Here is a 55,045-nt window from a genome sequence, read left to right as displayed (position 1 = left end):
ACGCCTATCTGGCCCACCCCTATTTCGCGGCGACCGGGCCGAAGTCGCTGGATCGGTTCGATTTCTCGCTGGACCCGGTGGCGGAACTGTCGCTGGAAGACGCCGCCGCGACCCTGACCGCCTTCGCGGCGCAGGCCGTGGCGCTGGGCGTTGCTCGCTGTTCGGAACAGCCGAAGGAGGTCGTCGTCTGCGGCGGCGGTCGCCACAACCCTGTGCTGCTGGCCGCCATTCGCGAGCGTGTCGGCGTTCCCGTCTCGACGGCCGAGGACAAGGGCTGGCGTGGCGATTCCATCGAGGCCGAGGCCTTCGCCTTCCTGGCCGCGCGCTGTCGTCTGGGGTTGCCGATCAGCTTCCCCGGCACGACAGGCGTTGCGGCGCCTATGACCGGCGGCCGGATTGTCGAACCGGGAGCGGAATAGTGGCGGCGTCCTCGCGCTTCTGGGGCGTCGCCAGCGGTCTGGCGGCGGGCGCTCTGTGGGGGCTGGTCTTCCTGGCGCCCAAGGTCGTGCCGGAGGCCTCGCCCCTGCTGCTGACGGCGGGGCGCTATCTCGCCTATGGCCTGATCGCGGTCCTGCTGATCGCGCCGCGCTGGCGGCGGGTGACGGCGGCCCTGACGCGCAAGGCATGGGGCGCTCTGGTCTGGCTGAGCCTGGCGGGCAACCTGGTCTATTTCGCCTTCCTGGTGGTCGGGGTGCACTACGCGGGCGTCGCGGCCTCGGCCCTGATCGTCGGCATGGTGCCTGTGGTGGTGGCCTTGTGGGGACTGCGGGACAAGGAGTCGCCGCCGTTGTCGCGTGTCGCGCCGCCCATCGTCGTGGCGGCGCTGGCCGTCGGCCTGATCGGTTGGGAGTCGCTCAGCCAGGGCGGCGGCGCGGAGGCGCAAAGCGGAACCGCCACCCTGATCGGCCTGGGTTGCGCCGTGGCGGCCCTGCTATCCTGGACCGCCTTCGCCGTCGGCAATAGTCGCTGGATGGGACGCCTGCCTGACGTCACCCCGCATGAGTGGTCGCTGCTGACCGGCGTAGTCACGGGCGCGCTGGCGCTGCTGCTGGTCATCCCGTCGCTGTTCATGCTCGGGGGCATGACGGACGACGCCTGGCTGCGCCTGATCGGCGTCAGCGCAGGGGTGGCCATCCTCGCCTCCGTCATCGGCAACGCCTTCTGGAATCAGGCCAGCCGCCTGTTGCCCCTGACGATGCTGGGCCAGATGATCGTCTCCGAGACGCTGTTCGCCTTCATCTACGGCTTCATCTGGGAACAGCGCGGCCCGACCGTGATCGAGGTCGTGGCCATGATCCTGATGATCGTCAGCGTCGTCTGGTGCGTTCGCGCCCACCGCCCGGCAGCTATGGCGGCGGCGGAAGGCGATCATTAGAAAACGACGTAATTTCGTCTTAATCTGCGGTCCAAGTTCTTCATCAGGGAGGGACGTATGATTGTATGGATCGCCACACTGTTTCTGTTGGGTCAGGCAGAGGTCTCATCGCCCTCCGGTGAACTGAGCGCCGAGGCGCGAGCCCTGATCGCTCCCGTGCTGGAAACAATCGCTGAGGAACAGAGACGACAGGCGCAAGCGCCGCCTCCTCAGGATCACGAGGAACGCTTTCTGCGGATGTATCGCCTGGATCAGATGGGGCGGCAGGCGATGCAGAAAGTCGATCTGAGCATTCTGCCTCCGCATCAGGAGCAGGCCGCCAACAAGGCGATGTGGCAGGTTCAGGAGGCCGCGGACGAGGCCAATCTCAACGCCTTACTCGCCATGCTGCCGCCGGAAGGCTGGTTCCTCAAAAGCCGCTATGGCGAGGGGCCGTCGCAGACGGCCTTTCTCATCATCCAGCATTCAAACCTTGAGCAGTGGCGACGTTTCGTGCCGGTGCTCGAGCCTCTCGTGGCGGCGGGCGAGGTTGATGGGGCGCAGTTCGGTCTGATGTACGATCGGCTGGCGGTGAACGAGGGGCGTCCGCAACGCTACGGGACGCAGGTGACCTGCAAGAATGGGCGCTGGGTCATCGACTACGACAACCTCGAGGATCCCGCGAACGCCGATCGTCGTCGCGCGGAAGCAGGATTTCCCCATACGCTGGCGCAGTATGAAGCGCGTTTCGCCTCGTGGCCGACTTGCCGCGAAAACTGAGCAACGCTCGCCGTCGCCATGCGTTGATACCATAGCGGACCGGGCCCCTCTGGCGACCCTTCATCGCGATGTCGGCCGCGTCGTTGGAAACGGCTCGCGAAGGCGTCGATGGAACTGTTGCTGCTGGAGTGGTTGGGCAAGCCCGTCTGGATGTGGGCGGGCTTTCTGACGGTCGTCATCGCCTTGCTGGCGCTGGACCTGGGATTGTTTAACCGGCGGGATCACGAGATTGGGGTGCGAGAGAGCCTGGGGCTGTCCGCCTTCTATATCGCTGTCGCCCTGGCTTTCGGGGCATGGCTGTGGTCGTGGCTGGGAGCTGACAGTGCGGTCGAATATCTGACCGCCTACGCCGTTGAAAAAAGCCTGGCGATGGACAATGTCTTCGTCATCGCCCTCATTTTCAGCGCCTTTTCGGTGCCGCGCCTCTATCAGCATCGCGTGCTGTTCTGGGGCGTGCTGGGCGTCATCGTCCTGAGGGCGATCATGATCGGCGGCGGGGCGGTGTTGGTCGCTCGCTATCATTGGGTGCTGTATCTGTTCGCCGGCTTTCTGATCGTCACGGGCGTGCGGATGTTCTTCGCGCGCGGTGAAGAGACGGACGTCGCCGACAATGCGCTACTGAAATGGTTCCGCCGACGGATGCGGGTGACCAACGACCTGCATGGTCACGCCTTCTTTGTCCGGGCGCCGAGCCGATCAGGCGAGATGGCGCTGCACGCTACGCCGTTGTTCCTGGCCCTGGTGACGATCGAGATCGCCGACGTGATCTTCGCCGTGGATTCCGTGCCGGCGGTCTTCGCCATCACGACGGACGCCTATGTCGTCTACACGTCCAACATCTTCGCCATATTGGGGCTGAGGGCGCTCTATTTCGCCCTGGCGGCGGTGATCCACCGCTTCGCCTATCTGAAGCAGGCGCTGGCCGTTCTGCTGGTCTTCATTGGCGCCAAGGTGTTCGCCGCGCCGCTGCTGGGGATCGAGAAGGTGCCGCCCGCCGTCTCTCTCTCGGTAACGGCCGCGATCCTGGCGGCGGGGGTGGTCTGGTCCTTGTGGCGGACCCGCGCGGAGGCTGGGCCTCCGCGCTGATCTTGAGGACGTCAGGCCGGATTTTCAGCCAGGCGCTTGTCCAGATAGGCGCCGACACGGTGTTCGACGGCGCCGATGTGGTCCTGCCAGAAGTGGGTCGCCCCCTCTTCCAGCTCGTAGTCGATGACGATGCCCTTCTGGGTGCGCAGCTTGTTGACCACGCGCTCGACATCAGCCGGCGGCACGACGGTGTCGGCCGTGCCGTGCAGGAACAGACCCGAGGCCGGGCAGGGGGCCAGGAAGCTGAAATCGTAGATGTTCGAGGGCGGCGACACTGAGATGAAGCCATCGGTTTCAGGACGGCGCATCAGCAGTTGCATCCCGATGTAGGCGCCGAACTGATAGCCCGCGACCCAAGTCTGGGTGGCGGCGGGGTTGTTGGCCTGCAACCAATCCAGGGCCGTGGCCGCGTCGGCCAGTTCGCCGATGCCGCTGTCGAACTCGCCCTGGGACTTGCCCACGCCGCGCGAGTTATAGCGCAGGGTGGCGAACCCGCGCTGCACGAACAGCTGGTGCAGCGTCAGGGCGACAGGGTTGTTCATGTGCCCGGCCGCCTTGGGATGCGGGTGCAGGATCAGGGCGATCGGAGCGTCGGGACGCTTGCCGGGCGAATAGCGGCCTTCGATGCGGCCGGAGGCGCCAGGCAGGATGACTTCAGGCATGGATGGCGGTCCCTACGATCAACAGACGTTTCGCGAGCGGATAATACTTGACCACGCAGGTAGGACTTTCTAAGTCCCCCGTGCGTGACGCGCTCGCTGGCGAGGCCGGGGGTCTTAGCACAGCGGGCCCGAAAAGCGTTAGATTTTTGAGGTATTGGGATGCGTCTGTCGACCAAGGGACGTTACGCCGTCATGGCGATGGCCGATCTGGCGAAGAACGGGTCGGATCGGGCGGTTTCTCTGGCCGAGATCGCCGCGCGCCAGGAAATCTCGCTCAGCTATCTGGAGCAGCTCTTTGCGCGCCTGCGCAAGGGCGGGCTGGTGAAGAGCGTGCGCGGTCCCGGCGGCGGCTATCGCTTGGCTATGACGGCGGGAGAGACGGTCGTGGCGGACATCGTGCTGGCCGTAGATGAGCCGATCCGCGCCACGCGCTGCGCCGCCCACGGCACGCCGCGCGGCTGCATGACGGGCGGGGCGCGCTGCATCACTCACGATCTTTGGGAAGACCTGGGCGCCGAGATTCATCGCTATCTGGCCGGGGTCAGCCTTGCCGATGTGATCGAAAAGCGCACCAGCCGCGCCCGCATGGGTCGAAAGGACGCGACGTCGTCCATGGAGGCCGCCGCGTGAGCGTCTATCTGGATTACAACGCCTCGGGCCTGGTTCGCCAGGAAGTTCAGGATGCCATGGTCAAGGCCTTGGCTGATAACGGAAATCCGTCGGCCGTTCATGCCGCCGGACGCCGCGCCCGTGCGCGTATCGAGACGGCGCGCGCCCAGGTGGCCGATCTAGTCGGCGCCGATCCGACGGCGATCATCTTCTCTTCGGGCGGGACCGAATCCAACGCACAGGCGATCCACAGCGCCCTCGCCGCCGGTTGCGAGCGGTTGATCGTCGGCGCGACCGAGCACCCTTGCGTGGCCGAAGCCGCCGCCGTCAGCGGTATGCCGGTCGAGGTGCTGCCGGTCGATGCGGACGGCGTGGTCGATCTGGCCTGGCTGGCTGAGGCGCTGGCGCGTCCGGGCCGTGCGGTCGTCGCCATCCATCACGCCAATAACGAAAGCGGCGTGATCCAGCCGATCGCCGAGGCGGCGGCTCTGGTTCGCGCGGCGGGCGGTTGGCTACACGTGGACGCCATCCAGTCGGCGGGCAAGATTCCGGTGACGATGCGCGCGCTCGGCGCTGACAGCCTGACCCTTTCGGCGCACAAGCTGGGCGGGCCTCAGGGTGTGGGCGCGCTGGTGTTGAAGGATGGCGTGTCCGCCATCCGCATTCTGCACGGCGCCGGTCAGGAACGCGGCCTGCGCGCGGGAACCGAGAATGTGCCGGGCATCGCCGGCTTCGGCGTCGCCGCCGACTGCGCCGCGCGCGATCTGGACGCCGCCATGGTTCATGTCGCCTGGCGCGACGCGGCCGAGGCCAAGGTCAAGGCGGCGGGCGCGACCGTCATCGGCGGCGCGGTTCCGCGTCTGCCGAACACCCTGTTCATGGCGGTGGAGGGCTGGGACAGCCCGCAGCAACTGATCACCCTCGATCTGGTCGGGGTCATGGTCTCGGCCGGTTCGGCCTGTTCGTCAGGTAAGGTCAAGCCGTCCAAGGCGATCAGCGCCATGGGCCTGCATCACCTGGCGACCGGGGGCGTGCGCGTCTCCGGCGGTTGGGGCACGACCGAAGCGGACTGGACCCGGTTCGCCGACGCCTGGGTCGCAGCCTGGGACAAGCACAGGGCGCGCCTGCAAGAGCGCGCAAAGGAAGTCGCGTAAGTTATGGCTATCGTTCAGGAAACAATCGACACGGTCGCGGAGCTGGAGCGGTACAAGTACGGCTTCACCACCGACGTAGAGCAGGAGTTCGCCCCCAAGGGCCTGAACCCCGACATCATCCGCTTCATCTCTGAAAAGAAGGGTGAGCCGGAGTGGATGCTGGAATGGCGTCTGGCCGCCTATGAGCGCTGGCTGGCGATGGAAGAGCCGACCTGGGCGGCGGTGAAGTACGAGCCTGTCGACTATCAGGACCTCTACTACTACGCCGCGCCGGTGAAGAAGGAGGGGCCCAAGTCGCTGGACGAGGTCGATCCCGAGCTGCTGGAAGTCTACGCCAAGCTGGGCATCCCGCTGAAGGAGCAGGAAGTTCTGGCCGGCGTTCAGGGCGCCCCCAAGGTGGCCGTCGACGCCGTGTTCGACAGCGTCTCGGTCGTCACCACCTTCAAGGAGGAACTGGCCAAGGCGGGCGTTATTTTCATGCCGATTTCCGAGGCCTTGCGTGAATATCCTGATCTGGTGCGTCAGTACCTCGGCACCGTCGTACCGGTCAGCGACAACTATTTCGCGGCCCTGAACAGCGCGGTCTTTTCGGACGGCAGCTTCGTCTATGTGCCGCCGGGCGTGCGCTGTCCGATGGAGCTGTCGACCTATTTCCGCATCAACGCCAGCCAGACCGGCCAGTTCGAGCGGACCCTGATCATCGCCGACAAGGGGTCTTACGTCTCCTATCTGGAAGGCTGCACCGCGCCGATGCGCGACGAGAACCAGCTGCACGCCGCCGTTGTGGAGATCGTCGCCCTCGACGACGCCGAGGTGAAATACTCGACCGTCCAGAACTGGTACCCCGGCGACGCCGAAGGCAAGGGCGGCATCTACAACTTCGTCACCAAACGCGCCGACTGCCGCGGCGATCGCTCCAAGGTCAGCTGGACGCAGGTCGAGACCGGCTCGGCCGTCACCTGGAAATACCCGTCCTGCATCCTCAAGGGCGAAGAAAGCTCGGGCGAGTTCTACTCCATCGCCATCACCAACGGCCATCAGCAGGCCGATACCGGCACCAAGATGCTGCATCTGGGCAAGAACAGCCGCAGCCGCATCATCGCCAAGACGGTCTCGGCCGGTAAGTCGGACTCGACCTATCGCGGCCTGGTGTCGATCCACCCCAAGGCGACCGGCGTGCGCAACTTCACCCAGTGCGACAGCCTGTTGATCGGCAAGGAATGCGGCGCCCACACCATCCCCTATATCGAGGTCCGCAACGGCTCGGCCCAGCTTGAGCACGAAGCGACCACGACCCGCCTGTCTGAGGATCAGCTCTTCTACGCCCAGCAGCGCGGCCTGTCGGAAGAAGAGGCCGTAGCACTGCTGGTCAACGGCTTCGTCCGCGACGTCCTGCAGGAACTGCCGATGGAGTTCGCCGTCGAGGCTCAGAAGCTGGTGGCGATCAGCCTCGAAGGCTCGGTCGGCTGAGTGAGTTGAAGAAGAAAAACAATGCTTAAGATCAATAACCTCCACGTCTCTGTCGCCGACAAGCCGATCCTCAAGGGTCTGACGCTCGACGTGCCTGCGGGCGAAGTTCATGCGGTCATGGGGCCGAACGGGGCGGGCAAGTCGACGCTGGGCTACAGCCTGTCGGGCCGTCCCGGCTATGAGGTGACGGACGGTTCCGCATCGTGGAATGGCGTGGATCTGCTGGACCTGGAGCCGGCCGAGCGCGCGGCGGCGGGCCTGTTCCTGTCGTTCCAGTATCCGATCGAGATTCCGGGCGTTCCGGCCATGACCTTCATCCGCACGGCGCTGAACGCTCAGAAGCGCGCGCGCGGGGAGGAAGAGGTTTCGGCCCCGGCCTTCCTGAAGCTGGTCAAGGCGGCGTCGCAGTCGCTGAAGATGGACTTCGACATGCTGAAGCGGCCGCTGAACGTCGGCTTCTCCGGCGGCGAGAAGAAGCGGATGGAAATCCTGCAGATGGCCCTGCTGGAGCCGTCGCTGCTGATCCTCGACGAGACGGACTCCGGCCTCGACATCGACGCCCTGCGCATCGTCGCCGACGGGGTGAACGCCATGCGCAGCCCAGATCGGTCGATGCTGGTGATCACCCACTATCAACGCCTGCTGGACTACATCAAACCGGACCGCGTTCACGTTCTGGCGGGCGGCCGCATCGTCGCCTCGGGTGGTCCGGAACTGGCGCATGAGCTGGAGGCGGAAGGCTACGACAAGTTCCTGCCGGAGGCGGCATGAAGGCGCTGGCCCGGCTGGACCTGACCGACGCCGCAACCTTCCCCTCGCGGCGGGTCGAGGAATGGAAATACAGTGATCTGAAGCGTTTTCTTCGTGAAGTTCCTGAACCCTCGGGCACGGCGGTCATCGGCGCGCCGGGGCCGTTTTATGATCTGGGCGGCGACGCCGTCGTCTTCGCCAACGGCCGCCCGGTCGGGGTGAAGGACTACATCGCCTCAGGCGAGCAGACGCTGCGCCTGCGCTTCATTTCGGATGCGACCGGCACGGGCCATACGGCGGCGGCGCGCATTGTCGCCCGCCCCGGCGCGCGCCTGCTGCTGCTGGAGACGCATGAGGGCAAGGGCTCGGCCTATATCGCCCATAACAAGGTCGAGATCGACGTCGCCGCCGATGCCGAGGTCATCCGCGTCGTCCTGACCGACGAGCCCGCCGACGCCATTTCGGTAGCCGAGGCCGAGGTCCGGCTGGAGGCGGGCGGCCGCTATCGCCAGACCGTCGTCGCCACCGGCGCCAAGCTGCAGCGTCATGAGACCCGTCTGCGTCACGGGGCCGAGGGCGCCGACGCGCGCGTGGACGGCCTCTATCTGCTGAACGGCGCGCGCCACTTCGACCTGACGACGGTGATCGACCACGTCTCGCCGAACGGCACGACCAGCCAGTTGATCAAGGGCGTGGTTCGCGACGAGGCGCGCGGCGTCTTCCAGGGAAAGATCCTGGTCCAGAAGGGCGCGGACGACACCGACGCCCGCATGGGCCACCACGGCCTGATCGCCTCGGATCGCGGCGAAATCGACGTGAAGCCCGAGCTGATCATCTACGCCGACGAGGTGCAGTGCGCCCACGGCGCCACCGTCGGGACGCTGGACGAAAGCGCCCTGTTCTACATGCAGCAGCGCGGCATCTCGGCCGATGAGGCCCGCGCCCTGTTGACCCACGCCTTCCTGATCGAGGTCGTCGACCGCATTGAGGATGAAGGCGCCAGAGAGGTGGTGCGAGAATGGCTGACGGCTCGCCTGTGACCCATGCTTCCGTGACGGGGTTCGACCCCTATGCCGCCCGCGCGCAGTTCCCGATCCTGTCGCGTCAGGTGAACGGCAAGCCGCTGGTCTATCTGGACACCGCCGCCTCGGCGCAGAAGCCCCGCGCCGTGATCGACGCCCTGGTCGCGTCGATGGAGGGCAGCTACGCCAACGTCCACCGGGGTCTGCACACCCTGTCGAACGAGGCGACCGAGGCCTATGAGCGGGCGCGCGAGATCGTCGCACGTTTCCTGAACGCGCCGTTGGCCGACAACATCGTCTGGACCAAGGGCGGGACCGAGGCGATCAACCTGGTCGCCAACGGCGTCGGCCTGTCGATCCAGCCGGGCGACGAGATCATCGTCACCGAGATGGAGCACCACTCCAATATCGTGCCGTGGCATTTCCTGCGCGAACGGCGCGGGGCGGTGCTGAAATGGGCGCCGATCAAGGATGACGGCTCGCTGGACATGGAGGCCTTCGCCGCCCTCTTGGGGCCGAAGACCAAGCTGGTCGCCGTCACCCATATGTCCAACGTGCTGGGGACCATCAATCCGGTCGCTGAGATCACCCGTCTGGCCCATGCGGCCGGGGCGCGGGTGCTGGTCGACGGCTGCCAGGGCGCGGTCCACGGGGCGCCGGACGTGCAGGCCATCGGCTGCGACTATTACGTTCTGACCGGGCACAAGCTGTTCGCGCCCACCGGTATTGGCGTCCTATACGGCACGGCCGAGGCGCTGGAGGCCCTGCCGCCCTATCAGGGCGGCGGCGAGATGATCGTGACGGTCGAGAAGGAAGGCGTGACCTACGCCAAGCCGCCGCACCGTTTTGAGGCCGGCACGCCGCCGATCCTTGAGGCCATTGGCATGGGCGCGGCGGTCGAATGGCTGAGCCAGTATGATGCGAAGGCGATTCAGGCGCACGAGATGGCCCTGTATCACCATGCCGTCGAGCGTCTGCGAGGCCACAACTGGCTGCGGATTCTGGGCGAAGCGGAAGGGAAGGGCGCCATTCTGACCTTCACCGTCGAGGGCGCGCACGCCCATGACGTGGCCCAGATCATGGACCGTTACGGCGTCGCCGTGCGGGCCGGGCTGCACTGCGCCGAGCCTCTGGCGAAAAGACTGGGCGTCAGCGCAAGCGCGCGCGCTTCCTTCGCCCTATATAACACCATGGAGGATACAGACGCCTTCGTGGACGCGCTGATCAAGGCGCGGAACTTCTTCGTGTGACGAGTATGGACGCCAAGACCGACAACGCGATCAGCGACAGTGACGCCTTCGCCGCCAGCTGGGATGAGCCTCAAAAGAGCGCCCTGTCTCAGGCTGAGCTGGACAAGCTGACGGACGACCTGATCGAGGCGCTGAAGACGGTGTACGATCCGGAAATTCCGGTCGACATCTATGAGCTGGGCCTGATCTACAAGGTCGATGTGTCTGACGACCGCGACGTGCTGGTCGAGATGACGCTGACGGCTCCGGGTTGTCCGGTGGCGGGCGAGATGCCCGGCTGGGTCGAGACGGCGGTGGCCAAGGTCGAGGGCGTGCGCAGCGCCAAAGCCAATCTGGTGTTCGATCCGCCGTGGGATTCTTCCAAGATGAGCGACGAGGCCAAGCTGGCCCTGAACATGTTCTGAGGATGCAGCCATGACCGAGCTTCAGACGGCAACGACCCGGCCTCGGCGACCCCGGCCCAAGGCGGTGACCCTGACGGACGCCGCCGCCGTGCGTGTGCGCGAGATCATGGACAACGCCGAGAAGGACTACGTCGGCCTGCGCGTCGGGGTGAAGAACAGCGGCTGCGCCGGGCAGGAATACACCTTCGCCTATGCCGAAGAAGCCCTGCCGCTGGACGAGGTGGTGGAGGACAAGGGCGTCACCATCCTGATCGAGCCCAAGGCGGTGCTGTTTTTGATCGGCACTGAAATCGACTATGAGGTGACGAAGCTGGCGTCCAAATTCGTCTTCCGCAATCCGAACGAGACGGACGCCTGCGGTTGCGGCGAGAGCGTCACCATCATCCCCGCCGCTGCTCTGGACGCCGACTGACATGATCCGACTGGAGGGGGTGACCCGGCGCTATCGCAGCGCGGCGGGCGACCGCACGGCGCTGGACGCCGTCGACCTGCACGTCGCGCGCGGCGAAGTGTTCGGCGTGGTGGGCCGTTCGGGGGCGGGCAAGTCCACCCTGATCCGCGCCATCAACCGACTGGAGACGCCCGACGCGGGCAAGGTCTTCGTCGACGGGCAGGAAATCACCGCCCTGAACGCCGCCGAACTGCGCGCTGCGCGACGCGGCATCGGCATGATCTTCCAGCACTTCAACCTGCTGAACGCCAAGACCATCGAGGACAACGTCGCCTTCCCCTTGCGGCTGGAGGGGCGGCCAGAGGCCGAGGTGAAGGCGCGGGTGAAGGAGCTGCTGGCCCAACTGGGGCTGGCTGATCACGCGAAGAAGCATCCATCCCAGCTGTCAGGCGGCCAGAAACAGCGCGTCGGCATCGCCCGCGCCCTGGCCTGCGGCCCCAGCGTCCTGCTGTGCGACGAGGCGACCAGCGCGCTGGACCCAGAAACGACCGAGGACATCCTGACCCTGCTGGATGGGCTGAACCGCGATCTGGGCCTGACCATCGTCCTGATCACCCACCAGATGGAGGTGGTCCGCCGCGTCTGCGATCGGGTGGCGGTGCTGAAGGACGGCCGGATCGTGGAGCAGGGCGCGACGGCCGACGTCTTCCTGCACCCTCAGCACGCCGTGACCCGCGCCATGCTGGCCGAGGGCGAGGAGGCGGTCGACGCCTCCGTCGCGCCCGCTGGAGCGCGCATGGCCCGTCTGACCTTCCGCGGTCCCTCGACCTATGAGCCGGAACTGAGCCGCATCGCGCGTACGGCGGGCGTGGATTACTCGATCCTGTCGGGCCGCATCAGCCGCATCCGGGGCGAGCCCTATGGCCAGATGACGGTGGCCTTCACCGGCGGGGACGCCGAAGCGGCTCTGGCGCAACTGGCCGCGCGCGGCGTCGTGGTGGAGGCGGTCTGATGTTCGCCAATGTGGACTGGGCCGATATAGGCAAGGCGACGATCGACACCCTGCTGATGCTGGGCGGGTCGATGGCGCTGACGGTGATCCTGGGCATGCCGCTGGGCGTGCTGCTGTATCTGTCGGGCAAGGGGCGGCTGGCGGCCAATCCGGTGCTGAACGCCGTGCTGTCCTTCGTGGTCAATGTGCTGCGCTCGGTGCCCTTCATCATCCTGCTGATCGTCATGCTGCCGGTGACGGTGCTGCTGGTCGGAACCTCGCTGGGCGTGGCGGGCGCCATTCCGCCGCTGGTCGTCGGGGCCGCGCCCTTCTATGCGCGTCTGGTCGAGACGGCCCTGCGCGAGGTGGATAAGGGCGTGGTCGAGGCGACCCAGGCCATGGGCGGCTCGACCTTCCAGATCGTGACGCGCGCCCTGTTGCCTGAGGCCATGCCCGGCATCATCGCCGGCGGGACCGTCACCGCCATCGCCCTGGTCAGCTACACGGCCATGGCGGGCGTGGTGGGGGCGGGCGGTCTGGGCGACCTGGCCATCCGCTTCGGCTATCAACGCTTCCAGACCGACGTCATGGCCGTGACCGTAGTTCTGCTGCTGATCCTCGTACAAATTCTGCAGATGATCGGCGACCGTCTGGTCGCTAAGGTCTCGCACCGCTGATTTTCTAAAAGAGCCTGTCTCATGATCCGCCGTTCGCTGCTGCTGTCCGCCGCTGCTGTTTTGATGCTCGCCGCCTGCGGTCAGGGCGCGGACAAGAAGGCGGGGGTCGAGGGCGCGCCCCTGCTGGTCGGCGCCACCGCCGTGCCGCACGCCGAGATCCTCGAGCAGGTGAAGCCGATCCTGGCCGCCGAAGGCGTTCCGATCGAGATCAAGGTCTTCAACGATTACGTTCAGCCGAACGTGCAACTCGCTGAAAAGCGGCTGGATGTGAACTATTTCCAGACCAAGCCCTATCTGGACGAGTTCAACACGGCGCGCGGCACGAGCCTGATCACCGTGGCAGGCATCCACGTCGAGCCGCTGGGCCTGTATTCGCGCAAGCATAAGACGTTGGCTGATCTGCCAAACGGCGCGCAAGTGGTGCTGCCGAACGACGCCTCCAACACCGGTCGCGCCCTGCTGCTGCTGCAGGCGGCGGGCCTGATCACCCTGACGGATCCGCAGAACCCACTGCAGACGGTGCGCGACATCGCGACCAATCCCAAGGGACTGAAGTTCCAGGAGGTCGAGGCCGCCACCATCCCGCGCATCCTGCCCCAGGTGGACGGCGCGGTGATCAACACCAACTACGCCCTCGACGCCGGGCTGAAGCCGAAAACCGACGCGCTGCAACTGGAAGGCGCCGATAGTCCCTATGTGAACTATCTGGTCGCCCGCCCGGACAATCAGAACGACCCGCGCATCCAGGCCCTGGCCAAGGCCCTGCGCGGTCAGGCGATCAAGGACTTCATCGCCTCGAAATATGAAGGCGCTGTGATCCCGGCGGCCTAGGCTGCGGCGTTGACCGTCTCGGCCGCTGCGGCGGCCTTGGCGGCTTCGTCCGGGGTGGAGACGAGAACGGCGGGCGTGATCGGCTGGCCCGTCGCCTCGGCGATCAGTTCCGCCGTCCTGCCTTCCACAGCGGCCTCCAGTCGTTCCAGGAACTCGGCCTTGGGCAGTCCGGTCGGGATCGGTTCGAGAAATTCCAGCGTCGCCGTGCCGGGGTTCTTGCGAAACTCCTCCAGCGGCCAGAACAGACCCAGGTTGGTCGCCAGCGGCACGACCGGCATGTCGAAATCGCGATACATGTGCCAGACGCCCGAGCGATAGCGGTACTTCTCGCCGACCTTGGCTAGATGCCCTTCCGGATAGATCAGGATCTTGCGGCCCTCGCGATTGGCGTCGGCCGCGCGTTCCTTCAGGGCGGCGCGGGCGGCGTGACCGCCGCAGTTGTTGACGACGATGGCGCCCAGCTTCTTCAGCACCGTTCCCAACAGGGGGAACTTCTCCAGATGGTCGCCGGTGACGAAGGCCACGTCGTCGAACTGGTCATAGGTGGCGAAACCGTCGCCCCAGCTCTGGTGCTTGGAGGCGATGATGAAGGCGCCCTGCGGCAGGCGTTCCTTGCCGCGCGTCTCGATGCGGATGCCCGCGAACAGGCTCATGGCCTGCACCATGCGCCGGACATAGCGGCGGATGATCCAGCTTGTGGCCTTGCGGCCGGGCGCCAGGGCCGCAAAGGCGGCGGCGAGGCCGTAGGTGATGGAAAGCGCCCAATAGGTGGTGTTGAACAGTAGGCTTCGCATCTGGCGACTATGCCAGCCTGCCGTTCAGAGGCGAGCGTAAAGTGAAGTTTCAGGCCGCGTCGGATACGGCTTCGGCGGCTGCTGTCACCTTGTTGCGGCCGCTGCGCTTGGAGGCGTAGAGCGCCTCGTCCGCTCGGGCCAGCAATTGAGTCGCGCTTTCGCCCGGGCGGCGCAGGCCGAAACCGACGGAAATGGTGACGGCGCCCAGGTCGTCATTGGTCGAGCGGCGGCGCAGGGCTCGCGAGGCGATTTCCTCGCGAATGGCGTTCAGCGCGGCTTCGATGGCTCCGGCCGTTTCGCCAGGGAAGATCACGGCGAACTCTTCACCGCCGTATCGAGCGGCGATTCTAGGCACGCGAGACACGCGCCCCAGGACGCTGGCGACGTATCGCAGCACCTGATCGCCGGTCTGATGGCCCCAGGTGTCGTTGAATCGCTTGAAGTGGTCGATATCGATAATGGCGAGTCCTACCGATGTTCCCGACGCTTCGGATTCCTCGCACACGCGAAGAAGGTGCTCGTCGAACGCCTTGCGATTGGCCAGATTGGTCAGGGCGTCGGTCATGGCGTCGCGACGCACCTGCTCCATGTGGTCGCGCAGCTTGGTCACTTCGCGATTCGACGATTCCAGGCGCCGTTCGAGCGCCGCGGTATGGCGCCGGATACGGCGTGTGGCGTCGGCGAGGGAGGAGACGATGTCGCCGAGGCTGCCGGTATCGCCGGCGTTGGCCATGCGGTCGGCGGCGGCGGCCAGGGTGTCGCCATAGGTGGACTGGCTTTCACGAGCCTTGTCGATCGCATCGGCGACCGCCGCCAATTCCCGGTTCAGCATGGCGCCTGCGTCGCGAATCTCTTCGGACAGGCGTCCGCGCGGCAAGAACTCGGCGGCGAGCATTTCGGCGGTAGCGTCCGTGAAGGGCGCGCCCGTGGAAAGAAGGCGCGAAATTTCCTGCCCCAGAGCGCCGTCGGGATCACCCAGATAGTGGAGCCAAAGTTCGAAATTCAGCGGAGTGGGCCATACGGCGGCGGCTTGCATTGCGTCCACGGCGCGATGCGCCAGCGCATAGGCTTCGGGACTCCGAACCGTGGTTTCGACCTGGGTGGTCATGCCTAGAACTGCCCCTGCGCTATCTGAGCCGGAAAGCTATACCGGTCTTCCGTAACGCAGAGTTAAGTTCAAGGCGCAGCCTTACTCGGCGAAAACTACCGGACGGCGCAGGAACGCCGGCACGTCGTCGCCAAAAGGATTGGCTGAAAGGGTCGATTTGGCTTTGGCCTCAACGCCCTTCGTTTCGATGGGAGCTGAAGTCGTCGGCTTGGATTCCGACTTCTTGCGACCCCGGGCGCGTTTGGGAGCCCCTTCAATTTCAACAACAGGCGTCGGCGAGGTCTCGACCACGGACACGACGCCGTCCTCCGCCGCTGCAGGCTCGACGACCGATCGGCGTGAACGACTGCCGCGTTCGGGGCGGTCGCTGCGGCCCCGGCCACGGCCCGAGCGGTTGTCGTCGCGCGGGCGATCCTTGATGGCGGTGAAGTCGATATGCTCCAGCGGCAGTTCGACCGGCTCCTTCTTGATCAGCTTCAGCACCTTGTCCAACGACTTGTCGTCGGACGGCGTCACGATCATGAAGGCCTCGCCCAGACGCCCGGCGCGGCCGGTGCGGCCGATGCGGTGGACGTAGTCGTCGGCGTGGTGCGGGACGTCATAGTTGAAGACGTGGCTGACGGCCGGGATGTCCAGACCGCGCGCCGCGACGTCCGAGGCGACCAGCAGCTTCAGCGCGCCGCTGCGGAAATCGGCCAGGGTCTTCATCCGCAAGGATTGGTCCAGATCGCCGTGGATCGGCGCGGCGTCGAAGCCGTGGACCTGCAGCGACTTGGCGACGATGTCGACTTCCGACTTGCGGTTGCAGAAGACGATGCCGTTCTGGACCTCGCCGCGCTCGACCAGGGCGCGCAGGGCGGTGCGCTTGGCCTTGGGGTCCGAGGTCGGCAGGCGGGTGATGTGCTGGGTGATGGTGTCAGCGGTCGTGGCCGGGCGCGAGACCTCGATCCGGGTCGGATCCTTGAGGAACTGCTGCGTCAGGCGCGTGATCTCCGGCGGCATGGTGGCCGAGAAGAACAGGGTCTGGCGGCGCGGCGGCGTCAGCTTGAAGATGCGCTCGATGTCCGGGATGAAGCCCATGTCCAGCATCCGGTCGGCCTCGTCGACCACCATCAGCTCGACGCCGGTCAGCAGCATCTTGCCGCGATCGAACAGGTCCAGCAGGCGGCCCGGCGTGGCGATCAGCACGTCCACGCCCTTGTTCAGGGCGGCAACCTGATCGCCCATGGAGACGCCGCCGATCAGCAGCACCCAGTTCAGCTTGGTGCCCTTGGCGTATTTGGCGAAGCTTTCGGCGACCTGGTCGGCCAGTTCGCGGGTCGGGGCCAGCACCAGGGCGCGCGGCATCCGGGCGCGGGCGCGGCCCGAGGCCAGGCGGTCGACCATGGGCAGGGTGAAGGCGGCCGTCTTGCCGGTGCCCGTCTGGGCGATGCCGAGGACGTCGCGCCCGGCGAGGGCCACCGGAATGGCCTGTTCCTGAATGGGGGTGGCGGTCATGTAGCCGGTATCGGCGACCGCTTGCAGGGTCGTGGGCGAAAGGCCCAGCTTGGAAAATTCAGTCATGCAGTCCTGAAGGGACGGAGGATAGCGTTCGCAAACGCCTTCAGCTGACGGAACCGCCCCTCTTGGGCGAGCGGGCGGCGCGCATCGCCAGTCCTGTTCCGAGCCTGCGGCCGTATAAAGAAGGCCCTACGCCTCAGTCAAGTATTTCCATTCGGAACAGGCCGCTTGGCAACAGCGTTTCGGCCTGTATGGTCCGCCTGGGGACTGGAAGACGACTGGGAGAGGGACCGGATGCGCGCAGCCGTGCTGATCACGCTGATGTTGGCCGCGCCTGCGAGCGCTTCAGCGTCGGGCGGGGGCGGAAACGCCGACGCCATGCAGGCGGCCTTCGGCAATACGGTCGTTTCCCACTATCCCGACGGCGATTGGGTCAAACACTGGTTCGATCGGGACGGCGGTTATCGCGCCCTGTTTTCGGATGGTCGCCGCCTGACCGCGCGCTGGGCGCGTGAGGGGGACCGCGTCTGTCTGAACGAAATCCGCCCGCGCATGATCATCTCGCGCTTCTGCACGCCCTATGTCGAGGCTTCCGTGGGGGAGAGCTGGTCGGGCCGCGATCCCCTGGGCCGTCGCGTCCGCAACGAGCTGGTCGCTGGGCGGTAGAAAAAACGCCCCCGTTCGTGAGAACGAGGGCGCTTCGTCTTATTCGGCTTCCGCAGCCTTGGCCGCCTTCTTGGCGGGGGCCTTCTTCGCGGCCGGTTTCTTGGCCGCAGGCTCCTTCTTCACCGCGGGTTTTTTCGCAGCGGCCTTCTTGGCGGGCGCCTTCTTTTTGGGCGCGGCGCCGGCCTTGGCGGCCAGCAGGGGCAGGGCGGCCTCCATCGTCATGTCCTCGGGCGCCGTGCCCTTGGGCAGGGTGGCGTTGATCTTGCCTGACTTGACGTAGGGGCCGTAGCGTCCGGCCATGACCTGCACGGCCTCGCCCGTTTCCGGGTGGGCGCCCAGCTCCTTCAGCGGCGCTGCGGCCGAGGCGCGGCCCGCACGACCCGCACGCTTTTCAGCCAGCAGGGCCACGGCGCGGTTCAGGCCGACGTCGAACACCTCCTCGATGTCCGCGACGTTGGCGTAGGTGCCCGCGTGCGCCACGAACGGGCCATAGCGGCCCAGGCTGGCGGTGATCATCTTGCCGTCTTCAGGGTGCGGACCGACGTCGCGCGGCAGGCTGAGCAGGCGCAGCGCCTTCTCGAGGTCGATCGAGGCCGGGGACCAGCCCTTGGGCAGGGACGAGCGCTTGGGCTTGTCCGCGTCCGGCGGCGTGGTTTCGACATAGGGGCCGAAACGACCGATCTTCAGATGCACCGGCTGGCCGGTCGCCGGATCGACGCCCAGTTCGCGATCGCCGCTTTCCGCGCCGCCGTCGGCCGCGTCGGGCGAGGCCACCGGGCGGGTGTATTTGCACTCCGGATAGCGCGAACAGCCGATGAAGGCGCCGAAGCGGCTGGTCTTCAGGCTCAACTGACCCTGATGGCACAGGGGGCATTCGCGCGGGTCGGAGCCATCGCCCTTGTCGGGGAAGATGTGCGGGCCCAGCGCCTCGTTCAGGTGGTCCAGAATGGCCGTGGTGCGCAGTTCGCCCGCGGCCTGGGTCGCGGCGTGGAAATCCTGCCAGAAGCGGCGCAGCAGGGTCTTCCAGTCCAGATCGCCCGCCGACACCTCGTCCAGCTGGGTCTCCAGCGCGGCGGTGAAGTCGTACTCGACCCATTTGGCGAAGAACTGTTCCAGGAAGGCCGTGACCAGCCGTCCCTTGTCTTCGGGGAAGAAGCGGTTCTTGTCCATGCGGACGTATTCGCGGTCGCGCAGGGTCGTCAGGATGGAGGCGTAGGTCGACGGACGGCCGATGCCCAGCTCTTCCAGCTTCTTGACCAGGGTGGCTTCCGAGAAGCGCGGCGGCGGCTCGGTGAAGTGCTGGTCGGTGCGGATCGCCTCGACCTTGGCCTTGGCGCCTTCCTTCAGCGCGGGCAGGCGGCCGCCTTCGTCCTCGTCGTCCTCGGCGCCCTTCTGCTTCTCGTCGCGGCCTTCTTCATAGGCGGCGATGAAGCCGTCGAAGGCGACGACCTGGCCGGTGGCGCGCAGGCCAGTCTGGCCGTCGGGCGTCTCGATCTCGACCGTGGTGCGGTCCAGACGGGCCGATTCCATCTGCGAGGCGATCATCCGCTTCCAGATCAGCTCGTACAGCCGCTGCAGATCGTTCTCGAGCCGCAGGGTGTCGGGGCTGCGCAGGATGTTGGTCGGACGAATGGCTTCGTGCGCTTCCTGAGCGTTCTTGGCCTTGGTCTTGTAATAGCGCGGCTCGGCCGGGACATACGCCGGACCGAAACGCTGGCCGATGGCCTCGCGCGCCTGGGTGATGCCTTCGGGCGTCACATAGACGCCGTCCGTACGCATATAGGTGATCAGGCCGCCGGTGTCGTCGACGCCCTCATACAGCTTTTGAGCCGCCTGCATCGTGCGCTGGGCGGTGAAGCCCAGCTTGCGCGCGGCTTCCTGTTGCAGGGTCGAGGTGGTGAAGGGCGGGGCGGGCGAGCGCTTGGTCGGCTTTTTCTCGACCGACTTGATGGTGAAGTCGCCGCTGTGAACGGCCTCGCGTGCGGCCATCGCCATGGCCTCGGACACGATGTCCAGACGCTGGACGCGCTTGCCTTCATGCTTGACCAGGCGAGCGGTGAAGGGCGGGCTGTCGGCGATCAGATCGGCCTCGATCGACCAGTATTCCTGCGCCTTGAACCGCTCGATCTCCATCTCGCGGTCGACGACGATGCGCAGGGCGACCGATTGCACGCGCCCGGCCGAGCGCGCGCCCGGCAGCTTGCGCCACAGCACCGGCGACAGGTTGAAGCCCACCAGATAGTCCAGCGCCCGGCGCGCCAGATAGGCGTCCACCAACTCCATATCCAGCTGACGCGGGTTGGCCATGGCCTCCAGGACGGCGGACTTGGTGATGGCGTTGAAGGTGACGCGCTGGACGTCGGTGTCCTTCAGCGCCTTCTTCTTGTTCAGGATCTCCAGAACGTGCCAGCTGATCGCCTCACCCTCGCGGTCGGGGTCGGTCGCCAGGATGACGCGGTCGGCGGCCTTGGCGGCCTCGGCGATCTCGGACAGGCGCTTGGACGCCTTGGCGTCGACCTCCCAGTGCATGGCGAAGTCATCGTCGGGCAGCACCGAGCCGTCCTTGGACGGCAGGTCGCGGACGTGGCCGTAGGAAGCCAGAACCTTATAGTCCGAGCCCAGGTATTTATTGATGGTCTTGGCCTTGGCGGGGCTCTCGACGATAACGAGATTCATGGCGCTCTATCGGGGAAAACGGGGCGCGAACGTGGTTGCGGCGAGCGCGGAAGTCAATCGGCCCATTTTATATGAGCAACCTTTCCGGGTAACGTGAGTTTACAAACCTCCCTGAGTTGTGTTCCTCTCAGATGTTCTCGGGAGGGTTGACGATGAACAAGACAGCGCAGCGACGCCGCAAGGCGACGAGCCCTGATCTGACGGACTATCCGGTTCGTGAATATGTGGCCGCCATGGCCACGGAACTGGCCGGAATGGCCCGCTGGGACGGGGATGAGCGGTTGGCCGGACTTCTGGAAAGCGCGGCGGATATGGCCCGCCGCACCGCGCCCGCCTAGGTCGAGGCCAGTCCGCCGGGCAGCAAGGTCGCCCGCCCTGCGAGGTGAAGCTCCAGCAGGGCGGCGGCCGTTTCCGCAATTGACAATTTAGCCGCGCGCGCCAGTTCGTCGCGGGCGATGGGCGTCGGCGACAGCAGGGCTTCGATACGATCCAGCACCGCACCGTCGATCTGATCCGGCGAACCGGCCTCGAACGGCGAATCAGCGGGCGGTTCGCGCAGCGTCCGCAGGGCGGCGTAGGCCCGCTCGATGTCCTCGACCCCCTCACACAGGATGGCCCCCTGACGCAGCAGCTCGTTCGGGCCCTTGGAGCGCGGGTCCAGCGGCGAGCCCGGCACGGCGAAGACGTCGCGCCCCTGTTCGCCCGCCAGCCGCGCGGTGATCAGGGAGCCGGAACGGATTTCCGCCTCCACCACCACCACGCCCCGCGACATGCCCGAGATGATGCGATTGCGGCGCGGGAAGTCGCGCGCCTGCGCCCGCGCGCCGACGGGGCTTTCCGAGACGATGCAGCCGCGCTCGACGATCTGGCGATACAGCTCGGCGTTGTCGGAAGGATAGATGTCATCCACGCCGCCGCCCAGAACCGCGACCGTGCCGGTCTCCAAAGCGCCCAGATGCGCCGCCGCATCCACGCCGCGCGCCAGGCCGGAGACGACGACGTGGCCGTTTTCGCCCAGCTGCTGGGCCAGACCGCGCGCGATGCGCTGACCGCCCGCCGAGGCGATGCGCGCCCCCACGATGGCCATGCAGGGCTGCTGCATCAGCGCCGGATCGCCCAGGGTCCACAGCAGGGGCGGCGGAGGATCGACGGCGGCCAGCGCTTGGGGATAGGCGGCCTCGCCCCACAGGATCAGCCGCGCCCCGATGCGGGCGCCCGCCTCCAATTCGGCCTCGACGGCCTCGGGCGCGGGAATGGAATAACCGCTGCGGCCTCCGCTGCGGATCAGGTCGGGCAGGGCGTCCAGCGCGCGTTCGGCCGAACCGAACCGCTGCAACAGCTGGGAAAAGGCCACGGGGCCGACGCGGTCGGTCCGGGCGAGCCGGAGGCGGGCGAAACGCTCGACCTCCGACAGGGGCGTCACGCCTTCTTCGCCCCGATCTTGGGCTCGGCGCCTTTCAGAAGGCGGCCGATGTTCTCATGGTGGCGGATGAAGATCAGCACGGCGGTGAAGACCGCCATGATGAAGATGGGCTGCGGCGCCGGTAGACCCAGCGCGGGCAGGGGCAGCAGGGCGTAGAGCGGCGTCAATGCCGCCGCCGCCAGGGCCGACAGCGAGGAATAGCGCAGGGCGAAGGCCATGATCAGCCAGGTCGCCGCCGCCAGTAGACCCAGCGGCCAGCACGCCGCCAGGATCAGGCCGAAGAAGGTCGCCACCCCCTTGCCGCCCTTGAAGCCCAGCCAGACGGGGAACAGGTGGCCCAGGAAGGCGGCGCCCCCGGCGATGGCGCCCGCGACGTCCGTTCCCAGCAGATGCCGCGCGATCAGCAGGGCGACCGCGCCCTTGCCCGCGTCCAGGATCAGGGTGGCGATGGCCAGATCCTTGCGCCCGGTGCGCAGGACGTTGGTCGCGCCGATATTGCCCGAGCCGATGTTGCGCACGTCGCCCGCGCCCGCCGCGCGGGTCAGGACCACGCCGAACGGGATGGAGCCCAGCAGGTATCCGCCAATAGCCACAAGCCCGAGCGTAAGGAGCGCCGGCCCCGCCAGATCCTGCAAGTGATTCGCTCCCCTTAACGTGCGTCGTGGACGATGCGGCCCGAAACGACGGTGAGCAAGACCTTCCCTTGCAGTCGCCGCCCGTCAAAGGGCGAATTCTTCGACTTGGACCGCAAGGTCGCGGCGTCGATCACCACCGGCGCCCCGGCGTCGAACAGCACCAGATCAGCGGCCGCGCCTTGCGACAGCTCTCCGGCCTCCAGCCCCAGCAGGGCCGCCGGGCCCTGCGTCAGCGGCCGCAGCACGTCCAGCAGGTCGACGCCGTATTCGTGGTGCAGCGTCAGGGCGGCGGGCAGCAGGGTCTCCAGACCCACGGCGCCCGGCTCGGCCTCGGCGAACGGGCGGCGCTTGTTCTCGGCGGGTTCGGGACAGTGGGCCGAGGTGATGACGTCGATCAGGCCGTCGCGCACCGCCTCGACCAGGGCTTGACGGTCGCTCTCGGCGCGCAACGGCGGGTCCAGACGGTAGAAGGTCCGGTAGTCGCCGATGTCGATCTCGTTGAAGCACAGGTGGTTGATCGAGGCTGAGGCCGCGACCTCCAGCCCCCGCGCACGAGCGCGGGCCAGCGTCTCCAGCGCGCCCTCGGTCGAGATCTGGTCGATCAGGAAGCGCGCGCCGGTCTGCTCGACCAGGGCCAGGTCACGCTCCAGCTGGATGCGCTCGGCGATGGCGGGCGCACCCGACAGGCCCAGCCGCGTCGCCAGTTCGCCCGAGGTCGCGACCGCGCCCTCCGACAGCCACGGCTCGGTCGGGCGGCAGGCGATCAGGGCGTTGAACGAGGCGGCGTAGGACATCACCCGTTGCAGGGTGCGGGTGTTGCGGATCACTCGGTCGCCGTCGGTGAAATACAGGGCGCCCGCCTCGTGCATCAGGCCTATTTCGGCCATGCGCTCGCCGTCGCGCGCTTGCGTCGCCGCGCCCGCCGCGCGGACGTGGACCAGATCGAGCGCCGCGCCGCGCCGCTGAATGTGGTCGATCAGGGCCGGGTCGTCGATGGCCGGGTCGGTGTCGGGCTGAACGACGATGGTGGTGACGCCGCCCGCCGCCGCCGACAGGCTGGCCGACTTCAGCGTCTCCTTGGGCTCGTTGCCCGGCTCGCCGGTCTTGACCCGGATGTCGATCAGGCCGGGCGCCAGGCAGCGCCCCTCGGCGTCGATGATCTGCACGCCATCGGGGCGTTGGGTCGCCTGCCCGTGGATGACCTCGACGATGCGGCCGTTCTCGATCAGGACGGCGCCGGGGCCGTCATAGTCGCTGGCCGGGTCCAGCAGACGGGCGTTGATGATGGCTATGGGTTGAGCGGCTGTCATGCGGCGCCTCCCGCGCGGCGGTGGGCGAGGGCGGCCAGAACGGCCATGCGGGCGGCGACGCCCATCTCGACCTGATCCTGGATCAGGGAGACGCTCAGATCGTCGGCCACGTCGGAATCGATCTCGACACCCCGGTTCATCGGGCCGGGGTGCATGACCTTGGCGTTCGGCGCGGCCCAGGTCAGCTTTTCGCGGTCCAGACCCCAGAAACGGAAATACTCGCGCGTCGAGGGGATCAGGGCGCCCGCCATCCGCTCCAGCTGGAGGCGCAGCATCATCACCACGTCGACGCCCTTCAGGCCGTCCTTCATGTCGTGGAAGACCTCGCAGCCCCAGCGGTCGGCGTCCCCGGGCACCAGCGTCGGCGGGCCTATCAGCCGCACCCGCGCGCCCATCATCTGCAGCAGGGCGACGTTCGAGCGCGCCACGCGGCTGTGGGCGATGTCGCCGCAGATGGCGACCGTCAGCCCGCCCACCTCGCCGAAGGCGCGGCGCAGGGACAGCAGGTCCAGCAGGGCCTGCGTCGGGTGCTCATGGCGCCCATCGCCGGCGTTGACCACGGCGCAGCCGACCTTCTGCGACAGCAGGTCCACCGCGCCGGAAGAGGCGTGGCGCACCACCAGAATCTCCGGCTTCATGGCGTTCAGCGTCACGGCGGTGTCGATCAGCGTCTCGCCCTTCTTCACCGAGGAAGAGGCGACCGGCATGGTCACGACGTCGGCGCCCAGACGCTTGGCGGCGATCTCGAAGGAGGAGCTGGTCCGTGTCGAGTTCTCGAAGAACAGGTTCACGACCGTCTGACCGCGCAGCAGATCGACGCCCTTGGCCGATTGCCTGTTAAAGTCGACGAAGGCGTCGGCCAGGTCCAGCAAGGCCAAGGCGGCCGGCGGATGAAGGTCCCCGGCGGCGAGGAAGTGGTCGCGGGGGAACGGCGTCAGCCGTTCCTTGATGAGGTCGGAGACGGGCGCTGCATGGGTCATTGAGACGTGGCTATAGGCGGGACTCAGGCCAGATGGAATAGCAGCAGGGCCGCGGGGATGCCGATGACCGAGAATACCGTCGTCGCCGCGATGATCCCGGCCATCAGCGGCGCGTCTCCGCCCATCTGACGCGCCAGCACATAGGCCGAGGCGGCGCCGGGCGCCGCGCCGCACAGCAGGGCGGTTCCCTGCGCCAGCTCATCGCCGCCGTACAGGCGCGCCAGCTGCCACATGGCCAGCGGCGTCACGATCATCTTGACCACGACCACGGCGCTCACCGTGACGCGGGTGCGCGCCAGTTCACGGAAGCTGAGGCCTGCGCCCGCCACGATCAGGCCCAGCGGCAGGGCGGCCGAGCCCAGCAGCTGCAACGTCTCGCTCACCCCCGGCGGCTGCGGCGCGCCCGAGAAGTTCAGCGCCAGCCCCAGCAGACAGGCCAGCAGGATGGGGTTGGACATCATCGCCCGGAACAGGGCCCTGGGCGAGGCGCCGTGCTGGCCCGCGCCCCATTTGGCTAGGACGATGACGCTCAGGATGTTGCTGACCGGGATCATGGCGGCGATGACCACGGCGGCCAGACCCACGCCCGCAGGTCCGAAGGTCGCCTGCACGACCGGCAGGAAGACGAAGCTGTTCCAGCGGATCATGCCCTGAAAGACGCTGGTGTAGGCCGGGCCGCTGAGGGGCAGCAGGGGCTTGGACAGCAGGGTCAGGGTCGAAATAATGATGGACACGGTGACGGCGGCGGCGCCCGCCGCGCCTGCGGCCGAGCCCGACAGGTCCGCGTTCCAGATCGCCGGGATCAGGAAGCCCGGATAGAGGACATTGATGGCCAGCTTCTCGATCGGCCGCCAGGCGGCGTCGGGCAGATAGTCCGATTTCTTCAGGCCATAGCCGAGCGCCAGCAGCAGGAAGACCGGCAGGACGCCCGCGAGGATGGCCGCCATCTCAGCCGCGCAGCCGGTCCAGCGCGCCTTGCAGGATCCAGGCGGCGGCGGTGCGGTCCACCACATCGGCGCGGCGCTTGCGGGTCAGGTCCAGCTCGTCGATCAGGAAACGCTCGACCGCCGTGGTCGACAGGCGCTCGTCCTGAAAGGCGACGTTGACCGGCCGGAACCGCTCCAGATTGCGGGCGAAGGCGCGGCACGACTGGGCGCGCGGCCCCTCGGTCCCGTCCATGTTCAGCGGCAGGCCGATGACCAGGGCCGAGACCTTGCGGCCGTCCATGATCCTGAACAGCTGTTCGGCGTCCTGGCTGAACTTGGTCTTGCGGATCAGCTCCAGCGGGCTGGCGATGATGCGGCCGGTGTCGGACACGCTGACGCCGATGGTGTTCTCGCCCAGATCCAGACCCAGCCACGGGGTGTTGGGCGGGCAGGCGGCGGACAGTTCGGAGAGATCAAGGACAGGCACGAGGGCGCGTTAGGCCCAGACGGGACGCGTGTCAAAGCGTGGGGCCCTTTCCCTCCGCCGGGATGAGCGAAGTTGGAGACGGACTCACACGTCGTCATCCCCGACCGGCCCGCCTTCGTTCTCCAGGTTGCGGATCGAGCGCACTTCCTTGCGGGTGAATTTCAGCCGCACGCCCAGGCCGCCGTCTTCCTCATGCAAAAACACTGCGCCGCCTTCCTCCAGCGCGGCTTGAAGGCGGCTGCGGGCCTCGTCGCCGGGATCGACGTTTTCGCGCTCGAAGTCGGCCAGGGCGTCCACAGTCAGGCCGGACAGGCGGGCCACATGGTCGCGCGGCCATTGCACCAGGGCGCGGGCGGCGCGGACTTGGGGGCCGGTGATCTTCATGGTCGCGTCTCCTGTGATCTGCGCTCCATACTTAGGCGCCGCCACGGCCTTCGATAGGGGGCGTTTGGCCGCAACGGCCAAGCTCATTTCGCGCCTGCACCCAAATCCTTGTCGAAGCGGCGTCGAGACGCTAATCCCGACCCCTTAGACTCTCATGCTTTGGAGGGCCGCATGGCCATCGACGCCGCGACGGTGCGCAAGGTTGCGCATCTCGCCCGCATCAAGACCCCCGAGGACCGCCTGGAGCCGCTGGCCCAGGAGCTGAACGGCATCCTGAAGTGGATCGAACAGCTGGACGAGGTGGACGTGCAGGGCGTCGAACCGATGACCTCCAACGTGTCCCAGCCGCTGCGCCTGCGCGACGACGTGGTCACGGATGGCGACAAGGTCGCCGACGTCCTGTCCAACGCGCCAAAATCCGCCGACGGCTTCTTCGTCGTGCCCAAGGTCGTGGAGTAAGTCATGACCGATCTGACCAAGCTGACGCTGGCCGACGCCGTCGACGGCCTGAAGGCCAAGACCTTCTCGTCCGAAGAACTGACCCGCGCCTTCCTGACCAACATCGAGGCCTCGAACCCGACGCTGAACGCCTATGTCGAGGTGACGGCGGACAAGGCGCTGGAACAGGCGCGCGCGTCCGACGCCCGTCTGGCCAAGGGCGAGGGCGGGGCGCTGGAAGGCGCGCCGCTGGGCATCAAGGATCTGTTCTGCACGCAGGGCGTGCAGACGACCGCCGGCTCCAACATGCTGCGCGGCTTCGTCCCGCCGTATGAATCGACCGTCACCGCCAATCTGTGGCGCGACGGGGCGGTCATGCTGGGCAAGCTGAACATGGACGAGTTCGCCATGGGCTCGTCCAACGAGACCTCGGCCTTCGGTCCGGTGAAGAACCCGTGGAAGTCCAAGGGCTCGAACGCCGACCTGACGCCGGGCGGCTCTTCCGGCGGTTCGGCCTCGGCCGTGGCGGCGGACCTGTGCCTGGCCGCGACCGCGTCCGACACCGGCGGCTCGATCCGCCAGCCCGCCGCCTTCACAGGCACCGTGGGCATCAAGCCGACCTATGGCCGCGCCAGCCGCTACGGCATGGTCGCCTTCGCCAGTTCGCTGGATCAGGCCGGGCCGATCGCCAAGACGGTCAAGGATTCCGCCCTGCTGCTGAACTCCATGTGCTCGTTCGACGCCAAGGATTCGACCAGCCTCGACATCCCGACCCCCGACTGGACCCAGTCGGTCGGTCAGTCGGTCAAGGGTCTGCGCATCGGCGTGCCCAAGGAATACGTTCTCGACGGCATGCCCGCCGAGATCCAGAAGCTCTGGGAGCAGGGCGTCGAGTGGCTGAAGGCCGCCGGTTGCGAGATCGTCGAGATCAGCCTGCCGCACACCAAATACGCCCTGCCGACCTATTACATCGTGGCCCCGGCCGAGGCGTCGTCGAACCTGGCGCGCTATGACGGCATGCGCTTCGGCCACCGCGCCGAACAGTTCACCTCGCTGGACGACCTCTATGCGACCTCGCGCGCCGAGGGCTTCGGCAAGGAGGTCCAGCGCCGCCTGACCATCGGCGCCTATGTGCTATCGGCGGGCTTCTACGACGCCTATTACGTCAAGGCGCTGAAGGTGCGTCGTCGCATCGCCCAGGATTTCGACAACGTCTGGGGCCAGGTGGACGCCATCCTGACGCCGTCCACCCCGTCGGCCGCCTTCGCCATCGGCGACAAGCAGATCGACCCCCTGACCATGTATCTGAACGACGTCTTCACGGTGACGACCAACCTGGCCGGCCTGCCGGGCATCTCGGTCCCCGCCGGCCTCAGCGCCGACGGCCTGCCGCTGGGCCTGCAGGTCATCGGCAAGGCCCTGGATGAAGCGACCGTCTTCCAGGTCGCGGGCGCCCTCGAAGACGCGGCGGGCTTCGTCGCCAAGCCGGACCGTTGGTGGTGAGCATGACTGACAACTCCAAACTGATCCAGGGCCGCACGGGCGCTTGGGAAATCGTCATGGGTCTGGAGATCCACGCCCAGGTCGCCTCGAACGCCAAGCTGTTTTCGGGCGCGGCGGTCGGTTTCGGCGCCGGGCCGAACGAGCAGGTGTCGCTGGTCGACGCGGGCTTCCCCGGCATGTTGCCGACCCTGAACAGATACTGCGTCGAGCAGGCGGTGAAGTCGGGTCTGGGCCTGCGCGCCCAGATCAATCTGAAGAGCCAGTTCGACCGCAAGAACTACTTCTATCCCGACCTGCCGACCGGCTATCAGATCAGCCAGCTGTATCACCCCATCGTGGGCGAGGGCGTGGTCGAGGTGGAGGCCGAGGACGGCAGCTTCTTCAACGTCGGCATCGAGCGCCTGCACCTGGAACAGGACGCGGGCAAGCTGATCCACGACCTCTCGCCGACGGAGTCCTACGTCGACCTGAACCGGGCGGGCACGGCGCTGATGGAGATCGTCTCGCGCCCCGACATCCGCACGCCGGAAGAGGCGGTCGCCTACGTCAAGAAGATCCGGACCATTCTGATCTACCTCGGCACCTGCGACGGCGACATGGAGAAGGGCAATCTGCGCGCCGACGTGAACGTGTCGGTCTGCCGCGCCGGGAACTACGACAAGTTCAAGGAAACGGGCGACTTCAGCTTCCTGGGCACGCGCTGCGAGATCAAGAACGTCAACAGCTTCCGCTTCATTTCTCAGGCGATCCAGTATGAGGCGCGCCGCCAGATCGAGATCCTCGAAGACGGCGGTTCGATCACGCAGGAGACCCGCCTGTTCGACGCGGTGAAGGGTGAAACTCGCTCCATGCGCTCCAAGGAAGAGGCGCAGGACTATCGCTACTTCCCCGACCCCGACCTGCTGCCGCTGGTGCTGGAACAGGCCTGGATCGACGCTATCAAGGCCGACCTGCCGGAACTGCCCGACGACAAGCGCCGCCGCTTCATGAGCGAATACGGCCTGTCGCAATACGACGCGGGCGTGCTGATCTCGGAGCAGGCCAAGGCCCAGTATTTCGAGGCCGCCGCCAAGGGCCGCGACGCCAAGCTGGTGTCCAACTGGGTGACGAACGAGGTCTCGGCTCGCCTGGCCGCCGACGGCAAGGACTTCAGCGACAACCCGCTGCCCGCCGCCCATGTGGCCCAGCTGGTCGAGCTGATCGAGACGAACGTCATCTCGTCCAAGATCGCCAAGGAAGTCTTCGACTACGTCTGGAACGGCGAAGGCTCGCCCGCCGAGGTGGTCGAGAAGCACGGGCTGAAGCAGGTCACGGACACCGGCGCCATCGAGAAGGCGGTGGACGAGATCATCGCCGCCAACCCCGACAAGGCCGCCGCCGTCGCTGAGAAGCCTCAGGCCATCGGCTGGTTCGTCGGCCAGGTCATGAAGGCCACCGGCGGCAAGGCCAATCCGGCCGCGGTCAACGACATCCTGAAGGCCAAGCTGGGGTTGTAGAGCTCCAGCGTTTCCCTTTCCGCCGTCATCCTCGGGCTTGACCCAAGGATCCAGCCGTCGGCGTCGGGACGTTCGAAAAGGCTAGCCTCGCCCCTGATGCCCCTTGGATCCTCGGGTCAAGCCCGAGGATGACGGCGTCGTAGCGGGCAAGCATAGTGAAAAAAAGGCCCCGGAGATCGCTCTCCGGGGCTTTCTTGTTGTGTCACCAGCGCCAGGCGTCGCGGACGACTTCGATGATGTAGCCGTCGTAGTCGTCGATCAGATAGATCGCATTGTCGACGTAGACCCATCGCGTGCCTGGAGGCGGATAGCCCAGGCCGTAGGTGCGCCAGTCGTTCACCTGATAGCGCCAGAAGACGTCCGGCAGGTACTGGCCGACGTAATACTGCCTGTTCCAATAGCTGCGCGGCACGCTGTAGTAGCCGTAGCCGGGCGCGAAATAGAAGCCGATGCGCACGCCGTTCCAGCTGCGGAAGCGCTGGTCATGGCGCCACCAGTCGCTGCGGTGGCGTCGATCCCAGTCGCGGCGCCACTGGTCGCGGTTCCAGCGGTTGTGGAATTCACGATAATCGCGGTCCCGGTTCCACTGGCCCGGTCGATCGGGGCGGTTGGGGCGATTCCAGTCCGGACGATCTGGTCTGTTTGGCCTCTGAGAATCTGGTCGATCCGGGCGTTGCGGACGATCCGGTCGGTTCCAGTCGGGCCGATCCGGACGGCCGTTTTCGGGTCTGTCGGGGCGTCCAGGCGTCTCAGGCCGAGAAGGACGGTCGGGCCTGTTCCATTCCGGACGATCCGGGCGCTGCGGATGATCGGGCCGGTTCGGCTGCTGCGGCCGCTCGGGACGATTGGGTCGCTCGCCGGATGGACGGTCCGGCCGGAGGCCATCTGGCCTTTGCGGGCGCTGAGCCTCGGGGGAGGGGCGCTGCGGTCGCTCAGGACGGCTCTCGAACTGGCGTTCCTGGCGCTGAGAGGGCGATACGGCGCGATCGCGTTGCTCACGCTGAGGAGCGGTGCGTCGTTCCGGACGGCGAGCGCCGTCCTCGCGCGCGTGGGGCCGGTCCTGGGCCATGACCGCCAGCGGCGCGGCGGTGGGAACCAGGAAGCTGGCGGCGGCCGCGAACATGAGGAGCGAACGTTTCATGATCATCAATCCTCGCACGTCCGACAGGACGGCTTGATGCCAAGATGCGCGGCGCGCCATGAACCGGCGCTGAACGCTGATCGCAGAGCGTCGTCATGAAAAAGGCCCCGCAAGACAGGTGCTTGCGGGGCCGAAGAAGGAGCTTGTCTGAACGATCTAATAGATGTCGTGCAGGACGCTGGCGATCAGGCCGGTCGCGACCGCGATCATCAGGATGTCGTTGCCGGCGTGGACATAGCGGTAGCCGCGCGGCGCCGGACGCAGGCCGTAATAATAGGGATCGTTCACATAGTATCCGCGGTAGGCGGAGGGCAGATAGCCGCCCGTGCGCCAGCGATAGCCGTAGTAGCGAGGCTCGACCCGATAATAGCCGTGGCCGGGCGCATACCAGTAACCGTTCCGCGCGCCGCGATAATCACGGTACTCGGGGCGGTGACGCCACCAGTCGCGGTTGTCACGGCTCCAGCGGTCATATCGCCGCTGCTCCTGACGCCATTCACGGTGATCGTTGCGGCGGTCCTGTCTCCATTCGCGCCGGTCATCGCGGCGATCCTGGCGCCACTCGCGGCGATCATCGTGGCGATCCTGACGCCGATCGCGATCATGGCCCCGGCGGTCCTGGTTCCACTCGCGACGATCATGGCGGTCCTGAGCCTGCGCCATCATGGGGGCGGCCGTGGTCGCCAGCGCCAGGGCGATGACGGCGGCCTTGGTCAGGCGGTTCATGTTCAACTCCATCCAAGTGGCGAAACCCTGTCTGGCTGGAATTTCGACTTTGGCGAATGAACGCCGTCTGAACCGGAGCGTCATCTTGCGGGGTGTGGCGCGTCCACGGCATTCGGCGCCCGTCTTTCGGCGTTAACGCTAATTTCAAACCGTCGGTATTTGACTATCGCTCCGAGGGCGGAGCCAGAACGGCCCGTTCAGGAGGACAAGCGATGACTGCCTATGAAACGGCGCACGACGCTATCGACCACGCGGCTCTGCCGCTGCCCACGCCCGACATGGACGGCGACGCCCTGTTCCGTCTGGGCCTGGCCTACTCGGCGGGACTGGACGGGTGCCCGATCGACCGGGTGTCGGCCCACATGATCTTCAACCTGGCCTCCATGAAGGGCTCGATCGAGGCGCGGGAATACCGCCGCGACATCAGCCAGGAGATGGAGCACGACGAGATCGCCGAGGCGCAGCGCGCCGCGCGTCGCTGGATCGACGCCGGTTCATCCTCTCTGGCGGCCTGACCTAGGTGAATTGAGAAGCCGTTCGGCGTCTGGACCGGGCGGGCGCGGCGGGGTATGCACCCCGCGAGTTCCCCGTCCGAAGGATTCCGTCCATGCTCGCTCGCATCTACCGCCCGGCCAAGACCGCGATGCAGTCCGGCAAGGCCAAGGCGCGCGACTGGCGCCTGGAGTTCGAGCCCGCCTCGGCGCGCACCATTGATCCGCTGATGGGCTGGACCAGCTCGACCGACATGAACGGCCAGGTCCGCCTGTCCTTCGACACCAAGGAAGAGGCGGTCGAGTACGCCGAACGCCACGGCATCGCCTTCCGACTGCATGAACCCAATGAGGCGCCGGTCATCATCAAGGCCTACGCCGACAACTTCGCCACCAACCGCAAGCAGTCCTGGACCCACTAGGGTCGGACGGCTGCACTTGAGGCGCCCTTAGCTCAACCGGATAGAGCACCCGCCTTCTAAGCGGACGGTTGCAGGTTCGAGTCCTGCAGGGCGCGCCATGCCTTCAATCCCTTCTCCAGATCGGCGATCAGGTCGGCGGGGTCTTCCAGACCGACATGCAGTCGCAGCAGTTGACCCGGCAGGGCGGGCGCATGCTGTCGGTGCGCCAGTTGCGGGGTCTCATGGGTGATCAGGCTTTCGAAACCGCCCCAGGAATAGCCCATGCCGAACAGGTTTAGGGCGCGCATGAAGGCATGAGCGGCCGCAGTGTCGCCGCCCTTCATGACCACGCCCATCAATGACGCCGCGCCGTTGAAATCCCTTCGCCACAGGTCGTGCCCGACCGAGCCGGGCAGCGGCGGGTAGAGGATGCGGGCGACTTCGGCCTGATCCTGCAGCCATTTAGCAATACGCAGGGCTGATCGCGCCTGCGCCTCATAGCGCAAGGGAAGGGTGCGGACGCCGCGCAACGCCAGCCATGCGTCATCGGGCGAGACGTGCCAGCCCATGTCTTCGATCGTATGGCTGACCGCCCGCAGAATCTCGGGCGCGTCGGCTGCAATCCCGCCCATCAGCAGGTCGGAATGGCCGCCGGCATACTTCGTCAGGGCCTGGACGCTGACATCGACGCCGTGCGCCAGAGGGCGAAAGGCCAGCCCCGCCGCCCAGGTATTGTCCATCACCGTCAGCACGCCGCGCGTTCGGCAGGCGGCGGCCAGGGCAGGAACATCCCCCATTTCAAACGTCAGCGAGCCCGGCGCCTCGATCAGAAGCACGCGCGTCTGCATATGGACGTGCTCCATCACGGCTTCGACCGAAGCGTCGGCGGGATGAAACCGCGCCGTCACGCCTCTGACCGCCAGGTGCCGGGTCAGGAAGCGCCGCGTGGGGCCATAGACGGCGTCGGTCGTCAGCACCTCGTCGCCTGGCCTCAGCAAGGCCGTCAGCGGCACAGTGACCGCAGCTAGGCCCGAGGGAACCAGAAAGACGTCGCTCGCCCCCTCCAGATCGGCCAGCACGGCGCGCAGGTCTCGCGCCGCCCTGGTTCCGTCCAGACCGTAGATCGGACCGTCCGTGGCGTCCTGCATCGCCGCCGGGTCGTCGCTCAGCATGGTCGAGGCTCGTTCGACCGGGGGATTGACGGGGCGGCGCCCCTGGCCGCGTCGCGTGGCGCCGGCGATCAGTCGGGTGCGGTCGGAAAGCGTCGGCATACGGGCTCCGGCGGGTTGCGGTTCGCGGCCTAGAGGGCTCTAAACTAGGGCGGAGCGCAAGGCAGGAGCAGTGAACGGCATGAAGGCGCAGTGGATCGGGGCGGGACTGGCGGCGATGCTGGTGCTTCTGGGCGCCTGCGGGCGACAGACCGAGCCGGAGAGCGACGCCGTGCGTGAGCCGACGCCACGCACGCCGACAGCCCTGCCGGACGTCAAGGAAAGCCCGACCCTGGCGGCGATCCGCCAGCGCGGCCGCCTGAATTGCGGCGTGCATGAAGGCTTGGTTGGTTTCGCCTATACCGACAACCGGGGCGCCTGGCGGGGCTTTGATGTCGATTTCTGCCGGGCCACGGCGGCGGCCGTTTTCGGCGATCCGGACGCCGTGCGCTTCGTCCCGCTGAACACGGAGCAACGCTTCGATGCGGTTCGTTCCGGTCGGGTGGACGTGCTGTGGCGCAACACCTCATGGACCATGAGTCGCGACACGGCGTCGGGCCTCAGCTTCGCTGGCGTCAACTATTACGACGGCCAGGGCTTCATGGTGCGCCGCGCGCTGAATCTGAACAGTGCGGCTGAACTGAACGGCGCGCGCATCTGCGTGCAGTCCGGGTCCACGACAGAACTGAACGTCGAAGATTATTTCCGTCGTCGCGGCATCGAATATCGTCCCGTCGTGGTCGCGACCGAAGGCGAGGCGCGTCAGGCCTATGCGCGTGAGGAATGCGACGCCTTCACCGCCGATATCTCGGCCCTCGCCGCCGCGCGCACGACCCTGCCAAATCCGCAGCAGCATATGATCCTGTCCGACGTGATCTCGAAGGAGCCTCTGGGCCCGGTCGTGCGCAGTGGAGACGATCGTTGGACGGCGGTGATCCGCTGGACGCTGAACGCCCTGATCCTGGCCGAAGAGTTGGGCGTAACCCACGATAACGTTTCGGATTTATCCAAGAATTCAACAGATCCTCGCGTTCGTCGCCTACTGGGTTCCGAAGGTGACTTCGGCCCTAGTATCGATCTGCCCAGAACATGGGCGCAGGACGCCGTCGCGGCCAGCGGGAATTACGGCGAAATATTCAACCGAAACCTCGGCGAGCAGTCATCGCTTGATCTGGAGCGGGGATTGAATGCTCAATGGTCATCTCGGCCCGCCGGGTTGATCTATGGGCTTCCCGTCCGCTAGTCCAAGGAAGAGGGAATAGGGAAGGGACCGGATGGAGACCACGGCCAAGCGCGGACTGCCGCTTCACATGTTGATGCTGATCGGGTTTCTGGTCGGTCTCATCGGCGGCCTCATCGTCAATCTGACCGTCGGCGGCGACGTCGGCTGGGTTCAGTGGCTGACCTCCAACATCACGGGACCGGCGGGACAGATCTTCCTGCGCCTGCTGTTTATGCTGGTGCTGCCGCTGCTGTTTTCAGCCCTGGTCATCGGCGTGGCCGAGATGGGCGATCTGAAGGCGCTGGGCCGCGCGGGCTCCAAGAGCCTGCTGTTCACCGTCTTCATTTCCGCCGTGGCGGTGCTGATCGGCATGGTGATGGTCAACGTCTTCCGACCGGGCGACGGGGTCGATCCGGCCCTGGCCCAGCAACTGCTGGATCAAGGGCGCGCCGGCGCGGCTTCGATCGTCGGCAATGCCCCGACATCGGTTCAGGCGGGCGATTTCTTCCTGGACCTGATCCCGTCCAATGTCTTTACGGCGGCGGCGGAGAACCAGATCCTGCCAGTCATGGTCTTCGCCCTGTTCTTCGGCGTCGGCCTAGTCATGACCAAGAGCCCGGCGACCGACCGTTTGCAACAGACGATCGAAGGTCTGTTCGAGGTGATGATGAAGCTCATCAACCTCGTCATCCGCATCGCCCCCATCGCCATCGCCTGCCTGATGTTCAACCTGGCGGCCCTGTTCGGCTGGGAACTGCTGATCCGTCTGGGCGCCTTCGTCGCCGTCGCCGTGGGCGCCATGGCGATCCACATGTTCGTGGTCTATCCGATCTGCATTGCGGTTCTGGGCGGCATGTCGCCGCTGAAGTTCTTCCGCGCCATCCGTGAAGCCATGGTGGTCTCCTTCTCCACCGCTTCCTCCAACGCCAGCCTGCCGGTCTCGCTGCGCGTGGCCGAGCAGGAGCTAGGCCTGCCGCGCAAGATCGCTCGTTTCGTCCTGACTGTCGGCGCCACCGCCAATCAGAACGGCACGGCCCTGTTCGAAGGGGTGACGGTGCTGTTCCTGGCCCAGTTCTTCGGCGTAGATCTGACGATCGGCCAACAGGTGATCGTCATGCTGGTCTGCATCCTGGGCGGAGTCGGGACGGCAGGGGTTCCGGCGGGTTCCCTACCGGTCATCGCCATGATTCTGGCCATGGTGGGCGTGCCGCCGGAAGGCATCGGCCTGATCCTGGGCGTCGATCGCTTCCTGGACATGTGCCGGACTTCGCTGAACGTCACGGGCGACTTGGTCGTCGCCACCGTGGTGTCGCGCGGCGAGGAAGATGCGGACGCTTCGTCGCCGCCGCCGGCATCCGCGCCGGCTTCAGCCTAGCCCGTAGCCAGGGGCGCGTTCGGTCGCGCGCCCCACTCGGCCCACGATCCGTCATAGAGGCGCGACGGCCGCCCCAGCACGGCCAGCCCCAGGGTCAGGATCGCTGCCGTCACGCCCGAACCGCAACTGGTGATGACGGGCCGCTCCAGATCGACGCCCGCCGCGCGGAAAGCCTCTTCCAGCGCCCGACCCTGTTTCAACGTCCCGTCGGCGTTCAGCAGGTGGGGGAACGGCAGGTTCAGCGCCCCAGGCATATGACCGGCCCGCACGCCGGGACGCGGCTCGGGCGCTTCTCCCCGAAAACGCGCCGCCCCGCGTGCATCGACCACCTGAAGACCGTCCGCCAGCTCAGCGCCCATCTGTTCGAAGTCCGTCACGGCGTCGGCGTCGAACCGCGCCTCGAACTTCGCAGGGGCGGGTGCCTCGCCCGCGCCGCTTTCCAGCGCTCGCCCTTCGGCTTTCCACTTGGGCAGGCCGCCGTCCAGCACGCGCACGCGCCTGGCCCCCATCGTCCGCAGCGTCCACCAGACCCGCGCCGCCGAGAACAACCCCTGCGCGTCATAGACGACGATGTCGTCGCTCTCCGCGACGCCCAGCGCGCCCATCGCCTCAGCGAAGATGTCCGGCGACGGCAGCATGTGCGGATAGGGGCTGTTCCGATCCGACACCGCGTCCAGATCGAAAAAAACGGCGCCCGGCAGCCGCTCGCGCTCGAAATCCGCTCGCGCGTCACGCCCGTCCAGCCACCAGCTGGCGTCAATGATCCTCAGGTCCGGCGCGCCCAGCCGCGACGCCAGGGCTTCGGTCGAGATCAGGGGCGTATCGGGACTGGTCATCTTGTCAGATTACCATGATCGCGACGGCGATGGTCAGGGCCTGAGTCGCCGGATAAGTTGCCAAAACGCATCCGCGACGCCACCTGTCCGCCTGAAAGTCGCGGCATAGGCCCGCGAACCGCCGTTGAAACCAGTCGAAAGCGCCGCCGTGACCTCTCCGAACGCCGTCATCACCCTGTCCGAAGGCCTCAAGACCCCCGTCGTCATCGGCGGCGGCGCCCGCATCGTCTTCATCGCCGGCCCCTGCCAGATGGAAAGCCGCCAGCACGCGCTGGAGACGGCCCATCAGCTGAAGGAGATCGGCGAGCGCCTGAACCTCGGCATCATCTACAAGACCAGTTTCGACAAGGCGAACCGCACCAGCGCCAGCGCCGCGCGCGGCATCGGCCTGAAGGACGCCCTGCCGATCTTCACCGAAATCCGTGAAGTCACCGGCCTGCCGACCCTGACCGACGTCCACTCCGAGGCCCAGTGCGGCCCGGTCGGCGAGGTCGTGGACGTGTTGCAGATCCCGGCCTTCCTGTCCCGCCAGACCGACCTGTTGCTGGCCGCCGCCGCCACGAACAAGGCGATCAACATCAAGAAGGGCCAGTTCCTGGCCCCCTGGGACATGAAGAACGTCATCGCCAAGGTGACCGGCGCGGGCAACCCCAACGTCATGGCCTGCGAGCGCGGCGCCAGCTTCGGCTACAACACCCTGGTCAGCGACATGCGCGCCCTGCCGATCCTGCGTGAGATCGGCTGCCCCGTCGTCTTCGATGCGACCCACAGCGTCCAGCAGCCGGGCGGGCAGGGCACCTCCTCGGGCGGTCAGCGCGAGTTCGTGCCGGTGCTGGCCCGCGCCGCCGTCTCGGTCGGCGTCGACGCCGTCTTCATGGAGACGCACGAAGACCCGGACAACGCTCCGTCGGACGGCCCCAACATGGTGCCGCTCAGCCAGTTCGAGGCTCTGGCCGCTGAACTGATCGCCTTTGACGACCTGGCCATCAAGCTGGGTCACAAGGGGCCGATGGCGAAGACGGCGTGAATCCGCTAGTTCGGCGTCATGGCTGAACGTTCTCTTGATCTCGGCGCCCTGCAGTCCCTGCTGGAGCGCGTGCATGACCTGAAGGTCGCCTGCGTCGGCGATCTGATGCTGGATCGCTATGTCTATGGCGAGGTCAGCCGCATCTCGCCCGAGGCGCCGATCCCCGTCCTGCGCGCGCGCCGTACCGTGGCCATGCCCGGCGGCGTCGGCAATGTCGCCCGCAACGTCGCGGCCCTGGGCGGTCAGGCCCGTCTGGGCGCCGTCGCGGGCGATGACGCGGCGGGCGCCGAACTGGCCGACCTGATCGCCGCCGAGGACCGGATCGAGGACGCCCTGATCCGGCCCGAGGGCGCCGCCACCATCGTCAAGACGCGCTTCGTCGCCGCTGGCCAGCAGCTGCTGCGTCTGGACGACGAGGCCGCGCTCCATTCCGGCTATGCCGACAAGGCGGTGTTTCAGGGCGCGGGCGCCATCCTGCTGTCCGACTACGCCAAGGGCGTGGTGGACGACGGCGCCGTTCAGGCGGCGCTGTGGGCCGGGGCCGAGTACGGCGCGCCGGTCATCGTCGATCCCAAGGGCCGCGACTTCGCCCGCTATGGCGCGGTCGACGTCATCAAGCCTAACGCCAGCGAACTGGCGGGCGCCACCGGCTTGCCGACCGAGACCGACGAACAGGTCGAGGCGGCCTTGGCCGCCCTGCTGGCCTCCACCACGGCCAAGGCCGTCGTCGTCACCCGCGCAGGCAAGGGCATGACCCTGGCTCGCCGTAACGGCGGCCTCACCCACTTCCCCGGCCGGGCGCGCGAAGTGTTCGACGTCTCAGGCGCGGGCGACACCTGCCTCGCCGCGCTGGGCCTCGCTTTGGGCGCGGGCGCGACGCTGGAGCAGGCGGTGCAGTTCGCCATCCTCGCGTCGGGCGTGGTGGTGGGCAAGAGCGGCACGGCCGTCGTCACCCCCGCCGAACTGATCGAGGCCGAGATGAGCCAGCACGCGGCCCTGGCTCAGTCCAAGGTCACGCCGCTGGACGAACTGGCCGATCAGGTCGAGGCGTGGAAGCGCCAGGGCCTGAAGGTCGGCTTCACCAACGGCTGCTTCGACATCCTGCACCGCGGCCACGTCGCCTATCTGGCCCAGGCGCGCGGTTGGTGCGACCGGCTGGTGGTGGCGCTGAACACCGACGCCTCGGTGCGCCGCCTGAAAGGCGAGGGGCGCCCCGTCAACGATCTGGACAGCCGCGCCGCCGTCATCGGCGGTCTGGCCAGCGTCGATCGCGTCACCGCCTTCGACGATCCGACCCCCATGGCGCTGATCGAGCGGCTGAAGCCCGACGTGCTCATCAAGGGCTCGGACTACACCAAGGACAAGGTAGTCGGCGCCGCTGAGGTCGAAAGCTGGGGCGGCGAGGTTCGTCTGGCCGACTTCGCCGACGGCTATTCCACGACGAAGACCATCGAGAAGATGACCGGAGACAAAGCATGACGCCCAGAATGATCGTCGTCACGGGCGGCGCGGGCTTCATCGGCTCCAACATCGTGGCTCGCCTGTGCGAGAGCGGCGCCTGGGACGTGGTCGTCTGCGATCGGTTGGAGACGGCCGATCTCGCCAAGTGGAAGAACATCGCCAAACACCCCATCGCCGATCTGTGGGCGCCCGAAGAGCTGTTCGAGCAGCTGGAGCGTCACGCCGACCGCATCGAGGCGGTGATCCACATGGGCGCCATTTCCTCGACGACGGAGCCGGACGCCGACCTGATCCTGCGCACCAACTTCAGCCTGTCGCGCGACATCTGGGACTGGTGCGCGGTGCGTAACGTGCGGATGATCTACGCCTCTTCGGCCGCCACCTACGGCGACGGCGAGGCTGGGTTCGAGGATCGCGACGATCTTGAGAGCCTGAATGCGCTGCGCCCGCTAAACGCCTATGGCTATTCGAAATATCTGTTCGACCAGTATGCCGTGCGTCAGGCCGATCGCGACGAGGCGCCGCCCCAGTGGGCCGGGCTGAAGTTCTTCAACGTCTATGGTCCGAACGAGGGCCACAAGGGCGGGATGAAGTCGGTCGTCGCCCAGATCTGGCCCAAGGTGCAGGCGGGCGAGACGGTCAGCCTGTTCCGCTCGCACAACCCGAACTATCCCGACGGCGGCCAACTGCGCGACTTCGTCTTCGTCGATGACGTGGTCAACATCATCCTGTGGCTGCTTGAGCGCGAGGACATCTCGGGCGTGTTCAACGCCGGATCGGGCCAGGCGCGCTCCTTCGCCGATCTGGCGCGGGCCACTTTCGCGGCGGCGGGCAAGGAGCCGTCCATCGCCTACATCGACATGCCCGAGGCGATCCGCGATCGCTATCAGTACTTCACCGAGGCCAGCATGGATCGCATCCGCGCCCTCGGCTACGGCGGCCAGTCGACCCCGCTGGAAGAAGGCGTGCGCCGCTATGTCCAGGACTTCCTGGCCCAGCCGGACCCGTACCGCTGATGCTGCCGAAGCTGACCTTTCGACAGTGGGTCGGCTATGCGGGCCTGGCGGTCATTCTTGTGCTGACTGCGGCTGTGGCGGTCTGGCGCGGCGACATCTTGCGGGCGGGTCTGGATCCCCAGGTACCGTTTCAGACCTATCGTCCTCCGACTAAGCCCGATTACGCCCAGAAGAACGCCTGGGCCTTGCTGGACGCTCGCGCGCCCGGCGCTGGATCGGCTCATGTCTTCTTCGTTCATTCCACGACCTACAACGGCGGCAAGGACTGGAACGGGGCGATCGACGATGCGCGCGCCCTAGCCGGACTGCGTGGCACGGTACTGCCCAACTACGCTGGCCCCCTGGCCCAGGTGGGGGATGTCAGCGCGCCTCTGTATCGCCAGGCCAGCCTCTATACTCGCCTGACACTGCGCGAAGACGCGCGGGAGGCTCGAGCCTTCGCCTATCAGGACGTGGCCGCGGCTTTCGACGCCTGGTTGGAACGTCACCCGGACGGCCCCATCATCCTGGCCGGGGTGGAGCAGGGGGCCGAATTGGCCGATCGCCTGCTGCATGACCGGATTGCGCCTGATCCCGCCCTGCGCTCGCGGCTGGTCGCGACCTATCTGATGGAGCACCTGGCGCCGGAATCTCGCTTCACCACCTTCCCCCTCTGCACAGGTCGCGAGCAGGTCGGCTGCGTGCTCGTCTGGCGTTCGCTGGAAGAAGAGAACGAGAGCGAGTCCCGCCGCGCGCTACGTCGCGCTCTGACGTGGAACGATCGCGGCGCCCTGGTGACCTTCGACGGCGTAACGTCCGCCTGCGTCAATCCCGTTACCGGGTCGGCCGCCGTCCCGCGCTCTGCAATGCGTGAAAGCCGCGGTGCGACAAACGCCACCAATCTGGAATGGGGCGTCCGCCCGGCCTTGCAACGCCGTATCGTGGCGGCCGAATGTCGCGACGGCGTCCTGTGGCGTTCGCGGCTGAGTTCGGAATCATTCCGTCCACGCGGCGCCTGGGCGGAACAACGGAAGATCCCGCCTTACAACCCTTTCTACGCAGACGTCGAAGCAGACGTGATGAAACGGTTATCCGCCTGGTCTTTGCAAGCGGGCGTCTGATCACGCAGCGTGAATGTTCAAGGCCTTCATCAGGGCGTCGCGGATGGCGCCTTCCGTAAAGGGTTTCTGCACGGTCGGATTGCCTCGCCAATGCTCGGGCAGCCCTGCCTCGCCATAACCGGTCGAGAAGACAAAGGGCACGCCGCGCGCTTTCAGCGCCTCGGCGACGGGAAACACTTCCTGGCCCGCGACATTGACGTCCAGCAGGGCGGCGTCCAGCTCGCCTGTCCCCGAGGCAATGCGCAAGCCGTCGTCCACGTTGGATTCAGGACCGATGACGTCGCATCCCATGTCGCTGAGTATTGTTTCCAACAACATGGCCACCAGCGACTCATCCTCGACGATCAGTACGCGACGGCCAGTGAAGATATCGGTCATGCGTTGGTTTCCAGGGGCAGGTTGAACTCGGCGCGAAAGCCGTCGTCGGCAAAGGACATCTTGACGTCCCCGTGCAGGTCGTGTCGCACGTTGCGTTCGATCAACCGCGTGCCGAATCCGCGGCGTTCGGGCACGGCGATCGGCGCCCCGCCGACTTCCCGCCAGGTGATTTCCAGCCTCGGCGCCTTCTGATCGGCAACCCGCCAGTCGACTATCACCCGCCCATCGCCGCGGGACAGCGCCCCATACTTTGCGGCGTTGGTGGCCAGTTCATGAAAAACCATGCCGAGAGAGACCGCTCGTGCCGGGGACAGGTCGATGTGCGGGCCGTTCAAACTCAACCGGCCCGTGCCGTGCGCCATGGTTTCATGTTCCAGCACGGAGCGCAGGTCAGCGCCTTCCCAGTGACTACGTGTCAACAGGTCATGCGTGTGCGACAGCGACAGTATCCGCGACTGGAAGGCGGCGGCGAAGGAGCGAGGGTCTTCATGGCTGCGGGCCGTCTGCATGGCGATCGATTGCACCGTCGCCAGGGTGTTCTTCACTCGATGGTTCAGCTCGTCGATCATCAGCTTCTGCCGTTCGGCCGCCAGAACGACGTCGGTCACGTCGTGACCTTGCACGAAGACCCCGATCACGCGCGCCTGTTCGTCCCGGATCGGCTGATAGGCGAAATCTATATAGCGCGTGTCCGCCGGCCCCTCGTCTGAATGCTGCAGTGTGAAGGCTCGTTGCCGCCCCAGCACCGGTTCGCTGGTCTCATAAACGTCGTTGAGGAAGTCGAGGTGCCCTTGGTAGCCGAGTTCCGGCAGGGCGTCCCGCACCGTCATGCCCAGGATTTCCCTGTGGTTGACCAGGCGATAGCAGGCGTCGTTGCAGAACTGAATGACATGGCTCGGTCCATTCAGCACCGCCACGAAGCCCGGCGCGTTTAACAACACGTCCGACAACTGTCGCCGTTCGGCCTCTAGTCTCTGATTGTCGGCCTCGACTTTCATCGCCCGTCGAAAAACGCCGCCGCCCAGCATTTCGTCCAGGGCGGTGCGCCGTCCGTCTCGACCCTCTGCCGTCATACGCGCGTTGATCAGTTCGGTGACGTCGCTGGTGTGTTGAAGGATGTGAGTGACTTCGCCTCGATCATTCTTGATCGGCGTATGCGTGCAACTCCAGTAACGATCGTCGAATGCGACCTGGCCATCCGCGGCAGTTGTCCTGATGGGATAGTGCAGCAGGGCGATATGATCGGCATCGCCGGTCTCCAGCACCTTTTCGAACGACGCCTTCAAACGCTGGCTGTTGTCCTCGCTCGGACCGTCGATGTCGGCGCCGAATACGTCCATGACATGAACGCCGATCAGATCTTCGCGTCGGTGCTGGGTAACGTCCAGATATGCCTGGTTCATTCCAGCGAAACGCAGATCGCGATCCAACAGCATGTATGGGTTGGGTGAGGCGTCGAAAGCCGCGACCAGATCAATCGTTTTGGCCAGTGTCCTCAACACGTCCCCCGTCCTATTGCGTCCCTAACGCAACGCGAGCGGAAAGGGTGCATGGCCCTCGGCCCGAAACGAGGGAAACTGTAGAGACGAGCAGACCCGAACCGTCAAGCTGGCGCTCAGATGGCAAGGCGCGACAGAAAAGCGCCGCCCGCTGATGATACGGGAAATCTGCTGTTGTCTTAAAAGGAGAAAATGGTGGACGCGACAGGGATTGAACCTGTGACCCCCTCGGTGTGAACGAGGTGCTCTCCCGCTGAGCTACGCGTCCGCCTGGAACGGGGCGGTCAGTGACTGCGCCGTCGGGAGGCGGGGACATAGCCCGCGTTTCCGACGACGGCAAGCCTCAATTCATCAAATAGCAGCGTCGCTTGCTCAGATTCCCGCCGCCCGCGCGCCTTCCGGGGTTTCGCTCTCCGGATCGCCGGGCAGCCAGGCGACATGGCCGTTGTAGATGTCCTCGTTCAGTATGCCTTCTTCCTTGGCGACCAGCACCGGCACGACCATCTGGCCGGTGACGTTGGTGGCCGTGCGCATCATGTCGATGATGCGGTCGATGGCGATGATGTAGCCGACGCCTTCCAGCGGCAGGCCCGCCGTCGACAGCGTCAGGGTCAGCATGACGATGCTGGTCCCCGGCACGCCCGCCGTGCCCAGCGACCCCAGCACCGCCGTCAGGCCGATCAGGATGTACTGTGTCAACGTCAAGTCGATCTGGAAATACTGGGCGATGAAGATGGAGGCGATGGCCGGATAGATGGCGCCGCACCCGTCCATTTTCACATTGGCGCCCAGCGGCACGGCGAAAGAGGCATAGGCCTGCGGCACGCCCAGCCGCTCGACCGTCTGGCGCAGGGTGACGGGCAGGGTGCCCAGCGACGACGAAGTGGCGAAGGCCGTCTGCATGGCCGCGCCCGCACCGCGGAAGAAGCTGACGACTTTCAGCCCGTGCAGCTTCAGCAGCCCCGAATAGACGACGAAGATGTGGAACAGGCAGGCCGCATAGATGGCGAAGATGAACTTGCCCAGCGGCAGCAGCGCCTCCCAGCCATAGCCGCCGACGACCGAACCGATCAGGCCGAACACCCCGAACGGCGTCAGCTGGATCACCCAGCGCGTGATGCGGAACACCAGGGCCGCGCCTTCATCCACCAGCCTGCGCGCGTTCTGCGCCCGATCACCCAGCGCCACCAGCGCCGCCCCCACCAGCGCCGAGAAGAAGATGATCTGCAGCACCTTGCCCTCGGCCAGGGCGGCGAAGGGGTTGGTCGGCACGACGCCCAGCAGCACCTGCAACGGCGTCGGAATCTCGCGCGCCTTGACCTCGCCCAGCGGCAGGTTCGACAGGCCGACGCCCGGATTGATGATGTGGCCGAACGCAAAGCCCACCAGCACGGCCAACAGGGAGGTGATGGCGAACCAGACGATGGTCCGCACCCCCAGCCGCACCGCGCCGACCCCTTCGCCCAGCTTGGCGATCGAACTGGCGATGGTGAACAGCACCAGCGGCGCCACCACCATGCGGATCAGGTTCAGATAGACGTCGCCGATCGGCTGCAGCCAGACCGGCGCCTGCTCGCGCAGGATCAGGCCGGCGAGGATGCCCAGGACGAACCCGGCGGCGGTGCGTTGCCACAGCGGAATGGCGAAGAAGCGACGAAGCATGACGACCCTGGGAGGAGGAACGGGTCGATCTATGTGTTTCGCAAGCGCGAAGACGGCAACAGCCGCAGAGGCGGTTGAGGGTTAGAAGTTCTAAAGGCAGCAGGAGTTTTCCTGCCGCCTACCTAACTTGCTCATCCCGGTGAGGGGTTAACTCCGCATCACCTCGGCCAGCGCCTCTTCGAACCCGTCGTAGTGGTCGATCATCACGTCGCCGCCCAGTTCTGCGTGCGGCACGTCGTTGTAACCGAAGCTGACGGCGATGCAGGGCACGCCCGCATCCCTGGCCGCCCTGGTGTCCGTCGTGCTGTCGCCGACCATGACGCAGCGCGCCGGATCGCCGCCCGCCTTGCGCACCGCCTCGATGATGTGGGCGCCGCTGGGCTTGCGGGCCGAGACTGCATCCGGCCCGGCGACGAAGGCGAAATGGCGCGTCAGCCCCAGCGCCTCGATCAGCGCCACCGACAGATCCGTGCGCTTGTTGGTCGCCACGCACAGGATCGCCCCGCGCGCGCTCAGCCGGTCCAGCGCCGCGACGCAGCCGTCGAACGGGCGGCTCTCATCGGCGATGTGGGCCAGGTAGACTTCAATGAAGCGCTCGAACAGGCCGGGGGCGTGGGCCTCGTCCCAGACGGCGCCCGCTTCCATGAAGCCGTGGCGCAGCATGGCCATGGCGCCGTGTCCGACTAGATGACGGGTCGAGGACATGGGCACGGGCGGCAACTCATACTCCGCCAGCATCCGGTTCAGCGTCCCGATCAGATCCGGCGCCGAATCCACCAGAGTCCCGTCCAAGTCGAAGGCGATGGTCCAGCCTTCCAGGTCGCGCTCAATGCTCACTCATCTGTCTCCCGGCTCGCGAAGACCCCGGCAATGGGCTAGATCGCAGGCAACGACAAGCCGCCGGATCGATTCATGACCGCACCTCACCCTCGCGCCGCCATCATCCTCGCCGCCGGCCAGGGCACGCGCATGAAGTCGCCCCTGCCCAAGGTGCTGCACCCGGTCGGAGCCCGCGCCATGCTGGACCACGCCATCGACGCGGCCGAGGCTCTGGGCTGCGAACGCATTGTCGTCGTGGTCGGCGCCCACTCGCCGGAAGTCCGCGCCCATGTCGAAAAGCGTCTCGGCGCCGACAGCATCGCCGTTCAGGATCCGCCGCTGGGCACCGGCCACGCCGTGCGCGCCGCCGAAGCCGTGCTGGGCGACTTCATCGGCCAGGTGGTCGTCACCTACGGCGACGTGCCCCTGCTGAAGGCCGCCGACATCGAGCCGGTCTTCGCCGCCCATGAAGGCGTCACCGTCATCGGTTTCGAGGCCCGCGACCCCGGCGCCTACGGCCGCCTGATCCTCGACGGCGACAGCCTGCTGGCCATCACCGAGGCCAAGGAAGCATCCGCAGACGTTCTGGCCGTCACCGCCTGCAACTCCGGCGTCATGGCGGCCCCGGTCGGCCTGCTGTTCGACCTGTTGGCCGAGGTGACGAACGACAACGCCAAGGGCGAATACTATCTGACCGACGTGGTCGAACTGGCCCGCAAGCGCGGCGCCCCGACCCGCGCCGTCTTCGCCGCCGAAGACTCCGTCATGGGCGTCAACGCGCAAGCCGAACTGGCTCAGGCCGAGGCCCTGTTCCAGAAGACCCAGCGCGAGCATTTCCTGGCGCAGGGCGTGACCATGAGCGCCCCGGACACCGTCCACTTCGCCTGGGACACCGACATCGGCGCGGGCACGACCATCGAGCCCTTCGTCGTCTTCGGCCCCGGCGCCAAGGTGGCCGAGGGCGCGCGCATCCGCAGCTTCAGCCACATCGAGGGCGCCAAGGTCGCGACCGGCGCCGAGGTCGGTCCTTACGCCCGCCTGCGCCCCGGCGCGGACCTAGGCGAGGGCGTCAAGATCGGCAACTTCGTCGAGGTCAAGAATGTCCGCATGGACGCGGGCGCCAAGGCCAATCACCTGGCCTATCTTGGCGACGGCGAGGTGGGCGCGAAGGCCAACATCGGCGCGGGCACGATCTTCTGCAACTACGACGGCTTCTTCAAGCATCGGACCACGGTGGGCGAGGGGGCCTTCGTCGGCTCCAACTCGTCGCTGGTCGCTCCCGTGACCATCGGCGCAGGCGCCATGGTGGGCTCCGGCTCCGTGGTGACGAAGGACGTCGCGCCCGGCGACCTGGCCCTGGCGCGCGGCCAACAGACGACGAAGCCGGGCTGGGCCGCCCGCTTCATGGACACCATGCGCGCGAAGAAGGCGGCGAAATCCCAATGAGCGACCTGCAGAAAAAGAACGCCGGCGAAGCCGCCGCCCAATACGTCGAGGCCGGGATGGTCGTCGGCCTGGGCACCGGCTCCACCGCCGCCTGGTTCGTCAAGGCGCTGGCCGCCCGCAACCTGCCGGATCTGCGATGCGTCCCGACGTCCGAGCGCACCGCCGACCTGGCGCGCGAACTGGGCTTGACCCTGTCGACGCTGGAGGACACGCCCAAGATCGACCTGACCGTCGACGGCGCTGACGAAATCGGCCCCGGCCTGGCCCTCATCAAGGGCGGCGGCGCGGCCCTGCTGCGCGAAAAGCTGGTGTGGGAGGCGTCCGCCCGCTGCATCTGCATCGCCGACGCGGCCAAGGTGGTTCCGGCGCTGGGAACCTTCCCCCTGCCGATCGAGGTCGTCGCCTTCGGTCACAAGACGACCGCCAACCGGATCGCCGACGTCCTGGCCGATCATGACATCGGCTCGCCCGCCCGCGTGCGCGAGGCCGAGCGCGGCCTGATCCGCACCGACGGCGGCAACCTGATCTACGACGCGGCCTGCAAGCTGATCGCCGACCCGGCTCGTCTCGCCGCCGACCTGAAAAGCCTGACCGGCGTGGTTGAACACGGCCTCTTCCTCGACCTGACGGACCTGGCCGTCATCGGCACGAACGAGGGGTTCGAAACGCTTAATCCGTAGTTGTCGGCGCCTCATCGGCCAGTCGGGCGTGCGCGCGACGGATGGAGGACTGGATCTCTGACTTGCCCGCCCGTACGTTTTGACGGGTGCGCTCTGCGCCGTAGAGGCCGTGAAGATACGCCTTGTCCCACTCGGTCAGGTGTGGGGCGCTGCCCGGGTCGTCGAAGACGTTCAGGATCGACGCATAAGCGCTAGTGTCCGCCGTCGGGTCGATCTGCGCCAGCGACACCATAGTGATGTAATCGGCCAGTTGCAGCGAATTGATTGCGCCGGTCTTGCTGATGTCCACGACGATAATGGCGCGGAAAATGTTGTCGACGATCTGTGTCGTCAGACGTGAAGCCGAGGACACATTGATCACCGGGGCATAGTCCATCGGCCCCGAGCAATCGTTCGTACACTCTCCGGGGATGCGAACCGCGCGCTGACCCGTTTCAGAATCGACCGGCATGCTGACCTGCCACCAGCGGACGGGACGGCTGGTTTCTTGGAAATCTCTCAGTGCAGCAGCGCCACGATCCATGCCGGAGCCGCCCATGCGTAGGGCCCGACGGCGGCGCTCAACCAGTTCCTGCGCAAAGGCGTCGCCATCCGTGGTTGCGACGATCAGCAGATTGGGCGTGCACCCGGGATCGCCTGTATTCAGACCAAGATCTTCCGCCACGGTCGAAACACGGTCCACCAGATATTGCGCGGCTTCACGGCGCAGATTGACGGCGCCGACACAGACGCTGCGATCCCATCGTGCGATGCCGCGACCGCGATTGGGCGCGGCGACCTCGCTCACAAAGTTCTCTATCAGGGCGTCCAGGCGCCGCCCTGAGACTTGGATGTCCTCCAGGCGAACGGCTTGATCTTCAGCGGTAGAGCTCGCCTGTACGGGCGCTTGGTCTAGCGGCATGCTCGCGCTGAGAGCCAGAGCGAAAATTTGAGCAATCATGCCGCACCCTGTGGCGTAGTGATGTTCTTTAAACTCTATTCAAGAGTTGTGGTTTGTCAAAGCTTCAAGGTCGCTCGCACAAAGACTTGTTCTGGGATTGCTCAACCGCGTGGCGCCCAAGCGCCTTGCCCCCTCGCATCCCGGCGCCTAAGTCGGGTCAGCGCTGCGGCCCAGCCGCGCGGATTTCAGACGATTCAGACGAATTGGACTCATCTTTTCGAGTCCATTCCCGGAGAGCCCGATGGCCCAATACGATTACGACCTCTTTGTCATCGGCGCCGGTTCGGGCGGGGTGCGGGCGGCGCGGCTGACGGCGCTGGGCGGCAAGAAGGTCGCCGTCGCCGAGGAATACCGTGTCGGCGGCACCTGCGTCGTGCGCGGCTGCGTGCCCAAGAAGTTCATGGTCATGGCCTCCGAAGTCAGCCACGCCCTGGAGATCGCTGAGGGCTACGGCTGGTCCTTCGACAATGCGAAGTTCGACTGGCCGACCTTCCTGCACGCCAAGGACGTCGAGATCGCCCGCCTGTCGGGCATCTACGCCGCCAACCTGGCCAAGGCGGGCGTCGATCTGGTCCACGGCCGCGCCGTCCTGAAAGACGCCCACACCGTCGAGATCGTCGGCAAGAACCAGACCATCACCGCCGAGAAAATCCTGATCGCCACCGGCGGCCGCCCGTGGAAGCCGGAAGGGCTGACCGGCATCGAACACGCCATCACCTCGGAAGAGGCCTTCCACCTGCCCGAACTGCCCAAGCGCATCCTGATCGCGGGCGGCGGCTATATCGCGGTGGAGTTCGCGGGCATCTTTGCGGGGTTGGGCGTCGAGACGACGTTGATCTATCGCGGCCCGAACATCCTGCGCGGCTTCGATGACGACGTGCGCGCCCATCTGGCGGGCGAAATCGAGAAGCGCGGAATCAAGGTCATCCTCGGCTGCCAGCATTCTTCGATTGAGAAGACCGAGACCGGCCTGGTCAACCACCTCGAGAACGGCATGACGATCGAGACCGACGTGGTCATGTTCGCCACCGGCCGCGTCCCCCATGTCAAGGGTCTGGGCCTCGAGACCGCCGGGGTCGGGCTGAACGACGAAGGCGCCGTCAAGGTTGATCAGCATTCCAGAACGACGGCCGACAACATCTGGGCCATCGGCGACGTCACTGATCGCATGAACCTGACCCCGGTCGCCATCCGCGAAGCCGTGGCCTTCCATGAGACGGTCTACAGGAACAACCCGCAGAGCTTTGATTATGAAGCCGTCGCCACCGCCGTCTTCAGCCAGCCGCCGGTGGGCACCGTCGGCCTGACCGAGGCCGAAGCTCGCCATGCCTGCTCGGGCGAGGTGGACGTCTATGTCACGCGCTTTCGGCCGATGAAGTACGCTTTCACCGGCTCGGACGAACGGGTGCTGATGAAGCTGGTGGTCGATGCCGACACCCAGCGTGTCGTCGGCTGTCACATTGTCGGCCCGGACAGCCCCGAGATGATCCAACTGGCCGCCATCGCCGTGAAGGCGGGCCTGACCAAGGCCCAGTGGGATGCGACCTGCGCCGTCCACCCGACCATGGCCGAGGAGCTTGTCACCCTGAAAGATAAGCAAGTTCCGGCCTCCATGTCCGCCGGATGACCCTGAGCGGCCGGCTTGCCAGTCGCTTCATCCGCGCGCCTTATGTTTTCTGAGGGCCCCGACTGGGGCGGAGACATCATGGAGTTCATCATGAAGCCGCATTTGCTCGCCGCCGCCGTCGCCGTTCTTCTGAGCGGCTCTCCGGCGCTCGCCCAGGACGCCGCCGCGCCCGCATATCGGGCTGCTGTCGCCGACACCCTGCGTCCGGCGGACGAGGTAGCGCGCGATTCTCTGCGCCATCCGGCCGAAATGCTGGCCTTCGCCCAGGTGAAGCCGGGCCAGCGTGTCGCCGACATCCGGCCTGGCGCGGGCTATTTCACCCGCCTGTTCGCGCGCGTGGTGGGCGAAGGCGGCCACATCTACGCCTTCGTGCCGAACCGCACGGCCGAGCGCGAGAACCCGCGCGCCGACGCCCTGGTCGCCGCCTATTCCAACGTCAGCCGCGTCAACGGCGACCTGGACGCCATGAGCTTCGACCAGCCGCTGGATCTGGTCTTCATGAGTCAGGAGTATCACGACTTCCACATCCCCCGTTTCGGCGTGGACGTGGCCAAGATGAACACCGACATCTTCAAGGCGCTGAAGCCCGGCGGCCTCTATGTCGTCATCGACCACCAGGCCGCGCCGGGCGCCGCCAACACCGTGGTCGAAAGCCTGCACCGCATCGAGGGCGCCCAGTTGCGCCGCGAGGTCGAGGCCGCCGGTTTCGTCTTCGACGGCGAGAGCACGGCCGTCGCCAACCCGGCCGACGACCACAGCCTGAACGTCTTTGACGAGGCGATCCGGGGCAAGACCGACCAGTTCGTCTATCGCTTCCGCAAACCGAACTGAGTCACCTCGTCTCAAATTGGTGACTGGCGAAGAGGGACGGGCGGCGCTAACCCTCGGCCAAAATCCATAAGGGAAACGCACAGATGACTCGCATCGCCTTCATCGGCCTGGGCAACATGGGCGGCGGCATGGCCGCCAATCAGGCCAAGGCCGGGCATGACGTGGCCGCCTTCGACCTGTCGCCCGCCGCGCTGGAGCGCGCCGCCGAGGCTGGGTGCCGCACCGTCGCTTCGGTCGCCGAGGCCGTGAAGGACGCCGAGGTGGTCATCACCATGTTGCCCGCCGGGCCGCACGTCCTCAGTGTCTATTCCGAACAGATCATCGGCGCCGCGCCCTCCAGCGCCCTGTTCCTGGATTGCTCAACCATCGACGTGGAGACGGCGCGCAAGGTCGCGGGTCTGGCCAAGGAGGCGGGTTACGCCTTCGCCGACGCCCCCGTTTCGGGCGGCACCGCCGCCGCCGACGCCGGGACGCTGGCCTTCATGGTCGGCTGCGACGAGGCCGACTTCGCCCGCGTCGAACCGGCGCTCGATCCCATGAGCCGCATCACCATCCGCGCCGGCGACCACGGCGCCGGTCAGGCGGCCAAGATCTGCAACAACATGCTGCTGGGCATTTCGATGATCGGCACGTGCGAGGCCATCGCCCTGGCCGAGAAGCTGGGTCTGGAGCCGGAACGCTTCTTCGAGATCGCGTCCAAGTCCTCGGGACAGTGCTGGAGCGTCAGCAACTACTACCCCTGGCCGGGCCCGGTGCCGACCGCTCCGTCGAACCGCGAATACCAAGGCGGCTTCGCCACCGCCATGATGCTGAAGGATCTGAAACTGGCCCAGGACGCCGCCGCCAAGGCCGGCGCTACGACGCCGTTGGGCGCCCAGGCCGAGGCCCTCTACGCCCTGTTCAACGGCCTCGGCTACGGCGGCAAGGACTTCTCCGCCATGGTCCAGATGCTGCGCGGCCGCATCGACACCCTGGCGCAATGACCGAAGAACCGCCCCTCTACCACGAGGACGTCGCCGGCTATCGCCAGCCGATGGTGACCTCGATCGGGATCATCATGGGCTTCCTGCTGGCCTTTATGGCCAATTGGGCAGTCAGCGAGGAAGAGGGGCGGGTGCTTCAGGACGCGGCTGACTGGCTGGTCGCCGTCACCATCCTGATCAGTATTTCGCTGATGGTCGTCACCCTAGCCCGGTTGCTCGACAATCGGGTGCGCGAAGACGTCGGTCGGCGCTACCACACGACCTATCGGCTCTACATCGCCTCCATGACCGTCGGTCTGGCAGGACTGATCGCCGCCCTGATCATCTAGGCCGGCTGCTGCTGCGTTGCGCAGTGGATGCCGCCGCCCGATGCGCCGAGAGCATCGATGTTGAGTTGCACAATTCGTCGTCCTGGATAAAGGGACGCCAGCACGTCGCGCGCCTCGTCATCCGCGGCCTGATCACCGAACTGGGCGGCGATCACCGCCCCGTTGCAGACGTAGTAGTTGACGTAGCTGGACACGAAGTCGTCCGACGTCCCGCGAATGTCGATCGGTTCCGGCAGCCGCACGATCTCCAAAGGACGCCCGCGCGCATCCGTGGCCCGCTGGATGATCCCGAGGGTTTCATGAGCGGCGGCCGACCAGGGGTTGTCAGGGTCAATTTCGTCATCGATCTGGATCAGCACCTGTCCCGGCGCCGTGAAGCGCGCCAGGGCGTCGATATGATAGTCGGTGATGTCCTCGCCCTTGATGCCCGGCGCCCAGATCATCTTCGTGGCGCCGACGGCGGCGCCCAGCCGATCCGCAATTTCATCCGCGCTCAGACCGGGATTGCGGTTGTCGTTCACCCAGCAACTGGCGTGGGCCAGCATCGTCCCGGCGCCGTCGTGCTCCAGTCCGCCCTGTTCGCCGATCACGCCGCTGTCGATCAGCGGCAGGCCCAATCGCGCCGCCACGCGCTCGGCGATCAGGCCGTCGTTGCGGTGGCGCTGCTTGTTGCCCCAACCGTTGAAACGGATGTGGGCGACAGCCATTTGCCCCGCCGCATCCTTGACGAAGGTCGGGCCGCTGTCGCGGCACCACAGATCGTCGGTTGGAATGTCCCAGAATTCAACCGCACTGCTGAATTTGGCGCGGTTCAGACCGCGCGCGCCGGGCGCCGCCATCATGGCCACAGGCTCGTGCTCGCTGATCGCATTGGCGATAGCCAGGATGTTCGCCTGCACGACGGCAAGGTCGCGGGCGCCATAGACATCGACGCTGACGGGCCACTGCATCAGGGTCCGTTGATGTGGGGCGCTTTCCAGAGGCATCTCATAAGCAGGACGCGGAGCGCTGGATGACGGCGCTGCGCAACTCGCCGTTCCGGCCCCGAGCGCAGCCAGTCCCGTCTGCATCATATGTCGTCTGTTCATGACCTCAGACTACGCCTGGACGCTGGCGTCGCAAAGCGTGGCCGCTGCCGCCGCTGCAAGTCTGAGAATCGTTATCAATTAAGGGGTTGGGACGTTTTGTCCGGCTCCTGACATGGACAAGACAGGGCGGTGCGCGCAATTAGGCCGCGAAAGCTGCATAAGCGAAAGAAGCGCCGCCTTGTTCGACTATAAGTCCGCCTTTCAGAACTCTGTGGAGCAGGTCCGCAGCGAGGGTCGCTATCGCGTCTTCGCCGATCTGAAGCGGGTGCGCGGCCAGTTTCCTCGGGCGGTGCGACGCCGTGAGGACGGCGCCCAGCAGGACGTCGTCGTCTGGTGCTCCAACGACTACCTGGGCATGGGCCAGCACCCGGTGGTGATCGACGCCATGCAGGCCGAGATCGAACGCACCGGCGCCGGGGCAGGGGGCACGCGCAATATTTCGGGCACCACGCGTTCGGCTGTGGATCTGGAAGCCGAACTGGCGAGCTGGCACCAGAAGGAAGCGGCCCTGCTGTTCACCTCGGGCTATGTGGCCAATGAGGCGACGCTGTCGACCCTGCAGAAGATCCTGCCGGGCCTGATCACCTTTTCGGACGCGCTGAACCACGCCTCTATGATCGCGGGCATCCGCAACGGCGGCGGCGAGCGTCACATCTTCCGCCACAACGACCTTGAACACCTTGAGGAACTGCTGGCCGCCGCGCCGGCAGATGCGCCCAAGCTGGTCGCCTTCGAGAGCGTCTATTCGATGGACGGCGACATCGCCGACATCGCCGGCACCATCGCCCTGGCCAAGAAATACGGCGCCCTGACCTATCTGGACGAAGTTCACGCCGTGGGCCTGTACGGCGCGACCGGCGCGGGCGTGGCCGAGCGTGACGGCGTGCTGGACGGCATCGACATCGTCGAATGCACCATGGGCAAGGCCATCGGCGTCATGGGCGGCTACATCGCCGCCGACGCCGTGATCGTGGACGCGGTGCGCAGCTGGGCCTCGGGCTT

The 55,045-nt window shown here is 66.5% G+C and carries 57 protein-coding genes and 2 tRNA genes (2 of these 59 only partly in view); 36 read left to right on the top strand and 23 right to left on the bottom strand.

The features are described 5' to 3' along the window. The 4 genes from AC3A3G_RS00835 to AC3A3G_RS00820 all read left to right on the top strand — a co-directional run. Positions 1-419, top strand: partial view of an anhydro-N-acetylmuramic acid kinase gene (locus AC3A3G_RS00835; protein ID WP_200167620.1) — the 3' portion only. It extends 721 nt beyond the left edge of the window; only the last 419 of its 1,140 coding nucleotides appear in the window; its start codon lies off the left edge, out of view; the stop codon is at positions 417-419. After that, positions 419-1,375: a DMT family transporter gene (locus tag AC3A3G_RS00830; RefSeq protein ID WP_200167621.1), complete on the top strand. Its 957-nt coding sequence runs from the start codon at positions 419-421 to the stop codon at positions 1,373-1,375. The genes AC3A3G_RS00835 and AC3A3G_RS00830 overlap by 1 nt, the downstream gene beginning before the upstream one ends. A gap of 237 nt (positions 1,376-1,612) precedes the next feature. Continuing rightward, positions 1,613-2,134, top strand: a complete 522-nt coding sequence (locus AC3A3G_RS00825) for a DUF6624 domain-containing protein (protein ID WP_234287760.1) — start codon at positions 1,613-1,615, stop codon at positions 2,132-2,134. A 108-nt stretch (positions 2,135-2,242) separates the two neighbouring features. After that, positions 2,243-3,220 carry a TerC family protein gene (locus tag AC3A3G_RS00820; RefSeq protein WP_487487309.1) on the top strand — a complete coding sequence of 326 codons (978 nt, stop codon included), beginning with the start codon at positions 2,243-2,245 and terminating at the stop codon, positions 3,218-3,220. An 11-nt stretch (positions 3,221-3,231) separates the two neighbouring features. Here AC3A3G_RS00820 and AC3A3G_RS00815 read toward each other — a convergent pair whose 3' ends face one another. Beyond that, positions 3,232-3,882: an alpha/beta hydrolase gene (locus AC3A3G_RS00815; protein WP_487487308.1), complete on the bottom strand. Its 651-nt coding sequence runs from the start codon at positions 3,880-3,882 to the stop codon at positions 3,232-3,234. 159 nt (positions 3,883-4,041) lie between these two features. Between AC3A3G_RS00815 and AC3A3G_RS00810 the strand changes: the two genes are divergently transcribed. The 11 genes from AC3A3G_RS00810 to AC3A3G_RS00760 are packed head-to-tail and all read left to right on the top strand — an operon-like array spanning position 4,042 to position 13,431. Continuing rightward, a complete protein-coding gene (locus tag AC3A3G_RS00810; protein ID WP_200167625.1) occupies positions 4,042-4,512 on the top strand; it encodes an Rrf2 family transcriptional regulator in 471 nt (156 codons plus the stop codon). Continuing rightward, positions 4,509-5,645, top strand: coding sequence for a cysteine desulfurase family protein (locus AC3A3G_RS00805; RefSeq protein ID WP_200167626.1), 1,137 nt, complete (start codon positions 4,509-4,511; stop codon positions 5,643-5,645). The genes AC3A3G_RS00810 and AC3A3G_RS00805 overlap by 4 nt, the downstream gene beginning before the upstream one ends. Before the next feature lie 3 nt (positions 5,646-5,648). Continuing rightward, a complete protein-coding gene (sufB, locus tag AC3A3G_RS00800; RefSeq protein ID WP_200167627.1) occupies positions 5,649-7,115 on the top strand; it encodes a Fe-S cluster assembly protein SufB in 1,467 nt (488 codons plus the stop codon). A gap of 21 nt (positions 7,116-7,136) precedes the next feature. Then, positions 7,137-7,886, top strand: coding sequence for a Fe-S cluster assembly ATPase SufC (gene sufC, locus AC3A3G_RS00795; protein ID WP_200167628.1), 750 nt, complete (start codon positions 7,137-7,139; stop codon positions 7,884-7,886). Then, positions 7,883-8,905 (top strand): Fe-S cluster assembly protein SufD, encoded by a 1,023-nt coding sequence (sufD, locus tag AC3A3G_RS00790; protein ID WP_487487307.1) that lies wholly within the window; start codon positions 7,883-7,885, stop codon positions 8,903-8,905. The genes sufC and sufD overlap by 4 nt, the downstream gene beginning before the upstream one ends. Continuing rightward, the gene (locus AC3A3G_RS00785) at positions 8,884-10,137 is read left to right on the top strand and encodes an aminotransferase class V-fold PLP-dependent enzyme (protein WP_487487306.1); all 1,254 of its coding nucleotides are present in this window, start codon (positions 8,884-8,886) and stop codon (positions 10,135-10,137) included. The genes sufD and AC3A3G_RS00785 overlap by 22 nt, the downstream gene beginning before the upstream one ends. A 5-nt stretch (positions 10,138-10,142) precedes the next feature. After that, on the top strand, positions 10,143-10,541 hold the full coding sequence (locus AC3A3G_RS00780; protein WP_088411695.1) for an SUF system Fe-S cluster assembly protein: 399 nt from the start codon (positions 10,143-10,145) through the stop codon (positions 10,539-10,541). A 10-nt stretch (positions 10,542-10,551) separates the two neighbouring features. Continuing rightward, positions 10,552-10,953, top strand: a complete 402-nt coding sequence (locus AC3A3G_RS00775) for a HesB/IscA family protein (RefSeq protein ID WP_200167632.1) — start codon at positions 10,552-10,554, stop codon at positions 10,951-10,953. A gap of 1 nt (position 10,954) precedes the next feature. Then, the gene (locus AC3A3G_RS00770; RefSeq protein ID WP_487487305.1) at positions 10,955-11,944 is read left to right on the top strand and encodes a methionine ABC transporter ATP-binding protein; all 990 of its coding nucleotides are present in this window, start codon (positions 10,955-10,957) and stop codon (positions 11,942-11,944) included. Then, a complete protein-coding gene (locus tag AC3A3G_RS00765; RefSeq protein ID WP_487487304.1) occupies positions 11,944-12,600 on the top strand; it encodes a methionine ABC transporter permease in 657 nt (218 codons plus the stop codon). The genes AC3A3G_RS00770 and AC3A3G_RS00765 overlap by 1 nt, the downstream gene beginning before the upstream one ends. 21 nt (positions 12,601-12,621) lie before the next feature. After that, positions 12,622-13,431, top strand: a complete 810-nt coding sequence (locus AC3A3G_RS00760) for a MetQ/NlpA family ABC transporter substrate-binding protein (protein WP_487487303.1) — start codon at positions 12,622-12,624, stop codon at positions 13,429-13,431. Here the strand turns inward: AC3A3G_RS00760 and AC3A3G_RS00755 are convergent. From AC3A3G_RS00755 to AC3A3G_RS00745, 3 genes are all read right to left on the bottom strand, one after another. Then, entirely contained in the window at positions 13,428-14,225 is a 798-nt protein-coding gene (locus AC3A3G_RS00755; RefSeq protein ID WP_487487302.1) for a lysophospholipid acyltransferase family protein, read from the bottom strand. The two genes, AC3A3G_RS00760 and AC3A3G_RS00755, sit on opposite strands and share 4 nt — an antisense overlap. A 49-nt stretch (positions 14,226-14,274) precedes the next feature. After that, positions 14,275-15,333: a GGDEF domain-containing protein gene (locus AC3A3G_RS00750; RefSeq protein WP_487487301.1), complete on the bottom strand. Its 1,059-nt coding sequence runs from the start codon at positions 15,331-15,333 to the stop codon at positions 14,275-14,277. A gap of 81 nt (positions 15,334-15,414) precedes the next feature. After that, positions 15,415-16,896 carry a DEAD/DEAH box helicase gene (locus tag AC3A3G_RS00745; RefSeq protein ID WP_487487300.1) on the bottom strand — a complete coding sequence of 494 codons (1,482 nt, stop codon included), beginning with the start codon at positions 16,894-16,896 and terminating at the stop codon, positions 15,415-15,417. Positions 16,897-17,127: 231 nt separating this feature from the next. On the opposite strand from AC3A3G_RS00745, the gene AC3A3G_RS00740 reads away from it, so the two are divergent. Beyond that, entirely contained in the window at positions 17,128-17,499 is a 372-nt protein-coding gene (locus tag AC3A3G_RS00740) for a hypothetical protein (RefSeq protein ID WP_200168449.1), read from the top strand. A gap of 39 nt (positions 17,500-17,538) precedes the next feature. Here AC3A3G_RS00740 and topA read toward each other — a convergent pair whose 3' ends face one another. Beyond that, positions 17,539-20,175 carry a type I DNA topoisomerase gene (gene topA / locus AC3A3G_RS00735; protein ID WP_200215962.1) on the bottom strand — a complete coding sequence of 879 codons (2,637 nt, stop codon included), beginning with the start codon at positions 20,173-20,175 and terminating at the stop codon, positions 17,539-17,541. Positions 20,176-20,327: 152 nt separating this feature from the next. On the opposite strand from topA, the gene AC3A3G_RS00730 reads away from it, so the two are divergent. Beyond that, positions 20,328-20,513, top strand: a complete 186-nt coding sequence (locus tag AC3A3G_RS00730; RefSeq protein WP_125901331.1) for a hypothetical protein — start codon at positions 20,328-20,330, stop codon at positions 20,511-20,513. Here AC3A3G_RS00730 and dprA read toward each other — a convergent pair. The 7 genes from dprA to AC3A3G_RS00695 all read right to left on the bottom strand — a co-directional run bounded on the left by dprA (position 20,510) and on the right by AC3A3G_RS00695 (position 26,320). Continuing rightward, positions 20,510-21,598, bottom strand: coding sequence for a DNA-processing protein DprA (gene dprA, locus AC3A3G_RS00725; protein ID WP_200215960.1), 1,089 nt, complete (start codon positions 21,596-21,598; stop codon positions 20,510-20,512). The two genes, AC3A3G_RS00730 and dprA, sit on opposite strands and share 4 nt — an antisense overlap. Further along, a complete protein-coding gene (gene plsY, locus AC3A3G_RS00720; RefSeq protein WP_487487299.1) occupies positions 21,595-22,233 on the bottom strand; it encodes a glycerol-3-phosphate 1-O-acyltransferase PlsY in 639 nt (212 codons plus the stop codon). The genes dprA and plsY overlap by 4 nt, the downstream gene beginning before the upstream one ends. Positions 22,234-22,247: 14 nt before the next feature. Further along, on the bottom strand, positions 22,248-23,543 hold the full coding sequence (gene pyrC / locus AC3A3G_RS00715; protein WP_487487298.1) for a dihydroorotase: 1,296 nt from the start codon (positions 23,541-23,543) through the stop codon (positions 22,248-22,250). Then, positions 23,540-24,523 carry an aspartate carbamoyltransferase catalytic subunit gene (locus tag AC3A3G_RS00710; RefSeq protein ID WP_487487297.1) on the bottom strand — a complete coding sequence of 328 codons (984 nt, stop codon included), beginning with the start codon at positions 24,521-24,523 and terminating at the stop codon, positions 23,540-23,542. The genes pyrC and AC3A3G_RS00710 overlap by 4 nt, the downstream gene beginning before the upstream one ends. Before the next feature lie 23 nt (positions 24,524-24,546). Next, the gene (locus AC3A3G_RS00705) at positions 24,547-25,470 is read right to left on the bottom strand and encodes an AEC family transporter (RefSeq protein ID WP_487487296.1); all 924 of its coding nucleotides are present in this window, start codon (positions 25,468-25,470) and stop codon (positions 24,547-24,549) included. A 1-nt stretch (position 25,471) separates the two neighbouring features. Continuing rightward, the gene (gene ruvX / locus AC3A3G_RS00700; RefSeq protein ID WP_455689198.1) at positions 25,472-25,936 is read right to left on the bottom strand and encodes a Holliday junction resolvase RuvX; all 465 of its coding nucleotides are present in this window, start codon (positions 25,934-25,936) and stop codon (positions 25,472-25,474) included. Positions 25,937-26,020: 84 nt separating this feature from the next. Continuing rightward, on the bottom strand, positions 26,021-26,320 hold the full coding sequence (locus tag AC3A3G_RS00695; RefSeq protein WP_087141170.1) for a DNA-binding protein: 300 nt from the start codon (positions 26,318-26,320) through the stop codon (positions 26,021-26,023). 171 nt (positions 26,321-26,491) lie between these two features. Here AC3A3G_RS00695 and gatC point away from each other — a divergent pair, with 171 nt between their 5' ends. Genes gatC through gatB form a run of 3 tightly spaced genes read left to right on the top strand, consistent with a single transcriptional unit; the run spans position 26,492 to position 29,757 of the window. Continuing rightward, complete coding sequence (gene gatC / locus AC3A3G_RS00690; protein WP_046653549.1) at positions 26,492-26,779, top strand: Asp-tRNA(Asn)/Glu-tRNA(Gln) amidotransferase subunit GatC; 288 nt, start codon at positions 26,492-26,494, stop codon at positions 26,777-26,779. 3 nt (positions 26,780-26,782) lie between these two features. After that, entirely contained in the window at positions 26,783-28,261 is a 1,479-nt protein-coding gene (gene gatA, locus AC3A3G_RS00685; protein ID WP_278448737.1) for an Asp-tRNA(Asn)/Glu-tRNA(Gln) amidotransferase subunit GatA, read from the top strand. 2 nt (positions 28,262-28,263) lie between these two features. Next, complete coding sequence (gene gatB, locus AC3A3G_RS00680; protein ID WP_487487295.1) at positions 28,264-29,757, top strand: Asp-tRNA(Asn)/Glu-tRNA(Gln) amidotransferase subunit GatB; 1,494 nt, start codon at positions 28,264-28,266, stop codon at positions 29,755-29,757. Between the two features lie 202 nt (positions 29,758-29,959). Here gatB and AC3A3G_RS00675 read toward each other — a convergent pair whose 3' ends face one another. Beyond that, positions 29,960-30,898: an RcnB family protein gene (locus AC3A3G_RS00675; protein WP_234287796.1), complete on the bottom strand. Its 939-nt coding sequence runs from the start codon at positions 30,896-30,898 to the stop codon at positions 29,960-29,962. A gap of 156 nt (positions 30,899-31,054) precedes the next feature. After that, positions 31,055-31,624, bottom strand: coding sequence for an RcnB family protein (locus tag AC3A3G_RS00670; RefSeq protein WP_200168462.1), 570 nt, complete (start codon positions 31,622-31,624; stop codon positions 31,055-31,057). 212 nt (positions 31,625-31,836) lie between these two features. Between AC3A3G_RS00670 and AC3A3G_RS00665 the strand changes: the two genes are divergently transcribed. From AC3A3G_RS00665 to AC3A3G_RS00655, 3 genes are all read left to right on the top strand, one after another. Continuing rightward, positions 31,837-32,139, top strand: a complete 303-nt coding sequence (locus AC3A3G_RS00665) for a sel1 repeat family protein (protein WP_125901352.1) — start codon at positions 31,837-31,839, stop codon at positions 32,137-32,139. A 92-nt stretch (positions 32,140-32,231) separates the two neighbouring features. After that, positions 32,232-32,537, top strand: coding sequence for an ETC complex I subunit (locus AC3A3G_RS00660; RefSeq protein WP_200168463.1), 306 nt, complete (start codon positions 32,232-32,234; stop codon positions 32,535-32,537). A 21-nt stretch (positions 32,538-32,558) separates the two neighbouring features. Beyond that, positions 32,559-32,635 (top strand) — tRNA-Arg (locus AC3A3G_RS00655). Here the strand turns inward: AC3A3G_RS00655 and metC are convergent. Then, positions 32,594-33,787 (bottom strand): cystathionine beta-lyase, encoded by a 1,194-nt coding sequence (metC, locus tag AC3A3G_RS00650; protein WP_487487486.1) that lies wholly within the window; start codon positions 33,785-33,787, stop codon positions 32,594-32,596. The two genes, AC3A3G_RS00655 and metC, sit on opposite strands and share 42 nt — an antisense overlap. A 79-nt stretch (positions 33,788-33,866) precedes the next feature. Here metC and AC3A3G_RS00645 point away from each other — a divergent pair, with 79 nt between their 5' ends. Further along, positions 33,867-34,967 (top strand): amino acid ABC transporter substrate-binding protein, encoded by a 1,101-nt coding sequence (locus AC3A3G_RS00645; protein ID WP_487487294.1) that lies wholly within the window; start codon positions 33,867-33,869, stop codon positions 34,965-34,967. Positions 34,968-34,998: 31 nt separating this feature from the next. Then, positions 34,999-36,321, top strand: coding sequence for a dicarboxylate/amino acid:cation symporter (locus tag AC3A3G_RS00640; RefSeq protein ID WP_412877661.1), 1,323 nt, complete (start codon positions 34,999-35,001; stop codon positions 36,319-36,321). On the opposite strand, the gene sseA is transcribed toward AC3A3G_RS00640, so the two are convergent. Continuing rightward, on the bottom strand, positions 36,318-37,157 hold the full coding sequence (gene sseA, locus AC3A3G_RS00635) for a 3-mercaptopyruvate sulfurtransferase (protein WP_487487293.1): 840 nt from the start codon (positions 37,155-37,157) through the stop codon (positions 36,318-36,320). The genes AC3A3G_RS00640 and sseA overlap by 4 nt on opposite strands. A gap of 124 nt (positions 37,158-37,281) precedes the next feature. Between sseA and kdsA the strand changes: the two genes are divergently transcribed. From kdsA to AC3A3G_RS00615, 4 genes are read left to right on the top strand one after another with little or no spacing between them, the layout of a single operon-like run. Further along, the gene (gene kdsA, locus AC3A3G_RS00630; protein WP_487487292.1) at positions 37,282-38,184 is read left to right on the top strand and encodes a 3-deoxy-8-phosphooctulonate synthase; all 903 of its coding nucleotides are present in this window, start codon (positions 37,282-37,284) and stop codon (positions 38,182-38,184) included. An 18-nt stretch (positions 38,185-38,202) separates the two neighbouring features. Continuing rightward, positions 38,203-39,663: a D-glycero-beta-D-manno-heptose 1-phosphate adenylyltransferase gene (gene rfaE2 / locus AC3A3G_RS00625; RefSeq protein WP_487487291.1), complete on the top strand. Its 1,461-nt coding sequence runs from the start codon at positions 38,203-38,205 to the stop codon at positions 39,661-39,663. Beyond that, a complete protein-coding gene (gene rfaD, locus AC3A3G_RS00620; protein WP_487487290.1) occupies positions 39,660-40,661 on the top strand; it encodes an ADP-glyceromanno-heptose 6-epimerase in 1,002 nt (333 codons plus the stop codon). The genes rfaE2 and rfaD overlap by 4 nt, the downstream gene beginning before the upstream one ends. Further along, positions 40,661-41,761 (top strand): DUF3089 domain-containing protein, encoded by a 1,101-nt coding sequence (locus AC3A3G_RS00615; protein WP_200168469.1) that lies wholly within the window; start codon positions 40,661-40,663, stop codon positions 41,759-41,761. Before rfaD ends, AC3A3G_RS00615 begins: the two co-directional genes overlap by 1 nt. On the opposite strand, the gene AC3A3G_RS00610 is transcribed toward AC3A3G_RS00615, so the two are convergent. From AC3A3G_RS00610 to AC3A3G_RS00590, 5 genes are all read right to left on the bottom strand, one after another. Continuing rightward, complete coding sequence (locus AC3A3G_RS00610) at positions 41,762-42,139, bottom strand: response regulator (RefSeq protein ID WP_125901364.1); 378 nt, start codon at positions 42,137-42,139, stop codon at positions 41,762-41,764. It abuts the gene before it with no gap. After that, positions 42,136-43,641 carry a sensor histidine kinase gene (locus AC3A3G_RS00605; protein WP_487487289.1) on the bottom strand — a complete coding sequence of 502 codons (1,506 nt, stop codon included), beginning with the start codon at positions 43,639-43,641 and terminating at the stop codon, positions 42,136-42,138. The genes AC3A3G_RS00610 and AC3A3G_RS00605 overlap by 4 nt, the downstream gene beginning before the upstream one ends. Positions 43,642-43,831: 190 nt before the next feature. Next, positions 43,832-43,906, bottom strand: a tRNA-Val gene (locus AC3A3G_RS00600). Between the two features lie 104 nt (positions 43,907-44,010). After that, a complete protein-coding gene (locus AC3A3G_RS00595; protein ID WP_487487288.1) occupies positions 44,011-45,300 on the bottom strand; it encodes a dicarboxylate/amino acid:cation symporter in 1,290 nt (429 codons plus the stop codon). Between the two features lie 147 nt (positions 45,301-45,447). Continuing rightward, the gene (locus tag AC3A3G_RS00590) at positions 45,448-46,137 is read right to left on the bottom strand and encodes an HAD-IA family hydrolase (protein ID WP_487487287.1); all 690 of its coding nucleotides are present in this window, start codon (positions 46,135-46,137) and stop codon (positions 45,448-45,450) included. 75 nt (positions 46,138-46,212) lie between these two features. On the opposite strand from AC3A3G_RS00590, the gene glmU reads away from it, so the two are divergent. Both glmU and rpiA read left to right on the top strand, forming a co-directional pair. Further along, positions 46,213-47,565, top strand: a complete 1,353-nt coding sequence (gene glmU, locus AC3A3G_RS00585; RefSeq protein ID WP_487487286.1) for a bifunctional UDP-N-acetylglucosamine diphosphorylase/glucosamine-1-phosphate N-acetyltransferase GlmU — start codon at positions 46,213-46,215, stop codon at positions 47,563-47,565. Beyond that, positions 47,562-48,245 (top strand): ribose-5-phosphate isomerase RpiA, encoded by a 684-nt coding sequence (rpiA, locus tag AC3A3G_RS00580; protein WP_487487285.1) that lies wholly within the window; start codon positions 47,562-47,564, stop codon positions 48,243-48,245. The genes glmU and rpiA overlap by 4 nt, the downstream gene beginning before the upstream one ends. Here the strand turns inward: rpiA and AC3A3G_RS00575 are convergent. Further along, positions 48,235-49,185: a hypothetical protein gene (locus AC3A3G_RS00575; protein WP_487487284.1), complete on the bottom strand. Its 951-nt coding sequence runs from the start codon at positions 49,183-49,185 to the stop codon at positions 48,235-48,237. The two genes, rpiA and AC3A3G_RS00575, sit on opposite strands and share 11 nt — an antisense overlap. Before the next feature lie 241 nt (positions 49,186-49,426). On the opposite strand from AC3A3G_RS00575, the gene gor reads away from it, so the two are divergent. The 4 genes from gor to AC3A3G_RS00555 all read left to right on the top strand — a co-directional run bounded on the left by gor (position 49,427) and on the right by AC3A3G_RS00555 (position 52,955). Then, complete coding sequence (gene gor, locus AC3A3G_RS00570) at positions 49,427-50,812, top strand: glutathione-disulfide reductase (protein ID WP_487487283.1); 1,386 nt, start codon at positions 49,427-49,429, stop codon at positions 50,810-50,812. Positions 50,813-50,890: 78 nt separating this feature from the next. Continuing rightward, positions 50,891-51,643 (top strand): class I SAM-dependent methyltransferase, encoded by a 753-nt coding sequence (locus AC3A3G_RS00565; RefSeq protein WP_413430704.1) that lies wholly within the window; start codon positions 50,891-50,893, stop codon positions 51,641-51,643. Between the two features lie 83 nt (positions 51,644-51,726). Further along, positions 51,727-52,626: a 3-hydroxyisobutyrate dehydrogenase gene (gene mmsB / locus AC3A3G_RS00560; RefSeq protein ID WP_487487282.1), complete on the top strand. Its 900-nt coding sequence runs from the start codon at positions 51,727-51,729 to the stop codon at positions 52,624-52,626. Then, entirely contained in the window at positions 52,623-52,955 is a 333-nt protein-coding gene (locus tag AC3A3G_RS00555) for a hypothetical protein (protein WP_125901379.1), read from the top strand. Before mmsB ends, AC3A3G_RS00555 begins: the two co-directional genes overlap by 4 nt. On the opposite strand, the gene AC3A3G_RS00550 is transcribed toward AC3A3G_RS00555, so the two are convergent. Next, on the bottom strand, positions 52,952-53,941 hold the full coding sequence (locus AC3A3G_RS00550; protein ID WP_413371582.1) for an agmatine deiminase family protein: 990 nt from the start codon (positions 53,939-53,941) through the stop codon (positions 52,952-52,954). The two genes, AC3A3G_RS00555 and AC3A3G_RS00550, sit on opposite strands and share 4 nt — an antisense overlap. 280 nt (positions 53,942-54,221) lie before the next feature. Here AC3A3G_RS00550 and hemA point away from each other — a divergent pair, with 280 nt between their 5' ends. Continuing rightward, positions 54,222-55,045 carry the 5' portion of a 5-aminolevulinate synthase gene (hemA, locus tag AC3A3G_RS00545; RefSeq protein WP_487487281.1) on the top strand. The gene runs 403 nt beyond the window's last position, so only the first 824 of its 1,227 coding nucleotides appear in the window; the start codon lies at positions 54,222-54,224; the stop codon falls past the right edge of the window.

The sequence above is a fragment of the Brevundimonas sp. Soil_N_31 genome (genome assembly GCF_057655995.1).
This window is presented reverse-complemented; position numbering and strand designations above follow the sequence as displayed.

Coding starts and splice junctions, on each gene's coding strand:
- AC3A3G_RS00815 (WP_487487308.1), bottom strand. CDS start 3,882: ATGCCTGAAGTCATCCTGCCTGGCGCCTCCGGCCGCATCGAAGGCCGC.
- AC3A3G_RS00660 (WP_200168463.1), top strand. CDS start 32,232: ATGCTCGCTCGCATCTACCGCCCGGCCAAGACCGCGATGCAGTCCGGC.
- AC3A3G_RS00610 (WP_125901364.1), bottom strand. CDS start 42,139: ATGACCGATATCTTCACTGGCCGTCGCGTACTGATCGTCGAGGATGAG.
- AC3A3G_RS00640 (WP_412877661.1), top strand. CDS start 34,999: ATGGAGACCACGGCCAAGCGCGGACTGCCGCTTCACATGTTGATGCTG.
- AC3A3G_RS00820 (WP_487487309.1), top strand. CDS start 2,243: ATGGAACTGTTGCTGCTGGAGTGGTTGGGCAAGCCCGTCTGGATGTGG.
- glmU (WP_487487286.1), top strand. CDS start 46,213: ATGACCGCACCTCACCCTCGCGCCGCCATCATCCTCGCCGCCGGCCAG.
- AC3A3G_RS00775 (WP_200167632.1), top strand. CDS start 10,552: ATGACCGAGCTTCAGACGGCAACGACCCGGCCTCGGCGACCCCGGCCC.
- AC3A3G_RS00785 (WP_487487306.1), top strand. CDS start 8,884: ATGGCTGACGGCTCGCCTGTGACCCATGCTTCCGTGACGGGGTTCGAC.
- AC3A3G_RS00745 (WP_487487300.1), bottom strand. CDS start 16,896: ATGACTGAATTTTCCAAGCTGGGCCTTTCGCCCACGACCCTGCAAGCG.
- AC3A3G_RS00550 (WP_413371582.1), bottom strand. CDS start 53,941: ATGCCTCTGGAAAGCGCCCCACATCAACGGACCCTGATGCAGTGGCCC.
- AC3A3G_RS00675 (WP_234287796.1), bottom strand. CDS start 30,898: ATGAAACGTTCGCTCCTCATGTTCGCGGCCGCCGCCAGCTTCCTGGTT.
- pyrC (WP_487487298.1), bottom strand. CDS start 23,543: ATGACAGCCGCTCAACCCATAGCCATCATCAACGCCCGTCTGCTGGAC.
- AC3A3G_RS00760 (WP_487487303.1), top strand. CDS start 12,622: ATGATCCGCCGTTCGCTGCTGCTGTCCGCCGCTGCTGTTTTGATGCTC.
- rfaE2 (WP_487487291.1), top strand. CDS start 38,203: ATGGCTGAACGTTCTCTTGATCTCGGCGCCCTGCAGTCCCTGCTGGAG.
- rfaD (WP_487487290.1), top strand. CDS start 39,660: ATGACGCCCAGAATGATCGTCGTCACGGGCGGCGCGGGCTTCATCGGC.
- AC3A3G_RS00575 (WP_487487284.1), bottom strand. CDS start 49,185: ATGATTGCTCAAATTTTCGCTCTGGCTCTCAGCGCGAGCATGCCGCTA.
- AC3A3G_RS00755 (WP_487487302.1), bottom strand. CDS start 14,225: ATGCGAAGCCTACTGTTCAACACCACCTATTGGGCGCTTTCCATCACC.
- AC3A3G_RS00825 (WP_234287760.1), top strand. CDS start 1,613: ATGTATCGCCTGGATCAGATGGGGCGGCAGGCGATGCAGAAAGTCGAT.
- AC3A3G_RS00740 (WP_200168449.1), top strand. CDS start 17,128: ATGCGCGCAGCCGTGCTGATCACGCTGATGTTGGCCGCGCCTGCGAGC.
- AC3A3G_RS00595 (WP_487487288.1), bottom strand. CDS start 45,300: ATGCTTCGTCGCTTCTTCGCCATTCCGCTGTGGCAACGCACCGCCGCC.
- AC3A3G_RS00810 (WP_200167625.1), top strand. CDS start 4,042: ATGCGTCTGTCGACCAAGGGACGTTACGCCGTCATGGCGATGGCCGAT.
- sufD (WP_487487307.1), top strand. CDS start 7,883: ATGAAGGCGCTGGCCCGGCTGGACCTGACCGACGCCGCAACCTTCCCC.
- gatB (WP_487487295.1), top strand. CDS start 28,264: ATGACTGACAACTCCAAACTGATCCAGGGCCGCACGGGCGCTTGGGAA.
- AC3A3G_RS00710 (WP_487487297.1), bottom strand. CDS start 24,523: ATGACCCATGCAGCGCCCGTCTCCGACCTCATCAAGGAACGGCTGACG.
- gatC (WP_046653549.1), top strand. CDS start 26,492: ATGGCCATCGACGCCGCGACGGTGCGCAAGGTTGCGCATCTCGCCCGC.
- metC (WP_487487486.1), bottom strand. CDS start 33,787: ATGCCGACGCTTTCCGACCGCACCCGACTGATCGCCGGCGCCACGCGA.
- sseA (WP_487487293.1), bottom strand. CDS start 37,157: ATGACCAGTCCCGATACGCCCCTGATCTCGACCGAAGCCCTGGCGTCG.
- sufB (WP_200167627.1), top strand. CDS start 5,649: ATGGCTATCGTTCAGGAAACAATCGACACGGTCGCGGAGCTGGAGCGG.
- AC3A3G_RS00780 (WP_088411695.1), top strand. CDS start 10,143: ATGGACGCCAAGACCGACAACGCGATCAGCGACAGTGACGCCTTCGCC.
- sufC (WP_200167628.1), top strand. CDS start 7,137: ATGCTTAAGATCAATAACCTCCACGTCTCTGTCGCCGACAAGCCGATC.
- AC3A3G_RS00730 (WP_125901331.1), top strand. CDS start 20,328: ATGAACAAGACAGCGCAGCGACGCCGCAAGGCGACGAGCCCTGATCTG.
- AC3A3G_RS00565 (WP_413430704.1), top strand. CDS start 50,891: ATGGAGTTCATCATGAAGCCGCATTTGCTCGCCGCCGCCGTCGCCGTT.
- mmsB (WP_487487282.1), top strand. CDS start 51,727: ATGACTCGCATCGCCTTCATCGGCCTGGGCAACATGGGCGGCGGCATG.
- AC3A3G_RS00615 (WP_200168469.1), top strand. CDS start 40,661: ATGCTGCCGAAGCTGACCTTTCGACAGTGGGTCGGCTATGCGGGCCTG.
- gor (WP_487487283.1), top strand. CDS start 49,427: ATGGCCCAATACGATTACGACCTCTTTGTCATCGGCGCCGGTTCGGGC.
- AC3A3G_RS00695 (WP_087141170.1), bottom strand. CDS start 26,320: ATGAAGATCACCGGCCCCCAAGTCCGCGCCGCCCGCGCCCTGGTGCAA.
- topA (WP_200215962.1), bottom strand. CDS start 20,175: ATGAATCTCGTTATCGTCGAGAGCCCCGCCAAGGCCAAGACCATCAAT.
- AC3A3G_RS00665 (WP_125901352.1), top strand. CDS start 31,837: ATGACTGCCTATGAAACGGCGCACGACGCTATCGACCACGCGGCTCTG.
- AC3A3G_RS00555 (WP_125901379.1), top strand. CDS start 52,623: ATGACCGAAGAACCGCCCCTCTACCACGAGGACGTCGCCGGCTATCGC.
- AC3A3G_RS00770 (WP_487487305.1), top strand. CDS start 10,955: ATGATCCGACTGGAGGGGGTGACCCGGCGCTATCGCAGCGCGGCGGGC.
- gatA (WP_278448737.1), top strand. CDS start 26,783: ATGACCGATCTGACCAAGCTGACGCTGGCCGACGCCGTCGACGGCCTG.
- rpiA (WP_487487285.1), top strand. CDS start 47,562: ATGAGCGACCTGCAGAAAAAGAACGCCGGCGAAGCCGCCGCCCAATAC.
- AC3A3G_RS00645 (WP_487487294.1), top strand. CDS start 33,867: ATGAAGGCGCAGTGGATCGGGGCGGGACTGGCGGCGATGCTGGTGCTT.
- AC3A3G_RS00670 (WP_200168462.1), bottom strand. CDS start 31,624: ATGAACCGCCTGACCAAGGCCGCCGTCATCGCCCTGGCGCTGGCGACC.
- AC3A3G_RS00750 (WP_487487301.1), bottom strand. CDS start 15,333: ATGACCACCCAGGTCGAAACCACGGTTCGGAGTCCCGAAGCCTATGCG.
- AC3A3G_RS00705 (WP_487487296.1), bottom strand. CDS start 25,470: ATGGCGGCCATCCTCGCGGGCGTCCTGCCGGTCTTCCTGCTGCTGGCG.
- AC3A3G_RS00765 (WP_487487304.1), top strand. CDS start 11,944: ATGTTCGCCAATGTGGACTGGGCCGATATAGGCAAGGCGACGATCGAC.